This window comes from Aeromonas sp. A600620, from assembly GCF_029479985.1.
Taxonomy (GTDB): Bacteria; Pseudomonadota; Gammaproteobacteria; order Enterobacterales; family Aeromonadaceae; genus Aeromonas; species Aeromonas veronii_A.
In genome coordinates this window covers 57,199-114,360 of the sequence record NZ_JAAKXB010000014.1, presented here as the reverse complement: position 1 = coordinate 114,360, position 57,162 = coordinate 57,199, and the positions used below count along the sequence as shown (strand labels likewise).

Below are 57,162 nucleotides of genomic sequence, written 5' to 3'. Positions count from 1 at the left end.
ATCGAATTTGGTCGTTATAAGTGTAGAGGGGCACCCCGATTTGCTCGTTCGTACGCCTGATACCACCTATGTTAATATTTATAATCTGGACAAGACCAATGGAGGGTTGAGTTTCAGTAAAAATGATAATTTTTTACCACAAGCCTTACTTGATGGTTACAAACTGGATGTATGGGAGGATGGCCCCATTTCCTTCCCGTATGCGAGTTTGCTGTGTGACAATAATGGCTATTATAAGCAGGGGTGCAGCGGTTTCAGTACACGAGCGAGGCCTGCTCAGATAGACGCCAAAGGCTTTTATGGCCTCAGTGACCGTATCAGCCGTGTCGGTGGTTTGAGCAGCAGATTATCGCAAAGTGCACTCTGGTATCTGCGCGATATGCCGGTAGGCACATCGATAGTGCGTGACCTCCACTATTGCATCTACCAAGATACAAACAATTCCAACCGTTGCACCGCCCAACCCGGCTCAGTCGACTGGCGCGTGCGTAAATTAACCACCAATAAGGTCGGGCACATCAAGTTTGTCAGCAAAGATATCAATGAAGAGATTGTGATAGATAGCAATGGCAACCCTACTCCTGCCCCCGGTGGGAGCGGCGCCTGTATTGCTGACAGGGTGGGCAATAGCAATGGGCTCACATGCACCATTGCCTCATACAACCTAAGCTGGGTAGGAGTTCCGAATTCACCCTTAGAGCAGTATTTTTTTTCTGGGGTTCTCAAAGAACGCCTATATAGTAGCGATGAATTAATAGCCTTCAAATTTGGCCAACAAATCTGGTCGATTCTTTATCCTGGGAGCGAAACTATAGTTAACTCATTAAGGATTAACAACCAACGCGGGACAGAACAGATTAAAGTATTTTTCAATAATGCACTTCTCAAGAGAATGTACAAGCAAAATAAAGTACATTTTGATGACATCGCGGAACTGTATGCCACATATCAAACCGGTTACCTGTATGGTCTATCCATACCTTTTAGGGGAGGGTTTGAGTTTATACCGCGAGCACAGACAGTGAGCATCAAGTCGGCCGATGGTAACCCATCGCCTTATCAGACCGGTGAGGTGGGCAAGGACAATCTGGTGTTTAACTACGAGCTGTCGGAAACCGGTTATACCAATGCGGCCCGACTGGAGGTCAAAGTCACGCAAGATGTCGGTATTCCCCATCAGGGTCGGTGTACCTTCTACCCGGACGGACAAATCGAATCCTCCCGGGCAGTGCCTGTGCCTACCAGCATCATCTTCAGCTCTGTTGGTAACCAGCCGGTATCCACGCCCATAGAGTGTAATGGCCCTCCCATAGACCTGAGGTCCAGAAAGATTATTGAATCACGACCAGCGCAAGAATGGGATGAGGGTGGTATAGGTTATACCCGCTTCTATGACCTGGGCCTGCAATTTTCACTCACTGACAATATGACCAGAAAGACGGTGAGCGGTGATGACTGGGAAGGGCTCGTTCATCAGAGTGGAAAAGTCATTCTTACCGGTCTCTGGAATTGATGCTACCAATATATTAACCAAATTAATGCCTGGCTTTGCCAGGCTGAGATAACACAACAATTAATGAAAATGCCATGATGAATACTATTGCCTCGCGGTGCAGTATTCAATAAAAACAATACCACATCTGCAAACATGGCCTGTCGACTGAAATAAAACATGTCAAAGCATGACTACTTTGAAATATTTAAAACACCCTCGAGAAATTTATGAAAAACCTTGTAAAAATATTCACGCTACTGCTAAGTAGTTCCCAAGTGATGGCCAACACCCCGGTCCGTTATATCGAACGAGCGTCAGACATTGTAATCCTTAGCGTAGAGAACCATCCCGATTTCTTGGCTTATACCCCTGATATAACTTATGTTAACATCACTAATCTGGGCGGTACATCTGATGGTGTATTGGCCTTTAACAATGATGTTCCTTTTCTGCCATCAAGATTACTGGATGGCTACAAACTAGATGTATGGGAGGATGGCCCCATTCCCTTCCCGTATGTGGGTTTGCTGTGTGACAGTAATGGCTCTAACAAGCAGGGATGCATCGGCAAGAATACACGTGTGAGGCCCGCTCAGATAGACTCCAAAGGCTTCTATGGCTTCAGCGACCCTAGCAGTCGTACCGTTGGCTTGCTCAGCAAATTATCGCAAAGTGCATTCTGGTATCTGCGGGATATGCCAGTAGGCACATCGGTAGTGCGTGACCTCAACTATTGCATCTACCAAGATAAGAACAACTCCAATCGTTGCACCGCCCAAACCGGGCCAGTCGACTGGCGCGTGCGTAAATTAACCACCAATAAAGTCGGACACATCAAGCTTGTCAGCAAAGATATCAATGAAGAGATCGTGATAGATAGCAATGGCAATCCGCTCCCAGCCCCCGGTGGAAGCGGCTCCTGTGTTGCCGATACGGTTATTTACGCCAAGGGGATCTCGTGTACCGTTGCCTCATATCAGCTAGATTGGAACGGCACTAGCAGTTCGCCCTTAGCTCCTTTTTTCTTTTCTGCTCGCAAGATCACTCTTTATGATAAAGTGGCTTTTAAGTTTGCCAATGAGGACTGGGTTGGCTTGCAAGGTAGCAACTATTCAAGCTCTCAAAGAGTAAGGCAGCAGCGTGGCACATCACAGATAAAAATGTTTTTAAGTTCAAATTTAATAAAAAACATGGCAAATGACAAAAAATTAAATATAGATAACATAGCCCAACTTATCACTTCATATACTAACTCGCCTTTGGACGGTTTACGCATACCATTTAAGGGCGGTTTTGAGTTTATACCGCGAGCACAGACAGTGAGCATCAAGTCGGCCGATGGTAACCCATCGCCTTATCAGACCGGTGAGGTGGGCAAGGACAATCTGGTGTTTAACTACGAGCTGTCGGAAACCGGTTATACCAATGCGGCTCGACTGGAGGTCAAAGTCACGCAAGATGTCGGTATTCCCCATCAGGGTCGGTGTACCTTCTACCCGGACGGACAAATCGAATCCTCCCGGGCAGTGCCTGTGCCTACCAGCATCATCTTCAGCTCTGCTGGTAACCAGCCGGTATCCACGCCCATAGAGTGTAATGGTCCTCCCATAGACCTGAGGTCCAGAAAGATTATTGAATCACGACCAGCACAAGAATGGGATGAGGGGGGTATAGGTTATACCCGCTTCTATGACCTGGGCCTGCAATTTTCACTCACTGACAATATGACCAGAAAAACAGTGAGCGGTGATGACTGGGAAGGGCTCGTTCATCAGAGTGGAAAAATCATTCTTACCGGTCTCTGGAATTGATGCTGCCAATATATTAACCAAATTAATACCTGGCTTTGCCAGGCTGAGATAACACAACAATTAAGGCAGATGCCATGATGAAATCATGGCATCTGCCTTAGTATAACATTACTACACATTCTTGTTCTGTATATTTATAAAACCACAGTTATAAATATCTCAAAACTGCGCACCACTCTAAATAAAAGGCAACTATACTATGCTTTTTATGCGTTTAAAAACTCATTTAAAAGTCATCAACATGACAACAACTTAATTGAATAGGCGAGAGTGGTAACATCGGCATAAAAACGCCCAATAGGGAGGGTAGCCTATGCAATAGGCTGAGACTGATTCAGTATAAAATGACGAAAACAATCGCAATATGGCTTTCAATTCATTATAGATTTTATTGTTTTTGCAACAGTAGTCCTTCCTTAAATAGCTGGCGGGCATGTTCAGCATCGATATGTTCAAACAATGCTGGATCAGGACAATGAAGAACCTGAGCACGTAACCGATGAATATCTTGCCCCGCAAAGGCGGGTTTATTTGTAAGAAATAATGCGTAAACATTTTGATAGACAGACGCACGATTTTTCTTTGCCAATTCAGATGCTGTATGCCACAAAGTATTACCCGCAGTATCGATCAGGCATTTCCCACCTTTGGAAAAAACCCGAACCGGCAATTTCAATGGCAACTCAGGGAGACGCTTGCACGACTGTGCCGGCACCTGACCCTTGATTAGTGGCCGTCCTGGCGATGACCAATAGATAGTTTGTTGCGAACTTAATAACTGACAGGATACTGGAATACGCAGGGTAAACAAATCTTCGATTATACCGCCTTGTAATGGCACCAATTTATCATCACCCCGTAAAAATAGCTCTCCCTGGACGCTGGGTGTGATTAGCATCATGCGCAAGAATCCATCCCGATAGCTTTGGAACTGAAATGACTCTGCAGCCCATGACCATTGAAAAATACATAACAACCCTATCACCCGAGCAATCATCTAATACCCCTTTTTCATAAGGGGCATATTTCATTGCACTCAGTTGAACAATAAAAGAGCTAGCCACACAAAAAGGAAAGTTCTTACATGAATAGGTATGGCAAGATCTCTGCACAGATTTTTCTTCCTATCAACAGAACTGGCCAGCCACCCAGCCGGAGGACCAGGCCCACTGGAAGTTGTAGCCACCCAGCCAGCCGGTCACATCCACCACTTCGCCGATGAAGTATAGGCCGGGCACCTTGCGTGCCTCCATGGTCTTGGAGGAGAGCTCGTTGGTATCGACGCCACCCAAGGTCACTTCTGCGGTGCGATACCCCTCAGTGCCGTTGGGCAGGATCTGCCAGTCACCCAGCAGGTTGGCGATCGCTTCAAGTTCCCGCTCGTTGTACTGGCGCATCGGCTTGCTGACCAGCTGACCCAACTCCACCAGCTTGTCGACGAAACGCTTGGGCAGCTCGCGCCCCAGCACGGTTTTCAGCTCCTGCGCGGGGTGCGCTTGCGCCCATTCGCGCAGGGCGGCCGGAATATCCAGCTCCGGCAGCAGGTTGATGTGGATCTTCTCGCCAGCGTGCCAGTAGGAGGAGATCTGCAGGATGACGGGGCCGGAGAGGCCGCGATGGGTAAACAGCATCGCCTCCTTGAAGCGAGTGCCATCCTCGGCGGTGACCGCTACCGGCAGGCTGATGCCCGCCAGATCGGCAAACGCCTCTTTCTCCGCCTGATGGAGGGTAAAGGGCACCAGACCGGCGCGGGTCGGCAGCACGTTGAGGCCGAACTGCTCCGCCAGCTTGAAGCCATAAGGGGTCGCACCCAGCTTGGGCATGGAGAGACCGCCGGTCGCCACCACCAGCGAGTGACAGCCGATCTCACCCTTGCTGGTCGTCAACACAAAGCCTTCGTCCTGCTTGCTGACGGTGAGGATCTCGGTCTGGAACTGCAGGGTCACCCCGGCCCAGTCGCACTCAGTGAGCAGCACATCGACGATCTCCTTGGCACTCTCGAGACAGAACAGCTGCCCCAAGGTGCGCTCGTGATAGTTGACCCCGTGGCGATCCACCAGATCGATGAAGTCCTGCTGGGTATAGCGAGCCAGCGCCGACTTGCTGAAGTGGGGATTCTCCGACAGGTAGGCGTGAGCGCCCGCCTGATGGTTGGTGAAGTTGCAGCGACCACCGCCACTAATGAGGATCTTGCGGCCCGGCTTCTTGGCGTTATCGAGCACCAGCACGGAGCGGCCACGGTAGCCCGCCTGCGCCGCACACATCAATCCGGCCGCACCGGCCCCGATCACCACCACATCGACCTGCTTCATCATCACTCACTTATCAAAATAGAAACGGCACCTGGCCAGAACCGAGATTGCCTCTGGCTGACATCACAACGGTGACTGCCCACCAGAATAAACAACGGCCCTTAAAAGGGCCGTTATTGTACTGGCTGAACACTAAGTGTCCACGACTATCAGGCGTTGCTGTCCATGATGCTGGCAGGGGCGCCCTTGGCCAGTTCGGCCAGCTCCTTGTCGATGAAGTAGAGGCCCTTGCCATCTTCACCCACCAGACCCAGACGGTCGACGATGCTCTTGAACAGCTTCTCCTCTTCATGCTGCTCGGCCACATACCACTGCAGGAAATTGAAGGTGGAGTAGTCCTGGGTAGTGAAGGCTACGTGAGCCAGACCATTGATGCACTTGGTGATGTGGTACTCGTGCTCCAGGGTGGTACGGAACACGTCACCCAGCGACTTGAACTCGTGGGGAGGGGCATCGATGGCACCCAGCTTGGGCATGGCGCCGGTCTCGCTCACGTAGGTGAACAGACGCTCCATGTGCTGGCGCTCCTCGACCGCGTGCTGGCGCAGGAAGGTCGCCGCCCCTTCAAAGCCCTTGTCTTCGCACCAGGCGCTCATCTGCAGATAGAGATTGGAGGAGTAGAACTCCAGGTTAATCTGCTCGTTCAACTTCTCGATCATGGCTTGGGCCAGCATCTTGTTTCTCCTCAGTGATTTGGTATCGATTGTCGCCACACTCCCGCCGCGAATCAACCCGCCAACGAGAGGGAGATCCCGTTTCTTTCAGCTCAGGGGGTCAGCTCCCCAAGGGAGGCGACATCCACCGGCGCAGCATAATCGACGCCCGGCAGCTCGAAGCCGTTGAGCTGCATGAAGTCCTGCCGCAGCCCTGCAAAGTCCCCCAGCGCGTGGAAATTGTCCGGCGTCACCTTGGGCCAGAGCGCCGAGACGGCGGCCTGAATGGCCGGGTCGAGCTCGTGGTCATCCATCCGGATCAGCCGGTTACCATCGGCCACCACCCCATTGGCCCCGTACATCTTGGCGGCAAACAGTCGCTGCATCTGCTCGATGCAGCCTTCGTGCACACCGCGCTCCTTCATTACCCCCATCAGCAGGCCCAGATAAACCGGCAGCACAGGAATATAGGCGCTCGCCTTGGTTACCAGCGCCTTGCAGACCGACACCCAGGCATGGCCGCCAATCTCGGCCAGTTGCAGGTTGATGGTCTCGGCGGTGGCGTGCAGATGCTCCTTGGCATAACCGATGGTGCCATCCCGATAGAGGAGATAGGTGGATTCGGGGCCGATGTAGGAGTAGGCCACGGTTTGCGCACCGGGGGCGAGACAATCCGCCTGCTGCAACGCCTGCATCCAGAGCTGCCAATCCTCGCCGCCCATCACAGTGACGGTGTCGCGGATCTCCTCCGGCGTGGCGGGCGCCAGCGACTGCTGCACCAAGGTATCGCGTTCCAGATCCAATCCCCAACCGCTGAACGGCTGGCCGGTGGTCTTGAGCACCGAACGCACCTGCGTGCCATCGGGCAGCACCCGGATGCCGCTTGCGAGCGAATAGATCACCAGATCCACCTGCCCCAGCTGCTGGCGGATGGTGTCGATGGCCTGTTGGCGCATCCCGTCGGAGAAGGCATCGCCAATCAGGTTGATGGCGATACGCCCCTCCTGCTCCGCCTCCTTGCGAAACCAGATGTTGTTGTACCAACCGGCGCTGCCGAGCCCTTTGTCGGAAGGGCCGCGCTCGAAGGAGATACCGATGGTGTCGGCACCGGCACCAAAGGCGAGTGCAATGCGCGACGCCAGTCCAAACCCGGAGGAGGCCCCCAGCACCAGCACCCGCTTGGGGCCGTTGAACGGGCCAGCAGCCTTGATGCGTTCGATCTGCTGCTGCACGGCGGCGCGACAGCCGATGGGATGACAGTTGCGGGCAACACAACCTTGAATCTGGGGATGAATGATCATGGGAAGGCCTCCAAAGAAACTGGCTACAGCATAACCAAATCGAAGGAGATTAACTTGATGCCGGATCGCTATCAGTCAGAAAAGCAGCAGGAAATGAGGCAGAAAAACAAAAGGGAGCACGTGGCTCCCCAAAGCGGTATTCAGATGCTTTTTGTTGTTTTGTGTTCATTGCGAAGCACGGGCCCATCCTATGCCTCTCCCCCCTGATCGGCAAGCCGGGGGGTGTGACCGGCGTCAAACTATTGTTTAATTTATAGGCAAATAGTGGTTAATAACTGAGTGGCTGACCCTGTGTCACACGTCATTAAACTCATTTAAATCCCAAAACTGTGCCTGAGGCACCATTTTAGTTTCAGCAGAGATTGGTATAGTGGACTGAAGGATCGGTAAGGAGAACCCCCATGAGTGGAACAACCTATTACAAGCATATTCTGGCCGCGATCGACCTCTCTGAAGACAACCGCAAGGTGATCGACAAGGCGGTGGACAGAGCCCGCTCCAACGGCGCCAAGCTGTCGGTTATCCATGTCGATGTGGACCTCAAGGATCTCTACACCGAGATGATCGATATCGACATCGACAACGTGCAGGATCAGGTGATCGCCGAAGCGAAAGAGAAGCTGGAGGCATTTCTGGCCTCGGTGGACTATCCCATCGAGAAGAAGCTGGTGATCTGCGGCGATCTGAGCGAGCGGGTCAATCAGGCAGTCAAGGAGTACGAGATCGACCTGCTGGTGTGCGGCCATCGCCAGAGCTTCTGGAGCCTGCTCACCTCCAGCGCCCGTCAGCTGATGAATACAGTGCCCTGCGATCTGCTAGTCGTCCCCTTGCAGAAGTAATGAAACCGGCGTAGTGTGATTTGCTATGAATATGACCGCATTCAATCACAACTACTGGTGGTGCTGCTCCTAAACAGGCGGCACCGCGTTTCTATTGTAAATTTCCCAAAGAAAACACCGTGACCGCCGAGAGGCGGTCAACTGTTTTTATCCCTTTGTCGCCTCCCGGCTCACCCAACTGGAGAGAGTGACATGCACGACCCCGTTATCCTGACTGGCGATCGTCCCACCGGCAAACTGCACATCGGCCACTATGTCGGCTCCCTGCGCCAGCGCGTCGAAGCCCAGCACCACTACCGTCAATTCGTGATGATCGCCGATCTGCAGGCGCTGACCGACAACGGCCACAACCCGACCAAGGTGACCGACAACGTACTGGAGGTAATGGCAGATTATCTGGCAGTCGGCCTCGACCCGGCCAAGACCACCTTCTGTCTGCAGAGCGCCCTGCCCGCCCTCGCCGAGCTCACCTGCTACTACCTCAATCTGGTCAGCGTCGCCCGGCTGGAGCGCAACCCCACCGTCAAGGCGGAGATCCAGCAAAAAGGGTTCGAACGCACGCTGCCGGCCGGTTTTCTGGTCTATCCGGTGAGTCAGGCCGCCGACATCACCGCCTTTCGCGCCAGCCACGTGCCGGTTGGGGAAGATCAGCTGCCGATGCTGGAGCAGACCAACGAGATCGTCCGCCGCTTCAACTCTCTGGTAGGCAAAGAGGTGTTGACCGAATGCCAACCGATCCTGAGCGACACCGGCCGCCTGCCCGGCATCGACGGCAAGGCCAAGATGTCCAAATCCCTCGGCAACACAATCGAGCTCGGCATGTCGGCGGAAGAGGTCAAACAGGCGGTGTTCGCCATGTATACCGACCCCAACCACCTCAAGGTGAGCGATCCGGGTCAGGTGGAGGGAAATACGGTGTTCGCTTATCTCGATGCCTTTCACCCCGACAAGGCGCTGGTCGCCGAGATGAAGGCGCACTACCGACGCGGTGGACTGGGGGACATGCGCTGCAAACAGGTGCTCAACGACTGCCTGCAGACCCTGCTCGCCCCGATGCGGGAGCGCCGTGCCGCGGCCATCGCCGACAAGAAGATGCTGCTGGAGCTGCTCTATCAAGGCACCGAGCAGGCTCGCATCATCACCGATGAGGTATTGGCGGAGGTGAAAAGCGCCATGGGGCTGGATTACTTCGCCAACATCCGCTGAGCGGGGGTCCCGAGCGCATCGTCGCCGTAGAGGTCGAACACCAACTGGTGCAACAAGCTCTTGAACCAGCCTATCGCCTCGTCGTGGGCGGTGAGCGGGTGCCCCGCCATCAGGTAGACGATGGGGATTGCGGGGTCGAGCTGGTGCATCCGCAGCGGGTAGTAGCGGCAGAAGTGGCGCCCGATCATCTCGGGCACCACCACCAGATAGCGGCCGGTCGCCATCAGTGGCGGCACCGCCATAAAGCTCGGCAACCGCACGCCCAGCTCCCGCTCCACCCCGAAGCGGGCCAGCCAGAGCTCCACCATCGCCTGACTGTGACCCCAGCTGGAGGTGTGGATGTGGGGACGGCTCACCAGCTCGACCGGAGTCAGCACATCGGGCAATTCGCTGCCGAGCGGCGACAGGCAGACCAGCGGGTTGTTGAACCACTCCTCCCGCCACAAGCGGGGTGAGAGGTGATTCGCCCCGGCGAAACCGATCACCAGATCCAGCTCCCCCTTCTCCAGCTCCCGCTCGTAGTTGCTGTCGGCCAGCTCGCACACCTCCAGCCGACAGTGAGGGGCCTGCCGATGGAGCCGCTCCACCAGCACCGGTACCAGTCCGTGCTCTACCGAACCCGGGGTGGCGATGCGGAAAATCCGCCGCGCAGTGGCTGGATCAAACCCCTTGGCCTGCCGCAATCCCTGCTCCAGCATCGCCAGCGCCTGCCGTACCGGACCGGCCAGCGCCTTGGCTCGCTCGGTCGGCATCATCTCGCGCCGACTCATCACGAACAGCGGGTCATCCAGCGCCACCCGCAGCCGCCCCAAGGCGTGACTGACGGTGGATTGGGAGAGATGCAGCCGTTCGGCGGCACGGGTGACATTGCGTTCCTGCATCAGCATGTCGAATACGGCGAGCAGGTTGAGGTCGAGACGGGCGAGCGAGCTATCCATCGATATTTGCCATAGTTAAATGCCAACAATTCATTTTTACCATAGTAACAGATTGCCTAGAATGCGCTGGCTTAATACATCGGAGATTCAAATGCGTAGCTATCTGTTATTGCTGGCCATTGGCCTGCTGTGGGGTTCCCAATTCATTTTCATGCACCAGGCCGTTGCCGAGTTGCCCCCCATTCTGGTGGCTGCCGGTCGTGCCCTGTGCGGCAGCCTGACCCTGGGTCTGCTCTGCCTGTTCATGCGGCTCAAGAGTGAGCACACCCCGTGGCGCACCTATATGCTGATCGCCCTGCTGGATGCCACCATCCCCTTCATCATGGTCGCCTGGGGCCAACAGTATGTGGATAGCGCCATCGCCGCCGTGGTCATGGGCTGTATCCCGTTTGTGACCATTCTGGCTGCACCGCTGTTTATTTCTGGTGAAAGAATCACCAAAACCGGTCTGCTTTCCGTGATCATCGGCTTTGCCGGTGTGCTCACCCTGTTCTGGCCGAAACTCTCCCAGGGCATGAACGCCGGTCTGCTCGGTGCCATGGCCATCCTGCTGGGTGCCAGCTGCTTCGCCATCGGCCTGCTGATGATCAAGCGCTTCGCCAAGGACCATCCGGTAGTGGTCGCCCGCAATATCCTGATCTCCTCGGCAATCCAGTTGCTGCTGGTCGCCCCCTTCATGGTTGATCTCGGCAGCCTGACCCTGCCGAGCACCCAGGCCCTGAGCGCGATCACCGTGCTGGGTACCCTCTGTACCGGTCTGGTCTACTTCCTCTACATGGCGCTGATCCAGAAGGCCGGCCCGACGTTCGCCTCCTTCAGCAACTATCTGGTGCCGCTGTTCGGCGTGATGCTGGGTGCCCTGTTCCTCGGCGAGCAGATCCATCCCACCACAGGTGTTGCTCTGGCCCTGATCCTCGGCTCGGTCGCCATGAACCAGTGGGCGCAACAGCGTCGCATGCAGCGCGAGGTATCCCTATGTCAGGCATCCTGACCACACTGTGCGGTGGTCTGGTACTGATTGCCGGCTGGCAGTATCGCCAGCGGCTGGCCGGGATCCTGGGCCTGCTGATGGTACTGCTGCCCTGGTTCTTCGATAGCAAGCTGCAAGCCATGCTGAGCTATGCCCTGAATGCCTGAAGTCCATCTCTGAATGTGTGACGAGAGTCTATCTCTCCTGTTTTTGGGACTGTTTTAAAAAACCTCCGATTTGTCCCCCGCTACCGGCGCTCTGCGCCGGTTTTTTTATGCCTGCCAGCCGGCGTCAGATCAGATAGCGATAGCTGAGTCGCTCGTTCTTGCGCGGCCCGGTGATCTGCCAGCTCAGCAGAAAACCACCGTCGATCTCGGTCAGCTCGGCGCTGTAGTGATCCGCCCCGCACAGATGGGGCTCGGCGGTCAGCCAGCGGCCATCCCCCTGCGGCAGCAGCTCGAACAGTTCGACCGGCGCCTCATAACGCAGATGGGAGAGACGGATCCCCCGTTCGCTGCGCTGCCACCAGAAGCGGTTGTGCATGGCGAGCTCCCTGCCATGAGGCGTGATGTAACGGCCCTGCTCGTTAAACAGCCAGCCCCCCTGATGATCGGTCACCTGCACACGCCCCTCGCCCCGACCATTCCAGTCGGTCGCCGACCCCTCGCTATTGCTGGCGGTAAAGGAAAATGCTCCGACCTGTGGCAATCGCGCCCATAAACGCTGGATTGCCGCTTCCATCTCGGCCATCATAGCCCCCTTAAAATTGACAACTGATGATAAATCAAACACATGAACTACTTGATAGGGGTCACCCTGCTCTGGTCATTCTCCTTCAGCCTGATCGGGGTCTACCTCGCTGGCCAGGTGGATGCCTACTTCTCGGTGCTGACCCGCATCGCCCTCGCCAGTCTGGTGTTTCTCCCCTTCCTGCGCCGCCGCTGGCTGCGCCCCGATCTGGCGGCCAAGCTGATGGCGCTGGGCGCCATCCAGCTCGGCATCATGTATCTCTTCTACTACCACTCCTTTCTGCTGCTGACGGTGCCGGAAGTGCTGGTCTTTACCATCTTCACCCCCATCTACGTCACCCTGCTCCACGACCTGCTGGAAGGGCGCTTCAAGCCCACCTATCTGTGGGGCGCCCTGCTGGCGGTGCTCGGGGCTGCCGTCATCCGCTTCGACGGCCTGACCGAAAGCTATGTGCTGGGATTTATGGTGGTGCAGGGGGCCAACCTCTGTTTCGCCCTGGGTCAAGTGGGCTACAAGGTACTGCTGGCACGGGAGGCGGAGCAACCGCCGCAACTGGCGGTGTTCGGCTGCTTCTATCTGGGAGCGCTGGTGATCGCATTGCCCGCCTGGTGGCTGCTGGGCAAGCCGCAATACCCAACGTCAGGGTTGCAGTGGGGCATTCTGCTCTGGCTGGGGGTGGGTGCCTCCGGCCTAGGCTACTTCCTCTGGAACAAGGGGGCGACACTGGTCACCAGCGGGGTGCTGGCCATCATGAACAATGCGCTCATTCCGGCCGGCTTGCTGGTCAATCTGCTGCTCTGGGGCAAGGATACCGACCTGACCCGACTAACCATCGGCGGCCTGCTGATGCTGGCCTCGCTCTGGGTCTGCCAGCGTGACAAGCGCGGCCAACCCTGACCTCACTCAGCCGACGACGGTGTTGTGCTCCCGTCTGGCCTGACTGTGACAGCTGGCCAGCCGGGCCAGCAGATGATCGAGCTGCTCGCCAGCCTGACTCTGCACCAACCCGATGCTGACGGTGACCGGCCGCTGTGACAGCAGGCTGGCATCGGCAATCTCGAGGCGCAGCCGCTCGGCGATCTCCAGCGCACTCATCCGCTCGGTCTGGGAGAGCATCAGGATAAAACCGTCCTCATCCCAGCGGGCAAAGGGATCTTCCCGCCGCAGTTCGTGGCGTACGATACGCGCCAGCTTGGCCAGCATGGCGTCGCAAGCCGCTTCGCCAAACAGTTGCTGGATTTTGGCCATGTGATCGACCGAAAACTGCAGCAGACTGAAAGTGCCACTCTCGGTCGCCAGCCGCTCCTCCAGCAGTTGCTCGAAACGGCCACGGCTCTCCAGACCGGTCAGCGGATCGGTGCCATGTCGCTCCTCCACCAGCACGGCAGCGGGATCGAGGTGACGGACGACCCCCAGCAGATAACCCCGCTCATCGCGACGCATCCGCTCTTCCAGCCGGATGTAGTGACCGTGATGATGCAGAATGCGGTATTCGAGGCGCAGACCGCTGCTGCGGCCGCTCTGGCAGGCGAGCAGGGCATCCTCCAGCCGGGCAACATCGTCGGGATGAACCCGATCCAGCCAGCCGAGATCATCCGGCCAGCACTCTCCCAATCCCAACAGGCGCAGGCAGGAGGGATCACGCTGCAGTCCGTGTTGGGCTGACCAGCTCCAGATCCCCGCCTCCAGCAGCGCCATGGCATCAGACAGCAGACCCGGATCAAGCCGGGCAGTCACATCGACCAAAGGTGTCTTGAGCATTTCCATGGGGCGCCTCGAAACAGGATCTGAATACCTGCTCAATAAGTAACATTGGCGTTCACGCCGAGCAACAGGGTCAGATCGCTTTTCCCTGATACCCGTTCATCAAGGTCTGCCAGTTCTCCGGTACGAAGTGGAAACTGGTATGCAGTTGAGACTCTTTATTGAATGAACGGAGCAAGCGTTCCAGATTGGCCTTCTGCCATTCGCCGGGGGAGCGGATCGCACCCTTGTCAAAATCGATCACCCACACCTTGCCCTCTTTATCGAGCAGCAGGTTGTGGCTGTTGAGATCGGCGTGATAGACCCCGGCATCGTGCAGCTGACGCACTGTCTGACCTATCTTGTGCCACACCTCGGTCGCCACCGGCCCCTGCTTGAGCAACGCCACCATATCCTTGGCACCGCGAATTCGCTCGATCAGGATATCGGCACGATAGAAGGGTCCCTGTTTGACCATGCGGGCACCAAACGGACGCGGCACCGGCAGCCCCAGCTCGCACAGCTTGGCCAGCAGGGTGTATTCGGCCATGGCGCGGCTCGACTCGACCCCTTCGAACCAGAAGCGATCCCGCACCACCTTGCCCACCATGCCGCCGCGATAGTAGTGGCGCAGCACCAGATGGCGGGACTCATCCTTGACGAACCAGGTCACCCCCCGCCCGATGGAGGTTCCCACCACCTGACGGTTGTTCTGCCACCAGGCAGGATCGAATAACTGGGGAGAGGGGTCGCGAAAGGCCCCTTCGGCATACCAGCAGATCTGGTTGTGTTCGGTCTGTACTCGCATCGTGGAGATCCCGCTCGGTGGGTCATGGATCGCAATTTTTCAATTGGCGATGAGGCTGCCGCTCTGGCATGCCCGCAATAGTGGCCTTTAATCAACGACGTGCAGAGACAGGTCATGGCGCTGGGCCCGGCCTATCCTGGCTGACGATTGTGCGCAATTTTACAATCCAGAGGGGAGTTTGCATAATGCCATCCACCCTTTTTGCCAGCCGTGCGCCACAACATGCCGCTATTTCAAACGCCCCCCTCCTCCATCTGCATCCTGCGGCTCTCCGCCATCGGGGATTGCTGCCACGCACTGGCGCTGGTGCGCGTCATCCAGCGGGAGTGGCCACAGACCCGTATCACCTGGATCACCGGCAAAATCGAGGCAACCCTGTTTGCCGATCTGCCCGGCGTCGAGGTGATCCCCTTCGACAAGAGCAAGGGGTGGCGCGGCTATCGCGATCTCTGGCAGACCCTCAAGGGGCGCAAATTCGATGCCCTGCTCCACCTGCAGGCGGCGATGCGGGCCAGCATCGCCACCCTCGGCATCAAGGCCAAGGTCAAACTCGGGTTTGATCGGGAGCGGGCCAACGACGGCCAGTGGCTGTTCACCAACCACAAGGTGCCTTCGCCTGCCTCTCCCCATGTGCTGGACGGTTTCCTCGCTTTCGCCAAAGAGCTCGGCATCAAGGATCTGACCCCGGACTGGCAACTGCCCATCAGCGCCGATCATCAGGCGTGGGCAAGGGAGAAGATTGGCGGCAAACCGACTCTGCTTATCTGCGCAGCCGCCAGCAAGGCATTCAAAAACTGGACGGCCGCAGGCTATGCCGCGCTGGCAGATCACGCCGCCAACAAGGGCTTTCAGGTCTATCTCTGTGGCGGGCCTGCCAAACTGGAGCGGGACCTGGCTGCCGAGATCCAGCGCTTAAGCCAGAGCAAACCGGTCGATCTGGTGGGGCAGACCAACCTCAAGCAACTGCTGGCGCTGATTGGTGAGGCGAGTCTGGTGCTGGCCCCCGATACCGGCCCCACCCATATGGCCACCATAGTGGGCACGCCGGTGATCGGTCTCTATGCCCACCACAATCCGGCCCGCACCGGCCCCTATCTGTGCCGCGACTACGTGGTCAGCGTCTATCAGGAGCTGGTCGAACAGGAGACCGGCAAGCCGCTGGCCGAATTGAGCTGGCGCACCCGTCTCAAAGACCCGGAGGCCATGCGAAAAATCACCAGCGAGCAGGTGATCACCGCCTTCGACCGCCTCTGTGCAGATCGTCAACTGCCGTAATGACAGGGCACCTCGGGAATTCCGAGCCATCAGGCAGGGATAACCTGATAGCCTCTGCCCTCAGCCAAAGGCACAATGCAGGCTGATGTGGGTTACGCTCCCGCAGCAAGCTACGAATACTTTGATCGGCTGGAATATGATTCCGGCCGTTTTTTTATTCGCCGCATTCTGGTAAAATTCGCCGCCTTTACATCCCCCTGACTCAAGAATTTTCCGCGTTTTGCGTTTGGCTGTCTCCCTTTCGGGCACAAGACGGCGGTCTCTGCTACAACCAAAACAGCGGTTTCGATTAAAGGTAATAATATGGCGCAACAAGGCACACTCTATATCATCTCTTCTCCGAGCGGCGCGGGTAAATCCAGTCTGCTCAATGCCTTGCTGACCAACCACAATCAAGCTGGCAAGATGCAGCTATCGGTTTCCCACACCACTCGCGCCACCCGCCCGGGCGAAGAGCACGGCGTACACTACCACTTCGTTCAGGTGGAAGAGTTCAAGGCGCTGATCGAGCGTGGTGATTTTCTGGAATGGGCCGAAGTGTTCGGCAACTACTACGGCACCTCCCGCGCCGCCATCGAAGCCTGTCTGGCCAAAGGGATCGACGTATTCCTCGACATCGACTGGCAGGGTGCCCGCCAGATCCGCGAGCAGATGCCGACCAAATCCATTTTCATCCTGCCCCCCAGCCGCGAAGAGCTGGAACGCCGCCTGATTGGGCGCGGTCAGGACAGCGCCGAAGTGATCGCCGGCCGGATGGCGAAAGCCATTGCCGAAATGGTGCACTACGACGAGTATGACTATGTCATTATCAATGAAGACTTCGAGCAGGCGCTGTTCCAGCTCAGGTCCATTATTGAGTGCCAACGGCTGGAGATGCGTCACCAGCAACAGGCTCAAAAAAACTTGCTGCAACAGCTACTGGCAGAGTAAGCCAAAAACAAGTAAACTTTTGCGTCATTTTTAAACACTGCTTTTCTAAATACAGAAAGCCCAAACACTGGAGTCCTGCATGGCACGCGTTACTGTAGAAGATGCTGTAAAACAGGTAGGTAACCGTTTTGACCTGGTGCTGGTCGCCGCGCGCCGCGCTCGTCAAATCGCGGTACAAGGCAAAGATCCCCTGGTCGACGAAGAGAACGACAAGCCGACTGTGATCGCCCTGCGTGAGATCGAGCTGGGTCTGGTGAACAATCAAGTGATGGACACCCAGGACCGCTACGAACAGCAAGAGCAGGAAGCCGCCGAGCTGGCTGCCGTTGCTGCCATCGCCGAAGGCCGCGGTTAAGTTATTCCTCCGGTTGGCACCCGCCCGGGTGCCGACTGTTCATCCCCATTTACAACCGCTCGAAAACCTCGCAAACTCAGGGCTATACCCTCAATTCCACGAATTGCCGTTTCACCGCTGCGGGGACTGTCTTGTATTTATTTGAAAACCTTAAAGAAATAGCCAGTTCCTACCTGCCGCCAGAGCAGGTTGAGAAGCTCAAGCAAGCCTATGTGGTGGCCCGTGATGCCCACCAGGGTCAGATGCGTTCCAGTGGCGAACCCTATATCACCCACCCTGTTGCCGTTGCCCGAATCTTGGGTGACATGCGCCTCGATCATGAAACCCTGATGGCCGCCGTACTGCACGACGTCATCGAAGACACCTCGGTCACCAAGGCCGATCTGGCCGAACAGTTTGGCAATGCGGTTGCAGAACTGGTGGCCGGGGTCTCCAAGCTCGACAAGCTGAAATTTCGCGATCGCAAAGAGGCGCAGGCCGAGAACTTCCGCAAGATGGTGATGGCAATGACCCAGGATATCCGGGTCATTCTGATCAAGCTGGCCGACCGCACCCACAACATGCGCACCCTGGGCTCCCTGCGCCCTGACAAACGCCGCCGCATCGCCCGGGAAACCCTCGAAATCTTCGCTCCCATCGCCAACCGCCTCGGTATTCACACCATGAAGAACGAGCTGGAAGAGCTGGGTTTCGAGGCGCTCTATCCCATGCGATCCCGCGTGTTGCGCGAATCGGTGCGCCGCGCCCGTGGCAATCGCCGCGAGATCATCGACTCCATCCAGAGCGAAATCAGCGGTCGTCTGAAAGAGGCGGGGATCGAGCATCAGGTCAGTGGCCGCGAGAAGAATCTCTTCTCCATCTACAACAAGATGGAGAAAAAAGAGCTGCAATTTCATGAGGTAATGGATATCTACGCCTTTCGGGTAAAGGTGAAGGACATAGATACCTGTTACCGGGTGCTGGGGCAGATGCACAGCCTCTACAAACCGCGCCCCGGCCGCTTCAAGGATTACATCGCCATCCCCAAGACCAACGGCTACCAGTCGCTGCACACCTCTCTGGTGGGGCCGCACGGGGTACCGGTCGAGGTGCAAATTCGCACCGAGTTCATGGATCAGATGGCCGACAAAGGGGTTGCCGCCCACTGGGCCTACAAGCAGGATGGCGACAGCTCGGGCACCACTGCCCAGATCCGCGCCCAGCGCTGGATGCAGAGCCTGCTGGAATTGCAGCAGAGCGCCGGCAGCTCGTTTGAATTTATCGAAGGGGTCAAAACCGACCTCTTCCCCGACGAGATCTACGTGTTCACGCCGGAAGGACGAATCATGGAGCTGCCCGCTGGCGCCACGCCGGTGGACTTTGCCTATACGGTGCACACCGACATCGGCCACGCCTGCGTCGGTTCGCGGGTCGACCGCCACCCCTACCCGCTCAGCAGCCCGCTGCACTCGGGCCAGACGGTGGAGATCATCACGGCGCCGGGGGCTCGCCCCAATGCAGCCTGGCTCAACTTCGTGGTGACCACCAAGGCTCGCTCCAAGATCCGCCAGTTCCTCAAGAACCTGCGCACCGAAGAGTCGGTGGTGCTGGGTCGCCGCCTGCTCAACCATGCACTAGGCGCCAAGAATATCGAAGATATTCCCGAGCCACGCATCAAGCAGGTGCTGGCCGATACCAAGCACGAAAATCTACAGGGGCTGCTGGCCGATGTGGGCCTCGGCAACGCCATGAGCGTCATGGTGGCGCGCCGCATGCTGGGGGATGAACTGCCGCCGGAAGAGCAGCCCAAAACCAGCAGCAAGAAGATGCCGATCAAGGGTGCCGACGGCATGCTGGTCACCTTCGCCAACTGCTGCCGTCCGATCCCGGGGGATGCCATTATCGCCCACATCAGCCCGGGCAAGGGTCTGGTGATCCACCAGGAAGCCTGCCGCAACATCAAGGGCTACAGCAAGGAGCCGGACAAGTACCTGCCGGTGCAGTGGGAAGTGGACAAGGAGCAGGAACAGGAGTTCCGCACCGGTATCAGCATCGAAATCGTCAACCATCAGGGTGCGCTGGCCGAGCTGGCCAACGTGATTGCCGCCACCGGCGCCAACATTCACGCCATCAGCACCGAAGAGAAGGATGGCCGGGTCTATCAGGTCAGCCTGCTCATCACCACCAAGAGCCGCATCCACCTGGCCAACATCATGCGCAAGATCCGCGTGATGCCCAACGTGCTCAAGGTGAGCCGACAGAAGAACTGAACACAGGCGGCGCAAGCCGCCTGCTGCTTTTATTGAGACAAGCCATGACCCCCGAACGCTTCAAGCGCATCACCGACATGCTGGCCCAGCGTCAGCTCGATTTGACCGTCTGTATGGAAGAGGTACACAAACCTCACAATCTGGCCGCCATCGTGCGTACCGCCGATGCCATCGGCATCCACCGGGTACACGCCGTCTGGCCCAAAACCTGGATCCACAAGCGCAAGGGCACCGCCCGCGGCAGCCAGAACTGGGTGGATGTAAAACTGCACCCGGATATCGGCACAGCCGTTGCCGAGCTGAAAGCCTCCGGCATGCAGATCCTGGCGACCCATCTCTCTGAAAGCTCGGTCGATTTTCGCGCCATCGACTACACCAAACCGACTGCCATTCTGGTGGGTCAGGAAAAGCACGGCATCGGTGAAGAGGCGCTGGCCCTGGCCGATCACCATATCGTCATCCCCATGGTCGGCATGGTGCAGTCCCTCAACGTCTCGGTGGCTGCCGCCGCCATCCTCTACGAGGCGCAGCGCCAGCGCGAGCTGGCCGGTTGCTATCAACGCGGCTGCCCGCTCACGCTGGAGGAGCAAAACAGCATCCTGTTCGAGGGGGGTTATCCTATCTATGCCCAGCTCTGCAAAGAGAAAGAGATGCCCTACCCCCAGCTCGGCCCGGCCGGTGAAATTCTGGCGGACGAAGAGTGGTGGCAACGGATGCAGCTGACCCGCAAAGGGTGGGCGCAGCAGAGCGAGCAGGACGATCCGCAGGAGGAGTGATGGAGAACCCTTTTGGCAGCTGGCTGGAATCGCAAATCATCCGGGATCACCTGACCAACCCGAACATAGAGGCCGGCGACTACAGCTACTACTCCGGCTACTATCACGGCAAGCCGTTCGAGGATCACTGCGTCCGTTACCTGCTCGGCGATGGCTCGACCCGCGACACCTGGGAGAGCGGCCTCTGGGGCGAGGTGGATCAGCTGATCATCGGCAAGTTCTGCTCCATCGGCTCGGGCGCCACCTTCATGCTGGCGGGCAATCAGGGCCACCGGCTGGATTGGGTTTCCACCTTCCCGTTCAATCCCGACACCTTTGGCGAAGGGGCCCGCAGCGGCTTTCTGCGCAAGGGAGACACCCGGATTGGCAACGATGTCTGGATCGGCTCGGAAGCGATGATCATGCCCGGCATCACCATAGGTGATGGTGCGGTCATCGCCACCCGCGCCGTGGTGACCAAGGATGTGGCCCCTTACACCATAGTCGGCGGCAACCCGGCCCAGCCGATCCGCCGCCGTTTCAGCGATGAGCAGATCCTCATGCTGCAAGAGATGCAGTGGTGGGACTGGCCCCTGCCCCGCTTGCAAGCCAGCATGGCGCTACTCTGCTCGGGGGATATCGCCGCCCTTTATCACCATTGGCAACAGGAGTGTGCCTGATGAAACCCCTCTCTCTTTCCCTGTTGGCCCTGACCCTGTTTTCTGCCGGAGCCCTTGCCGTGACCAATACCTATCAGCTCACCAGCGAAGCCGATGTACCCAGCCTCTACCAGCAAACCCTGCCCGACTTCTGGCGCCAGCATGCGGTGGAAGGAGAGTTTAAGGGCAAGGATGGCGTAACCATCCGCTATGCCGCGCTACGGCAAGCCAAGGTCGATCGCGCCATCCTGATCGTCAATGGCAGGGTCGAGAGCTACCTCAAGTATCAGGAGCTGGCGTGGGATCTCTGGCGTCAGGGCTACAGCCTCTATCTCATCGACCATCGTGGTCAGGGGATGTCCGACCGGATGCTGAATGACCCGCAGAAGGGATATGTCGACCAGTTCGACGATTATGTGGTCGATCTCAAGCAGTTTCACGACCAGATAATCATGGCGGACCAGCCTGCAAAGCTGTTCCTGCTGGCCCACTCCATGGGCGGCGCCATCTCGGCCCGCTATCTGGAACGCTGGCCCGATGATATCAAGGCGGCCGTGCTCTCCTCCCCCATGCTGGGCATCAATCTCGGCGGTCTGCCCAAGTGGCTGGCCAAGGGATTGGCGAGCACCATAGGCACGGTCGGCGGTTGGATTGGTGAGCCTCCCTACGGCCCCGGTCAGGGAGCCTATCAGGATCACGGCTTTGCCGATAACGAGCTGACTCACAGCCAGCCCCGCTATCAAGCCTTCCGCCAACTCTACGAACAGCACCCGCAGATCAAGCTGGGTGGCGCGACCGCCCACTGGATTTATCAGGGGATCACTGGTGCCGATGCCGCCATCGCCGATGCGGGCGCCATCAAAACCCCGCTGCTGGTGCTGCAAGCTGGCAGCGACAGCGTGGTGGACAATGCCGCACAGGATCGCTTCTGCACCATTGCCAAGTGCGAAGGGGGCAAACCACTGCGCATCGAGGGTGCCTGGCACGAGCTGTTTATCGAATCCGATGACAAGCGCCAACCCGCCCTGACCGCGATGGTCGACTTTTTCGCCCGCTTCTGAGCCGGCTATTTTTTGTAACCCTAAATAAATGGGGTGACAATGCGGGCTAAGGTAAACTGCCCCTGTTTTCAATCGATGCCGAGGTAATGATGTTCAAGGTAGTTGTATCCGATCTCGATGGCACTCTGCTCAACAAGCAGCACCAGATCTCTCCCCGTACCCGGGATACCCTGCACCGCCTGGTAGAACAAGGTGTGAAATTCGTGGTCGCCACCGGCCGTCATCACGTTGACGTACGCAGCTTCCGCGATGCGCTGGGGATGGACATCTACCTCATTACTTCCAATGGCGCCGTGGTCCATGACAAACAGGATCAGCTGATTTTCAACCAGCCGCTGCCGACCGAGATTGCCGCCGAGCTGATTGCACTGGAGCGAGATCCCTCTATCCACCTCAATGTCTATCAGGGTGATGACTGGGTGGTGGAAGAAGAGCTGCCCTGGCTGCTGCAGTTCCACGACGAGTCAGGGTTCACCTACCGCCTGGTCGATGACCTGAAACAGGAACCGAAAGAGCAGATCAACAAGGTGTTCTACATCGGCGACCACGAAAAGCTGCTGAAGATCGAGGCACACCTCAACCAGCGCTATGGCGATCAGCTCAACGTCACCTTCTCATTGCCGGACTGCCTCGAAGTGATGCACGCCGGGGTGCACAAGGGCAATGCTGTGCGAGCCGTGCTGGAGCAGAACGGTTTCGATATGTTGGAGGCGATCGCCTTCGGCGATGGCATGAACGACTTCGAGATGTTGACCATGGTGGGACGCGGCATCGTGATGGGCAACGCCCATGACCGCCTGAAAATGGCGCTGCCGGAGTATGAGCAGACCCTCACCTCTGACGAAGATGGCGTCGCCGTCTATCTGGAGAAGCTGTTCGAGCTGGAGAGCGTCAGCGCAGCCTGATCCTCTTCAGCCCGCTATCCGATTCAGCAAAGCCTCACCATGTGAGGCTTTGTTTTTTCAGAGTCTCCAGCCAGGGATTGGGCCGCTGCCAGCTGAAGCTCTGGTTCGCCCCGCCGTAGCATTCAGCCAACCGCAGAGGCGTGCCGGGAGTATGGCGTCGCCCGGCCACATCGAGGCAGCGGGAGACCTTGCTGTTGAAAAGCCTGTCTTTCTGCCACTCCCACTGCGCCTGACCGTCACAGGGTGCCAGCATCACTTCGCTGTCGTTTTTGGCTTGCAAACAGAGATCCTGCAGGCGCAACTCACCCAGATCCCACTCGAACAATTGATCGTCTTTTCCGCTGCAAGGTTGTGCCAACACCTTCTGTTGGGACACCGCAACGCAAAAATCACCGCTGGTCAGCAAGGGGGAGAGAGAACGCTCCTCCTGCGGTTGTGATGCAATGGAGCCCATCATCACATCGGTGGATGGCGGCTTGATGGTACACCCCCCCAGCAGCAAGGCAGCCAGCATGGCGGGGGAGCAAGCAAAGGAAATTTTGTTATTCATGGAAAAATGCCTGAAATGGGCCGATGACATCCGGTTGTCAGTGACTCGAGGCTGAAGCATAACCGAAAGGCGGGGCGCGCTGCCAAATAGAGTGTAAACAGACGTAACAGGGAGAGAGTACTGGCCCAGCGGAGGCCAGAAAGCAAAAAACCCCGCCGAAGCGAGGTTTTTCTAAATGTGGTCGGTGATAAAGGATTCGAACCTTTGACCCTCTGGTCCCAAACCAGATGCGCTACCGGGCTGCGCTAATCACCGAGGCTATTTCTTTCAAAATAGTTTACTTCAAAAAACAAAGACGACCTTATGGTCATCCTCGTCATACAGCAAGTATGGTGCGAAGAGAGGGACTCGAACCCTCACACCCGGGGGGCACTAACACCTGAAGCTAGCGCGTCTACCAATTCCGCCACCTTCGCGTACCTGACAAGCTGTAAAATGGGGTGGCTGATGGGGCTCGAACCCACGACAACCGGAATCACAATCCGGGACTCTACCAACTGAGCTACAGCCACCACAGCTGTTTTTGTTCCACAACAACGCCCGTTTAACCGACGCACTTTTGATGGTGCGCCCGACAGGATTCGAACCTGTGACCTCTGCCTCCGGAGGGCAGCGCTCTATCCAGCTGAGCTACGGGCGCTACGCTGTCGAACGGGGCGCATTATTAATGATGGTTTCTGGTTTGTCTACACTTTTCTGTCACCGAAGGACTGTTCGTTGTTTTTTCAGGCAATCTGTGTGTTTTTCTTCCACATTCCTGCCTGTAGCCTGACAAAAGGCATACATCCCCGCATCAGTTCATCTTGCCGTCTTGACTTGATGTTGTGCCCATCTAGAATGAATGAACGTTCATTCAATCGAAAGTCACACTGATGATTCTGGATAAAAAAGAGAGCATCTTCAACGCGGCCCATGAGGTGCTGGGTGAACGGGGTTTTCATGGTCTGTCGATTGCAGAAGTCGCCAAGAAGGCCAATGTTGCCACCGGCACCATCTATCGCTACTTCGGTGACAAGGATGATCTGATCCGGCAACTGCATCAGCACACTATCTTGCAGTGTGTCCCCATGGTCATGGCAGATGTAGCGATCGATAAAGTTTCATTTCAACAATTTCGCCAATTATGGCTCAATATTCATGCCATTTTTGTTAACGAACCCAACGCTATCCGGTGCAAATTGCAGTACGAGAGCTCTCCGCTAGGGGCAGAATTGGAGACCAATCCTGTCATTCTGGCTGCCTGGGAGCCTCTGGACCGATTTTTTGAACAGGGCGTTGAACAAGGATTGTTTATTGATTTACCGATACGGGCACTCCAGGTGTTGAGTCTGGACAGTGTCATGCATCTGGCCCTGCAGTGCAGGGTGCACAACATCACGCTGACCGAATCGCAGTTGGAAACCGCGATCCAGGCCAGCTGGAATGCCATTTTATCCCCTAATCTTTCCACCTCAGGAGCCTGTTCATGAAAAAGTGGATGGCCATTATGTTGCTGATAGCGATCGCCTTGTTTGGCAGCGTCATCGGCTTCAATTTGTTCAAACAGAAGATGATTGCCCAATACATGGCCAACCGGCCGGAACCCGAGTTCCCCGTCACCGCCATGGTGACCAAGGCGCAGGATTGGGTACCGACCATCGAAGCGATCGGCTTCATCGAGCCGAATCAGGGGGTGACCCTCTCCACCGAACTGGCTGGCACCATTGATGCCATCACCTTTGAGTCGGGCAAACCGGTCAAGGCTGACCAACTGCTGCTGAGCCTGGACTCCACCGTGGAGAAGGCCAATCTGCGCGCCTCCCAGGCCAAGCTGCCAGCGGCAAAAGCCAAATTCGAACGCTTCCAGAACCTCTACAAGACCAGCTCCATCTCCAAAGAGCAGCTGGATGAAGCCGAAGCGGCCTATCGCTCGCTGGAAGCGGATATCGAGAGTCTGAAGGCGACCATTGCCCGTCGTGAAGTGCGCGCGCCCTTTAGCGGCGTGGTCGGCCTGCGCAATGTGTTCCTTGGCCAGTATCTGCAACCAGGCACAGATATCGTGCGCTTGGAAGATACCAGCGTGATGCGTCTGCGCTTCACCGTGCCCCAGACCGATATCTCCAAAATCAAGCTGGGCCAGACCATCAAGATCAATGTGGATGCCTATCCGCAAACCCAGTTTGACGGCCATATCACCGCCATCGAGCCTGCGGTCAACTTCCAGAGCGGCCTGATCCAGGTACAGGCAGACATTCCGAACAACGACGGTCAGCTCCGTTCCGGTATGTTCGCCCGCGCCAGCATCATTCTGCCGACGGTGAAAGATCAGATCGTGATCCCGCAGACCGCTATCTCCTTCACCCTTTACGGTCAGAACGTCTATGTGCTCAAAGAGGGCGAAGAGACCGACAAAGAGGGTAACAAGGTGAAAGTGCTGCGAGCCAAGCAGGTTGTGGTCAAGGCGGGTGAGCGCCGTGGCAACGATGTGCATGTGCTCTCCGGCATCCAGGCCGGTGACCAGATCGTACTGTCGGGTCAGGTTCGCCTGAGCAACGACACCAAGGTGCATGTGGTCGAGAACGATGCCCTGGCCGTTCCGGCACAAACCCCGATGCTGTAAGCGCGGAGATCTGCGATGCGATTTACTGACATATTTATAAAACGGCCTGTGCTGGCGATCTCGCTCAGCTTCCTGATCGCCTTGCTGGGCTTTCAGGCCATCTTCAAGATGCAGGTACGGGAATACCCCGAGGTGACCAACACGGTGATCACCGTCAGCACTGGCTACTATGGCGCCAGTTCTGATCTGATCCAGGGGTTCATCACCCAGCCGCTGGAACAGGCGGTCGCGCAAGCCGACAACATCGACTTCATGACCTCCTCCAGCCAGCTGGGTAGCTCCACCATCACTGCATACATGAAGCTCAATACCGACCCCAACGCCGCGCTGTCCGACATCCTGGCGAAGGTGAACTCGGTGCGCTCTCAGTTGCCGAAAGAGGCGGAAGACCCCTCGGTCACCTCCTCCACCGGTTCAACCACGGCGGTGCTCTACCTCGGCTTTACCAGCCCGGAGCTCAACTCCAGCCAGATCACCGACTATCTGGAGCGGGTTATCAAGCCGCAGCTCTTTACTGTCGGCGGGGTCTCCAAGGTTGACCTCTACGGCGGTGTCGAGTTTGCCCTGCGGGTATGGCTGGATCCGGCCAAGATGGCGGCCTTCAACCTGACTGCCAGCGACGTGATGACGGTGCTCAACAGCAACAACTATCAGTCCGCGACAGGTCAGGCGACCGGTTACTTCACCCTGTTCAATGGCAATGCCGAGACCCAGGTCAAGGATGTCGACGAGCTGAAGCGACTGGTGGTGGCTACCCGCGACGGCAAGGTGATCCGTCTGGCGGACATCGCCAAGGTAACCCTCGAGAAGAGTCACGATGTCTATCGTGCCAGCGCCAATGGTCGCGAAGCCGTGGTCATGGCGGTCAACGCCGCCCCGACAGCCAACCCCATCAACATCGCCCGCGATGTGCTGGCACTGCTGCCGAGCCTTGAGCGCAATATGCCGAGCACCATGCGTCTCAACGTGATGTATGACTCCACCGTGGCGATCAACGAGTCCATCCACGAGGTTATCAAGACCATCCTGGAGGCAGCCGCCATCGTTCTGGTGGTCATCACCCTGTTCCTCGGCTCGTTCCGCGCGGTCATCATCCCGATCATCACCATTCCGCTCAGTCTTATCGGCGTGGTGATGATGATGGATATGTTCGGCTTCTCGATAAACCTGATGACCCTGCTGGCGATGGTGCTGGCGATCGGTCTGGTGGTGGATGACGCCATCGTGGTGCTGGAGAACGTCGACCGCCATATCAAAGAAGGTGAAGAGCCGTTCCGGGCCGCCATTATCGGTACCCGTGAAATTGCGGTGCCGGTCATCGCCATGACGGTTACCCTGGCTGCGGTATACGCGCCTATCGCCCTGATGGGGGGCATCACCGGCTCCCTGTTCAAGGAGTTTGCCCTGACCCTGGCTGGCGCCGTGTTCGTCTCGGGCATCATCGCCCTGACCCTGTCACCGATGATGTGTTCCAAGATGCTCAAAGCCAACGAGCAGCCGGGCAAATTCGAGAGCACGGTCCACCACCTGCTGGAACGGATGACCGATCGCTACGACAGCATGCTGCACGCCGTGATGAAAAAGCGCCCCGTCATCGTGGTGTTCGCCGTCATCGTGTTCGCCAGCCTGCCGTTGCTGTTCAAGTTCATCCCGAGCGAACTGGCACCGTCAGAGGACAAGGGGGTAATGGCCGTGCTGGGTACCGCACCGTCCAACGCCAACCTGGACTACATCGAAAACACCATGGCGGATGTGAACAAGATCCTGGACGAGCAGCCCGAGATCGCCTTCTCCCAGGTCTTCTCAGGGGTGTTCAACGCCAACCAGGCGTTCGGTATCGCCTCCATGGTGCCCTGGAGTCAGCGTGAAGCGAGCCAGAAAGAGGTGCTGGATCGGGTCGCCAATCTGGTGAAAGACATCCCGGGTATGGCCATCACCACCTTCCAGTTCCCGGAACTACCGGGAGCATCGAGTGGTCTGCCGATCCAGTTCGTCATCACCACCCCGAACAGCTTCGAAAGCCTGTTCCTGGTGGCCGGTGAAATTCTGGCCGCGGCGCAGAGTAACGGTCAGTTCGTCTATTCGGATCTCGATCTGAACTACGACTCCGCCACCATGAAGATCCGCATCGACAAGGACAAGGCGGGTGCCTACGGCATCACCATGCAGGATATCGGTATCACCATGGGCACCATGATGGCGGACGGTTACGTCAACCGTATCGACCTGGATGGCCGCTCCTACGAGGTGATCCCGCAGGTCGAGCGCAAATACCGTCTCAATCCGGAGTCCATCAAGGGCTACTACGTGCGGGCCGCAGATGGCAAGTCGATCCCGCTCGGCAGCCTGATCACCATTGAAGTGGTTGGCGAGCCCCGCGCCCTGCCCCACTTCAACCAGCTGAACTCCGCCACTATCGGTGCCGTTCCGGCTCCGGGTGTGGCCATGGGTGATGCGATCAACTGGTTCCAGACCACCGCCGACGAGAAGCTGCCGCAAGGCTATCGTTACGACTTCATGGGTGAAGCCCGTCAGTTCGTCACCGAAGGCAATGCGCTCTATGCCACCTTCGCGCTGGCACTGGCGATCATCTTCCTGGTGCTGGCGATCCAGTTCGAGTCGGTGCGTGACCCGCTGGTCATCATGGTCTCTGTACCGCTCGCCATCAGCGGGGCCTTGATTGCCTTGGCTTGGGGACTGGCGACCATGAACATCTACTCCCAGGTGGGCCTCATCACCCTGGTGGGTCTGATTACCAAGCACGGCATCCTGATCTGTGAAGTAGCGAAGGAAGAGCAGCTGCTGCGCGGCATGAACCGGATGGAAGCCGTGATGCAAGCCGCCAAGGTGCGTCTGCGTCCGATCCTGATGACCACCGCCGCCATGATTGCCGGTCTGATCCCGCTGCTCTACGCCGCAGGCGCCGGTGCAGCACAACGATTCAGCATCGGTATCGTCATCGTGGCAGGCCTTGCCATCGGTACCCTGTTCACCCTGTTCGTACTGCCGGTGATCTACACCTATCTGGCTTCCGAGCACAAACCCTTGCCGGTATTCGATGAAACCATTCCGCCCAAGGCAAACGGCGGACACTGATCATCAATCACTTGCCAAGGCCCCGATACGGGGCCTTTTTTATGGTTCGCAGGAAAGACGACATAAGTCCATGAAGCAGTTAAACTAAAAAACACAACATCCAGACCGCAAGGACGCCATGTCAGGACTCATCTCCAAGACCGCCGAGGCCGTAGGCCGCAACGGACTCTCATACCGCCTGCTCTCCTATATTCTGGTGTGTAGTACCGTATTGGCGATGATCATTACGGTGCTGCAACTCGCCTGGGATTACCGCAAGGATGTCGCCGTCATCGAAGACAGCATCGGCCAGATCGAAGCCTCCTTTTTGCAACCTATTGCCGCCAGCTTGTGGAACCTCGATGAGGAGCAGGTCAAAGTGCAGATCGAAGGGATCATGAACCTGCCCAACATGCAGTTTGTGATGGTCAAGGAGATGCTCGGCAACTCCGAAGTGCCACTGTTGACCCAGGGAGTGGAACGGGAAAGCTATGACATCTCCCAGGAGTTCAATCTCACCTATCAGGGGGAAATTGTCGGCAAGCTGTTTGTCGCCGCGTCGCTGGAGCAGATTTACCAGCGTCTGATTGAGAAGTCAGTGCTGATCATGGTCAGCCAGACCATCAAGACCCTGGTGGTCTCATTTTGTATCCTGATCATCATTTACTATCTGGTGGTCAGGCACATCAACCGCATCGCCAACTACGCCCAGAAGTTCAACCTCGATCGGCTCGACATGGCGCTGGAGCTGGAAGGCCGCCCGCAGCCGCGCAAGAAACCCGACGAACTGGATACCCTGGTATCCACCCTCAACCAGATGCGCACCCGGCTACGTGACGAGCTGGTCGCTCGTCATCAGGCGGTGGAACAGCTGCAACAGGAGCGGGATTTCTCCGCCACCCTGATCAACTCCGCCAACATGGTCATCTGCTGCATGGAACCAGACTTGACCATCGCCAGCATCAACCCGGCAGCCATACTGCTGACCGGCTACCACCAGCAGGAGCTGTTGCAACACAACTGGCTGGATCTCTTTGTCAGCCCGGCGCAACGGGAAGAGCTGAACGATATTCTGGCGGCGGAAGGTTCACTGGCGGACAAAGAGGTCATCATGCATGACCAGCAGGCCCACGAGCTGGTGCTGCAGTGGACCTTCGTACCCTTCTATGAAGGGCCGAACCTCAAGTACCAGATCGGCTTCGGCTACGACATCACCCAGCTGAAAAAGGTCGAGCGGGAGATAATCCAGCTCAACGAGCAGCTGGAAGGAAAAGTGGTGGAGCGTACCCGCAGCCTGAGCGAAGCCAACAACCAGCTGGGCAAGGCGTACGACGACCTGAAACAAGCCCAGCAAACCCTGGTGGAGTCGGAGAAGATGGCCTCCCTCGGCTCGCTGGTGGCCGGGGTGGCACACGAGATCAATACCCCAATCGGCATCAGTGTGACCGCCTCCTCCTACCTGCAGGAACGGGTTGCCGATTTCAAATCTCATATAGAGTCAAAACAGCTGTCGCGTTCCTATCTCAACGAGTTCACCGTCAACCTCGACGAGTCGATGCAGCTGCTGCAGAGCAACCTGCGGCGCGCCTCCGAGCTGATTGCCAGCTTCAAGCAGGTGGCGGTCGACCAGTCATCGGAAGCACGCTACAACTTCAGCCTCGCCGACAACCTCCATCAGGTGGTGGTCTCGCTTGGCCACAAACTGAAGAAGAGCCAGTGCGAAGTGGATATCCAGTGCGATCCCAAGCTGTCTATATTCTCCTTCCCGGGCAGTTTTACCCAGATCTACTCGAACCTGATCCTCAACTCCATCAACCACGGGTTCGACAACTGGGACAAACCGAAGAAGATCACCATCAAGGTGGAACAGCAGGGAGAGGAGCTGTTTATCGACTATTCGGACAATGGCCGCGGCATCCCGCCCGAAATCTTGCCGCGCATCTTCGATCCCTTCGTCACCTCCAAGCGGGGTCAGGGTGGCAGCGGTCTGGGCACCCACATCATCTACAACCTGGTGGTGCAACTGCTGAAAGGCCGTATCAGCTGTGCCAGCGAACCGGGCCAGGGCGCCCAGTTCCATATTCGCCTGCCGATCCAACATAACTGAGTGCTGGCTCTTGTGAGCCAGCCGCTTTATCCCCATCATGCTGTGATTGCATTCTTAATGAGCGGAGAACCTCGCAATGGCACAGCATTTTGACTATATCGCCATCGGCGGCGGCAGCGGCGGTATTGCTTCTGCCAACCGGGCTGCCATGTACGGTAAGAAAGTTGCCCTGATTGAAGCCAAAGAGTTGGGTGGAACCTGCGTCAACGTAGGCTGCGTACCGAAGAAGGCTATGTGGTATGCAGGCCAGATCGCCGATGCCCTGAAATATGGCGCCGACTACGGCTTTGACACCACCCTCAACCACTTCAACTGGGCCAAGCTGGTCGAGTCCCGCCAGGCCTACATAGGCCGCATTCACCAGTCCTATCAGAACGTGCTGGGCAAGAACCAGATCACCGTCATCAAGGGCTTCGCCCGCTTCGTCAGCAGCAACACCATCGAGGTTAATGGCGAGCACTACACGGCCGATCATATCCTGATCGCTACCGGTGGCCGCCCGGAAATTCCGGCCATCCCGGGTGCCGAGCTGGGTATCGACTCCGACGGTTTCTTTGACCTGCAAAGCCAGCCCAAGCGGGTTGCCGTGGTTGGAGCTGGCTACATCGCAGTCGAGATCGCCGGGGTGATGCAGGCACTCGGCTCAGAGACCCATCTGGTGGTGCGCAAGCACGCACCGCTGCGCAACTTCGACCCCATGATCCACGAGACACTGGTCGAAATCATGGCGCAGGAAGGGCCCAAGCTGCACACCCACGCCATTCCCAAAGCCGTGCTCAAGAACGCTGACAACAGCCTGACCCTGCAACTGGAAGATGGCCGCCATCTCACCGTCGACTGCCTGATCTGGGCCATCGGCCGGGTACCGGCTACCGACAACCTCAATCTGGCTGCCGCTGGCATCACGCTGGACGAGAAGGGCTTTATCCCGACCGACAAGTTCCAGAACACCGCCGTCGCCAACATCTATGCAGTGGGTGACAACACGGGTCGCATCCAGCTCACCCCGGTGGCCGTCGCTGCGGGCCGTCGCCTCTCCGAACGGCTGTTCAACAACAAGCCGAACGAGCACCTCAACTACGATCTGGTACCGACCGTGGTGTTCAGCCACCCGCCCATCGGCACCATCGGCATGACCGAACCTGAAGCTATCGCCGAATACGGCGAGGACCAGGTGAAGGTCTACCGCAGCCAGTTCACCGCCATGTACTCGGCACTGACCCAGCATCGCCAGCCCACCCGGATGAAGCTGGTCTGTGTCGGCCCGGAAGAGAAGGTGGTCGGTCTGCATGGTATCGGCTTTGCCATGGACGAGATCCTGCAAGGCTTTGGCGTCGCCATGAAGATGGGGGCCACCAAGGCGGACTTCGACAACTGCGTTGCTATCCATCCGACCAGCGCGGAAGAGTTCGTCACTATGCGCTAAGGGCAGATGAAGTTGGCCTGTCACGAGCAGCCGGCGTCTACAGCCATGTAACCCCTTCACCCAAACCCGGCTCAGGCCGGGTTTTTTGATCACTCCTCGCCATTTCTCTCGCAAATCCGTCGTTCTTTACGCCGATTTTACGCCTGCCACATGGCGCTTTATGGCGCCTTTACGCCTGTTTTACATACCCTTTTCAGCGTCAATGACACCAACAGAGTCGATATGATCTTACATCGGCTCTCGCAGCTAATTATCTCAATGGAGTCGATATGAATTGGCTATATCTGCTGCTCGTCCTCGCCTTGATGGCCTATCTGATGCGCGCACTCACGCGCAGTCACGAGTGAGGGACTACCTATATGCAGCAAGAAATTATCTATCCGGTGGCCTTCGTGCTGCTGGTTCTGCTGCCGGCACCGCTGCTGGGCAACTACATCTACCGGGTATTTGAAGGCAAAATCCGCTGGTTGGCACCGGTCGAGCGCGCCACGCTGGCTTGCTGTGGCACCGATGGACGGGAGCAGGACTGGAAGTCCTACGCCCTCAGCCTGCTGGCCTTCAACGGCGCCGGTTTCGGTCTGCTGTTCCTGATCCTGATGGCGCAGGGGTTGCTGCCCCTCAACCCGCAACAACTGCCGGGTCTGAGCTGGCAACTGGCATTCAACACCGCGGTCAGCTTTATGACCAACACCAACTGGCAAGCCTATTCCGGTGAGGCCAGCCTCTCCTACTTCAGCCAGATGGTTGGGCTGACCACCCAGAACTTCGTCTCCGCAGGGACGGGCGCCGCCGTCGCCATTGCCCTGTTCCGCGGTATCGCTCGTCAGCAGACCATCAACCTTGGCAACTTCTGGCAGGATCTGGTGCGTTTCTGCCTCTATGTGCTGCTGCCCATCGCGCTGATCATGGCGCTGGTGCTGGTATGGCAAGGGGTGCCGCAAAGCCTGTCAGCCTATCTGCCGTTCCACGGTGTGGAAGGTCAGGAGCAGCTGCTGCCCCTCGGCCCGGCGGCCTCGCAGATCGCCATCAAGCAGCTGGGCTCCAACGGCGGCGGCTTCTTCGGCATCAACTCGGCGCATCCGTTCGAGAACCCGACAGCCCTCTCCAACTGGCTGGAGATGGTCGCCCTGCTCACCATCGCCGCCGCCATGGTCTTTACTCTGGGCCGCTATGTGAAGGACATGGCCCACAGCCGCGCCATTCTCGGTGCCATGACCCTCATGCTGGTGCTGGGGCTCTTCGTCTCCCTCTCACAGGAGCTGAAACCGGATCACACCCTCGCCCAGCTCACCACTGACGCCAGCAACATGGCTGGCAACTGGGAAGGCAAGGAGAGCCGCTTCGGCCCTGTGCTCTCCAGCATCTGGGAAGTGGCAACCACTGCAGCCTCCAACGGTGCCGTCAACGCCATGCACGACAGCTTTACTCCGCTCGGCGGCATGGTTGGCATGATCAACATGCTGCTGGGTGAGGTCATCTTCGGCGGGGTCGGCTCCGGTATCTACGGCATGATGCTGTTCGTGCTGCTGACCGTGTTCCTGTGCGGCCTGATGGTGGGACGCACCCCGACCTATCTGGGCAAACGCCTCGGCATCACCGAAATGAAGTGGGTCGTCGCCAGCATGCTGGTCATGCCGGTGGGGGTTTTGGTGATCGGTGGTGTCACCCTGCTGATGCCGGATGCCAGCACCATCATCGGCCATGATGGCCCGCACGGTCTGTCACGCCTCATTTATGCCTACGCCTCGGCTGCCGGCAACAACGGCTCCGCCTTCGCCGGTTTTGCCGCCGGTGACAACTGGCAGTGCATCGCCATCGGTCTGGCCATGCTGCTCGGTCGCTTCGGCTACATCATTCCGGTACTGGCCATCGCCGGTCAGCTGGCCCGCGCGCCCCGTCAGGAGACGAGCGAAGGGGACTTCCCCATCAGCGGCCCGCTGTTCGTTACCCTGCTGATCATCACCGTCCTGCTGATAGGTGGCCTCTCCTTCCTGCCGGTGCTGGCACTGGGCCCGGTGGCCGAACATCTGAGTCTGATCGGAGGAGCATTCTGATGAACCTGACCCTGTCGATCACCATCCGGATGCCAATGGCCAACTATCTGATGCTGGGAGCTTTCCAATGAGCAAGTCCACTGCAATGAGCACCGACACCATGTTGGTGAAGGGCAAAAAACAGAAATCACAGATCATCCAGGCAATGGTTGAGGCCCTCTATCGCTTCAATCCCAAGGCGCTGTTTGGCAGCCCTATCCTGTTCACCCTCTGGCTGGCCGCAGTCATGGCGACCGTGGAGTCCCTGCTGGGGCAGCCTTTCTCCGGCGTTGCTCCCTCACTGGCCTGGCAGCTGACCGCCTGGCTCTGGCTTACCCTATGGTTTGCCAACTTCGCGGAAACCCTGGCCGAGGGACGCGGCAAGGCCCGTGCCGATAGCCTGAAAGCGGGCATGAGCCAGCTCAAGGCCCGCCGGGTGGCGAATGCCAAAGATGGTCAGGGCGAATGGGTACCCGCCACCAGCCTGATGAAGGGGGATCTGGTGCTGGTACGCAGCGGCGAGATGATCCCGGCCGACGGTGAAGTAATCGCCGGCATCGCCTCGGTCAACGAGGCGGCCATCACCGGTGAATCCGCCCCCGTCATCCGCGAGTCAGGTACCGACCGCAGCGGCGTGACCGGCAACACGACGGTCGTCTCCGACGAGATCTGGGTGCGCGTCAGCAACAATCCGGGCGAGAGCACGCTGGATCGGATGATCGCACTGGTGGAAGGGGCCAAGCGCCAGAAGACCCCCAACGAGATGGCGCTGGATGCCCTGTTGGTGGGTCTGACCCTGATCTTCCTGCTGGTGGTCGCCACCCTGCCCTGGTTCCTCGACTACAACGGCACCCAGGTACCGCGTCTGTACCTGATCGCTCTCTTTATCACCCTGATCCCGACCACCATCGGCGGCCTACTCTCCGCCATCGGCATTGCCGGTATGGATCGACTGGTGAAGCTGAACGTCATCGCCAAGTCTGGCCGTGCCGTGGAAGCGGCCGGTGACGTGCGTACCCTGCTGCTGGACAAGACCGGCACCATCACCTTCGGTAACCGGATGGCCGACGAGTTGATCCCGGCACCGGGTGTCGACCCCGCCCTGCTGGCACAAGCCGCCATGCTGGCCTCGCTGGGTGACAACACCCCGGAGGGCAAATCCATCCTGACTCTGGCCAGCAAGAGCATGGCCAAGCCGAGCCAGCTGGAGAGCGACAAGGTGATCCCTTTCAGCGCCGAGACTCGCCTGAGCGGACTGGATCGCAACGGTCATCAATATCGCAAGGGTGCGGTGGATGCCGTGTTGAACTACCTCAGCCTCGACCGCAAGGCGGTGCCTGAGCTGGTGCTCAAGTCAGTCGACAGCATCGCCCGTCAGGGTGGGACTCCGCTGCTGGTCTGCACTCAGGAGAAACTGCTGGGGGTGGTCTACCTCAAGGACATCATCAAGCCCGGTATCAAGGCTCGCTTCCAGATCCTGCGCCATATGGGGATCCGTACCGTGATGATCACCGGAGACAACCCGAAAACCGCCGCCGCCATCGCCGCCGAAGCCGGGGTGGATGACTTCATCGCCGAAGCAACGCCGGAGAAGAAGCTCGCCTATATCCGTCAGGAGCAGGCCGATGGTCGTCTGGTTGCCATGTGCGGCGACGGTGCCAACGATGCGCCCGCACTGGCGCAGGCTGACGTGGGTCTGGCCATGAACGAGGGTACCCAGGCCGCCAAGGAGGCGGGCAACCTGGTGGATCTCGACTCCAACCCCACCAAGCTGCTGGACGTGGTGCTGGTCGGCAAACAGCTGCTGGTGACCCGTGGCGCCCTGACCACCTTCTCCATCGCCAACGACGTGGCCAAGTACTTTGCCATCCTGCCAGCCCTGTTCATCGCCGCCTACCCGCAACTGGGGGCACTGAACCTGATGCAGCTGGGCAGCCCGCAGAGCGCCATCCTGTCGGCCATCATCTTCAACGCCCTGATCATTGTGGCGCTGGTGCCGCTGGCGCTGCGTGGTGTCGACCTGAAAGGCTCGGCCGCCAGCCTGCTGCGCCGCAACCTGCTGATCTACGGTGTCGGCGGCCTGCTGGTGCCGTTTATCGGCATCAAGCTGATCGATCTGGTCATTACCGGCCTGGGTCTGGTGTAACGACATAAACCGGGATGCGGGACAGACCCGCATCCCCAGCCATCCATTTGGAGCAAGAGAATCATGATAGCAATCAGAACCCTGTTGACCCTGACCCTGCTGCTGGGAGTGGGTTATCCGCTGGCGGTCACCGGACTGGCCCAACTGCTCTTCCCCTGGCAGGCCAACGGCAGCCAGCTGACCGACAGCAAACAGCAACTCATCGGCAGCGCCCTGCTGGGGCAGAAATTCGAGCGGGCTGACTACTTCCATCCCCGTCCCTCCGCCAGCGATTTCAACACCATAGGCGGCAGCGCCAGCAATCTGGGGATGAGCTCACCGCTGCGGGCAGAGTTTGCCGAACAGGCAGCCAAGGCTCAGCCTGGAACCCGCTCCCCCGCCATGCTGACCCGCTCCGCCTCCGGCCTCGATCCCCACCTGCCGCTGGATGCGGTGCTGGCTCAGGTCGACCGCGTCGCCAAAGAACGTGGACTGGATCCCGCCCAACTGACGGAGCAGGTCAAGTCGGCCACACAAGCTGGTATCCTTGGCCCGCAGGTGGTCAACATTCTCCAGCTGAATCTGCAACTGGATCATAAAAAGGGCGCCTGATGGCGCCCATTCCGGTTTGGTGATGACCTCGATTTTCGCAACGGGCAGTTGGCTCGATAGGGATAACAATGGCTGATGTAGCAAGCGCTGACGCCCTGCTGACGAGTCTGATGCAGGAGCATGGGGATGCGTGATGAGGTAAGGGCCGACGCCCTGCTGGCAAGTCTGGAGCAAGAGCACAAGGGCAAGCTGAAGGTGTTTCTCGGCGCAGCTCCCGGCGTGGGAAAGACCTACGCCATGTTGCAGGCGGTGCGGGAACAGGCCAAGGAGGGGGTCGACATCCTGATCGGCGTGGTGGAGACCCACGGCCGTCAGGAGACCCTGGCTCTGCTCGACAAGCTCGCCATCATGCCGCGCAAGATCCACATGCACCGCCAGCAGCGACTGGAGGAGATGGATCTCGACGGCCTGCTCGCCCGCAAACCGGCCATTGCCGTGGTGGACGAGCTGGCCCACAGCAACGCCCCCGGCAGCCGCCACGAGAAGCGCTGGCAGGATGTGGAGGAGCTGCTCAACGCCGGGATCGACGTCTACACCACCCTCAACGTGCAGCATCTGGAGAGCCTCAACGATCTGGTGTGGCAGCTGACCGGGGTCAGGGTGAAAGAGACCCTGCCCGACCAGGTGCTGCTGGAAGCCGACAGTCTGGTGCTGATCGACCTGCCCCCCAAGGAGCTGCTCGGCCGCCTCAAGGAGGGCAAGGTCTATGTGCCCCATCAGGCCAAGGCTGCGTTGCAATCCTTCTTCTCCCTCAACAACCTCACCGCATTGCGGGAGCTGGCGATGCAGACCGCCGCCAGCCATGTGGAGGGCGATCTGCAACTACAGTGGCAGGCAGCAGGCAAGAGCACCTTGCCGTTGCGGGGCAAGCTGATGGTTTGCCTCGGTGACCTGCACGGCTCGGCGCTGGTGCGCTACGGCCACCGCTTTGCCCAGCGCCGTCAGCTCCCGTGGCTGGTGGTGCATGTCGACAGCAATGGCCGCCGCTCGGCCGATGTGGAGCAGGCGCTGGCGCTCGCCTCCCACCTCGGCGCCAAGGTGCTGACGCTATCCAGCCCGGCGGTCGCCAACACCCTGCTGGAGACCGCCGAACAGCAGCAGGTCTCCCAGCTGCTGCTCGGCAAACCCCACAAGGCACCGTGGCGCCGCTCGCTGGTGCAGCACCTGCTCAAGCAGGCACAGGGGCTCGAAATCACGCTGGTCGATACCGAGAAGCAGAAGCCCGAAGTGGGGATGCGCGTCCCGACCCCGAAGGATATTCACCACAGCCTGCTGGCGTTGACCATCATGGGGATCACCTCGGCCGCCGCCTGGGGGCTCTCCTACTGGCTGCCCCCCGCAGCGTTACCGCTCATCTTCGTGCTGGGGGTGCTGGCGACGGCCCTCACCACCAGTCTGGTACCCGCCACGCTGGCGGCTGTGCTGGGCTTTATCGCCCACAATCTGCTCTTCACCGCCCCCTACTTCTCCCTGAGCGTCGCCAACCACAGCGACCTGCTCACCCTGTTTGTGCTGCTTATCGTCGGCATGACGGCGGGGCGGCTCGCCTCCCGTCAGCGCCAGCAGTTGATCGGTCTGAGAGAGACCCAGCAGCTGGGCAATGCCCTGCTCTCCCTCAGTCAGGGGCTGGCCACCGCCAGCAGCCCGGAGGAGGTGCTCAGACAAGGGGCACAAGCGATCTCGCTGGCACTGGGCCAGCCGACCGTGGTGATCGACAAGGAGTTCAACGATCGGCTCGGCAACGAGAAGCACAGGCCCGGCCAGACCGACAAGGCGGCCATCGACTGGTGTCTGGCCCAGAAGCAGAGCGCCGGGGCCCACACCGCCACCCTCAATGCCGCCGAGGCCCAGTATCATCATCTCAGCGACGATCTGGTGATCGGTATAACGCTGGCCAATCCGCTCTCCTCCTCTGCCGAGCATCAGCTGCAGGCGCTGCTCACCGATATTCGCGCCGCGCTGGCGCGGATCGACCTCAACGAGCGGCTGGCCGACAGCCAGTTGCAGGCGGAGACCGACCGGATGCGCGCAGCCCTGCTCTCCTCGGTCTCCCACGATTTGAAGACCCCCTTGGCGACCATCATGGGGGCAGGCAGCACTCTGCTGGAATATGGTGACCGGATCCCCGCCGAAGACCGCGACGAACTGCTCCACTCGGTGCAGGAGGAGGCTCGCCGCCTGCACAGCTATGTGCAGAATCTGCTGGATATGACCCGCATCGGCTCCCCCGACTTCCAGCTGAAACGGGACTGGGTCGATCTGGCAGATCTGGTGGAGAGCGCCCGCAAGCGGCTCGACTCCTCCTGGCGCCAGCACAAGCTGCTGGTACACATCGATCAGCATGTGCCCCAGCTCTATGTGCATGGCGCCCTGATCGAGCAGGTGCTGGTCAACATCCTCGACAACGCCTCCCGCTACTCGCCGGCAGGCACCCCCATCGAGTTCAAGGTGATGGTGGCCGAACCCGACCTCATCATCGATATCATCGATATCGGGGTCGGTATCGCCGAATCGGATCGGGAGAAGATCTTCAACCTCTTCTACACCCAACCGGTGGGTGATTGCGGCAGCCGTGGCACTGGGCTTGGCCTCGCCATTTCCCGCGCTATGATAGAGGCCCACGGCGGCAAGATTTGGGCCTTCTCCGGCCCCAATGGCAACGGTACCTGCATGCGCATCTCCCTGCCGCTCGCACTCAATTCACCGGAGGTCTGATGGTTGACCGCCAGATCGGGTCACTCAGCCCCTCCCACCATTCGCCTCTGGAGGTTCGATGGCGCACATTCTGGTCATAGATGATGAAGCGGCGATCCGTCGCTTTCTGCGGATCAGCCTGATTGCCGAGGGGCATCAGGTGAGTGAGGCGGTGGGGGTCAATGAAGGGCTGGAGCAGTATCGCCACCTCAACCCCGATCTGGTGATCCTCGATCTCGGTCTGCCGGATGGCGATGGCATTCAGGTGTTGCAGGCCATTCGCGAACACCACCCCAATCCGGTGCTGGTGTTGTCGGCCCGTGATTCGGAGCAGGAGAAGGTGCGACTGCTGGATGCCGGTGCCAACGACTACATGAGCAAGCCGTTCGGCATCGGCGAGATGATGGCCCGCATCCGTGTGCTGTTGCGCCAGCGGGCTGGCGTCAGCAGCGGCGAGCGGCGCCACTTCCCCCAATGCGGCCTGACGCTTGATGTCAGCAGCCACAAGGTGACCATGAAGGAGGAGGAGATCCCCCTATCCCGCAAGGAGTTCGCCCTGTTGCAGGCGCTGGTGTGCCACCCCGGCAAGCTGGTGATGCAGACCCAGCTGCTCAACGACATCTGGGGGCCGAGCCACAAGGAAGACACCCACTACCTGCGCATCGTCATCGCCAGTCTGCGCAAAAAGCTGGGGGATAACCCCCAGCAACCGATGCTTATCGAGACCGAATCAGGTATCGGCTACCGCTTTATCGGCAACTGACGTTTCACGTGGAACGACGCCCACAGCCAAGCAGCGCCAGCAGACCGCAGCCACTGAGCAACAGGCCGAGATCCTGCAATCCGGCCGCCACCGCCAATCCCAGACTGAGCAGCAGGTAATAGCCAAGCCCGAACAGGGCGCCAGCACTGCCTGCCACCTCGCGATAGGCCAACAGCGCCTGACTCAGCACGTTAGGGATCGCCAGTCCGAAGGCCACCACGATTCCCATCATGGGTAGCAGGAACCAGAGGCTGGCCTGAGTCGTCCAGACCAGCAGCCCGGCGACCAGTGCCAAAACGCAAGCCAGTCTGATCAGAGAGGATGGCAGCCACCCCCTCCCCAGCAGATGCTTGTTGAGCAGGCTGCCGAGCAGAGTCGCCAGCGCCAGCAAGATCCCCGAATAGCCAAACTCGCCGGTGCTCAATCCCAATCCGGCAAACAGGAATGGGGCCAGACTGTAGTAGCCAAACAGCATGGTGTTGAACAGGGCAACCAGCATGGCACTGCGCCAGAGTCCGCCATCCTTCATCATCCGGCATGCCAGCGGCCAGAGCGCGACTCGTTGGCTGGTGGCCGGACGGGTTTCCGGCAGCTGCCAGCAGGCAACCAGCAGCAAGAGAGCCGCCAGTATCAGCAGACCGCTGAATACCCCGAGATAACCGAACCCGCTCGCCAGCTGCCCGCCACTGAGCAGCCCCAGCACCGGGCTCAGGGAGAGCGCTATGCCCATCACCGAGAAGACCCGCGCCAGATCGCTGCCCTGATAGCTATCGCGCAGCATGGTCTGGGTCACCACGGAACCCACTGCAGCGCCAAAGGCCGAGATGATCCTGGCCAGCAGCAGGGTTTCAAACTGGTTGGCCAGCAGCGCCAGCAGGGTGCCGGCGCCATAGGTGAGCAGACCCGCCAGCATGGCGGGACGGCGCCCGATCAGATCGCAGAGCCGTCCCCAGCAGACCACGCCTACCGCAAACGCCAGAAAATAGACCGACAGGGTCTGGGATGCCTGCCCTTCGCTCACCTGAAACTGGCTGGCGATGTGGGTCAGGACCGGGCTGTAGATGGTCTCCACAATCTGGGGAAACATCATCAATCCCACCACCAGCCAGAGCGGTGGCAACTTGTTGTTCATGACAAACCTCCTTCACAAGAGGTCGCCATTCTAGAGAGACGCCAACTGTCTGATTACAATAAGCAGGACTATAAACATCAAAAATCGGACATATGGCCTTTATTCTTCCCGATCACCCTTTTGACCCCGACCAGCTGACCGGCTGCGTGATCGGCATTGCCTCCGCCCTTGGCTGGCACGACTCGGGCCTGCATCAACATCAGCGTCATCAGCTGCTGTTCGCCCAATCCGGCTGCATGACTATGGAACTGGAAGGTCGGGTCTGCCTGCTGCCGCCCACCCGCGCCGCCTGGCTGCCTGCTGGCACCGAACACCGGATCTTGATGCGCGGTGTGGTGGCCTACCGCTCTCTCTACTTCCAGCCGCACCCCGAGTTGCCCGGCACGGTCGAAGTGCTGGCGGTCAATCCGCTGCTGCACGAACTGATCGAACGGATGGCGCTCTGGCCGTGGGACAAACCGCAAGAGCAGCAACAACGGACGGTGGCACTGTTTATGGAGGAGTTGGGGCAGGCGCCGCGGGAGTCGTGGCAGTTGCCGCTGCCGACGGATCCCAGACTGGGCGGCTGGCTACAGCAGTTGAAACGGGGAGATGCCCTGCCCGATCGGCTCAACCGGCTGGCCGAACGGGTGGGTGCCAGTGACAAGACCATTGGCCGCATCTTCATGCGGGAGACCGGCATGAGCTATCAGGCGTGGCGCCAGCAGTGGCGGCTGTTGCGCGCCATGGAGCTGCTGGCAGAAAGCGAGTCCATCAGCCGGATTGCCGCTACGCTGGAGTTCTCCAGCGACAGCGCCTTTATCAGCTTCTTCAAACAACATACGGGACAGACCCCCCTGCGCTACCTCAGCTCTCGGGGTGAGTCGCCACAGCCTGGCTCGCCTCCACCACCAGGGTATCCAGCGCCAGCGGCTTGAGATTGTGCAGCGCATCCTGCACCACGGCATGGGATGCCTGTTGCAACTCGCTCTGCACATCCTGCTCCAGCTGGGCACTCTCCAGCTCGGGCCGCGGGTTTTCGTTGGCCATCACGTTCAGGCTCAGGGCACTCACAATCAGGGTAGCGATCAGGCTTTTCATCTGGTTTGCTCCGGTATGGTTGAGATGACCAGATAGCTATTCCAATAGTTGTGCCAATCCTCACGCAATTCATAACATGATGATTTTGTTTAAATTAACTATATATCGATACCAAATTGAGTCGCAAAATGCATCCCGCTCGGTCATTTTTAAACCAACAGTTGGTGCTTTTAACCACGCTTGATTTTTGCACCATGTTCCACGTGGAACGTCCCATCTTTTTGATCGACACCCGCTTTTAAACTGAGCTATGGTGCTACATCCCCGTAACTCAAATCTGGATCTGTCACTGAATGGAATTTTCCTTGTTCGGCGAGAAGTTCACTCGCCACGCCGGTATTACCCAACTCATGGATGACCTCAATCAGGGGCTGACCAATCCGGACGCAATCATGCTGGGTGGCGGCAATCCAGCCCCGATCCCCGCCATGCTGGAGCGCTTTCAGGCCGAGGCCAAGAGCCTGCTCGACAACGGCGAGCTGGTCAAAGCGATGGCCAACTACGACGGCCCGCAAGGCAAAGACAGGTTCACCAAAGCGCTGGCCGCCCTGCTCAGCAAGGAGCTGGGATGGGATATCTCGGCCCGCAATATCGCCCTGACCAACGGCAGCCAGAATGCCTTCTTCTACCTGTTTAACCTGCTGGCCGGCGAATTTGCCGATGGCCGCAAGAAGAAGGTGCTGTTCCCGCTCGCCCCTGAATACATCGGCTATGCTGACTCAGCACTGGCCGACGACTACTTCGTGGCCTACAAACCCACCATCGAGAAGCTGCCCGATGGCCAGTTCAAATACCACGTGGATTTCGAGAGTCTGCAGGTAGGTGACGATATCGGGGTGATCTGCGTCTCCCGCCCAACCAACCCCACCGGCAACGTGCTGACCGACGAAGAGATCGAACACCTCGACCAGATTGCCCGCGACAAGGGCATTCCGCTGCTGATCGACAACGCCTACGGCGTCCCCTTCCCGGGCATCATCTTCAGCGAGGCCAAGCCGTTCTGGAACGCCAATACCATCCTCTGCATGAGCCTCTCCAAGCTCGGCCTGCCAGGCACCCGCTGCGGCATCGTCATCGCCGACGAGAAGATCATTCAGGCAATCACCAACCTGAGTGGCATCATCAATCTGGCGCCGGGCAGTCTGGGTCCCGCCATCACCATCCCGATGATCGAGAGCGGCGAGATCATCGCCCTCAGCGAACAGGTGGTGAAACCCTTCTATCGGCAGAAGGCGGAGCTGGCGGTGCAACTGCTGCGCGAAGCGATCCCCGATCCGCGCTTCCACATCCACAAGCCGGAAGGCGCCCTCTTCCTCTGGCTCTGGTTCGAGGGTTTACCGATCCACTGTCAGGAGCTCTATGAGCGACTGAAGGCGAAGAACCTGCTGATCGTGCCGGGTCACTACTTCTTCCCCGGCATCGACGACCCCGAGTGGCGCCACAGCCAGGAGTGCATCCGCCTCAACTACTCCCAAAGCGAGGAGCTGGTTCGCCGCGGCATCGCCATTCTGGCCGATGAAATAAACGCCCTCTACGCCGGCTAAGTCAGTCCGGCCAGCCAAAAACAGAAAGGCCTGCATCTGCAGGCCTTTATTGTTTATCGCGATCCGGTTTGCTTAGCCGGGCAGCGCCAGCTGCTCGGGTTTGCCGATGGGGATGGTGCGGGGCTTGAGCGCCTCCGGCAGTTCGCGCGCCAGATCGATGGTCAACAGACCATGCTCCAGCTTGGCGCCCTGCACTTCCACGTGCTGGCTCAGCTTGAAGGCGAGCTCGAAGTCGCGCTCGGCGATCCCCTGATGGAGGAACTGACGCTCACCGGCCGCAGCCCCTTTGCGCCCCTTCACCTTGAGGGTGCCGTTTTCGGTCTCCAGCTCCAGCTCTTCGCGCTCGAAGCCAGCCACGGCGACCGTGATGCGATAGCCATCCTGATCGCGCTTTTCAATGTTGTACGGGGGATAAGCGGCGGTCTTCTGCTCGAACAGACCTTCCAGCTCACGGGCCATCCGCTCGAAGCCGACGGCGTTGGAATAGAGATGAGAAAAATCGAGGTTACGCATAATCCTATCCTTCTAATAAGCAACAGGTTCAACTCTCCACAGGCCCGTTATCGGCACCTGGGAAATTTTAAAATTTCAGTGAATTCAGGCTATCAGCCGTTGATCTCGATCTTGCGCGGCTTCATCGCCTCGGGCACCTCACGAACCAGCTCGATGTGCAGCAAGCCGTTTTTCAGGTCGGCCCCTTTCACCCGCACATAGTCGGCCAGCTGGAAGCGGCGCTCGAAACCACGTTCGGCGATCCCCTGATAGAGATAGTTGCGCCCGGTGTCGGCCTGCTTATTGCCCTTCACCGTCAACAGATTTTCCTGGAAGCTCAGCTCCAGCTCTTCCTGGGTAAAGCCCGCCACCGCCATGCTGATGCGGTAGTCGTTGTCACCCAACTGCTCGATGTTGTAGGGGGGATAACCGGCATTGCCATTGCTGGCCGCAGATTCGATGAGATTGGCCAGACGATCGAAACCGATGGCAGAACGATAGAGCGGAGAAAAGTCGATAGAACGCATAGTATTACCCTCTTGTGAGCGATAACGGATTGTTTGCCCTCCTAATGGACGGGCACCTGGTCGAAACCTCTGTCGAGCATTCCGGCCTTGTTACCTATATAGGGGCTCACTTTTTCCTTTCAAGGGGATTTTTTCAAATTTTTTAAATGGCCTCACCGACCTTTGGCACATCAACCAGTTGGCCCGATAGTGATGATAATCGACCCGTGGGCCACTGATGGCAATGCGCTCCGCACCCCATAATTGGTTGCATATCCACCAGCCAACATGGAGCCATCCCATGAAGATTACCCAGGTTCGCAACGCCACCCTGCTGCTCAACTATGCCGGCACCCGCTTTCTGATCGACCCCATGCTCTCTGCCAAGTGGGCCTTCCCCGGCTTTGAGGGCACCGCCAACAGCCATCTGCGCAATCCGCTGGTCGAGCTGCCGCTATCGATCGATGAGCTGGTCGATGTGGACGCCGTTATCGTCACCCACGACCATCCCGACCACTGGGATGACGCCGCCAGAGCCCAGATCCCCAAGCATCTGCCGCTCTTGGTACAACATCAGAAAGATGCCGATGCCATTCGTGCCAGTGGCTTTGAGGATGTGCGCCTGCTGAGCGACCAACCAGAATTTGCCGGCATTCGCCTGCAGCAGACCGGTGGTCAGCACGGCAGCGATCAACTGATGGCGGTACTGGGCGAGCGAATGGGAGAAGTGTGCGGCGTGGTCTTCTCCCACCCCGATGAACAGTGCCTCTATCTGGCCGGTGACACCATCTGGCATCCCCGGGTCGAGCAAGCCCTGCAACAGCATCAGCCCGAGGTCATCATCCTCAACTGTGGCGATGCACAGGTGCCCGGGCTCGGTTCCATCATCATGGGCAAGGAGGATGTCGCCGCCGTTTATCAGGCCGCACCGCAAGCCACGCTGATCGCCAGCCATATGGAGGCGGTCAACCACGCCGTGCTGTCACGCCTAGAGCTGCGCGACTATCTGGCGGAACGGGGCATGATGGATCGGGTACGGGTGCCAGAAGATGGCGAGGCGATATCGCTGTGACCCGCAGGAGGGCCATGCCAGAGATGGCCCTTCGGCTTTCACTACCGAACGATTATGATGAGTGGTCTGAGCGCAGAGAGGAGCCAACACCATGACCACCCCGATCGTTGCCGTGGTGACCTTCGATCACTTCAGCCCTTTTCACTGCGCCGTCCCCTGCCTCATCTTCGGTGATATCCTGCCGGGCCAGCCGCTGTTCGAGCTCAAGATCTGCTGCGGTGATGGCAACCCTCATTCACACTCGGCGCAAGGATTCACCATTCAGGCTCCTCATGGGCTGGAGGTGCTGGCCGAGGCGGAGATCATCGTCATCCCCTTCTGGCACGACCCGGCAGCACGGCCACCAGCAGCGCTGCTCGATGCCCTGATTGCCGCCAGAGCCAGAGGTGCCCGGCTGGTCGGGCTCTGCCTCGGTACCTATGTGCTCGCCTACGCCGGGCTGCTCAATGGTCGCAAGGCATCGACCCACTGGGAGTACGAGCAAGATTTCTGCCACCGCTTTCCCTGCGTGCAGCTCGATACCAACGCCCTCTATGTGGATGACGAAGGGCTTGTCACCTCGGCAGGCACTGCCGCCGGGCTGGACTGCTGCCTCTATCTGGTACGCCAGTACCACGGCTCGGCCATCGCCAACAAGGTGGCACGGCGGCTGGTGATCCCGCCCCACCGGGAAGGGGGTCAGGCCCAGTTTATCGAGCAGCCGGTGCCCGCCTCCACGCGCGATGTCCGGATGAACCAGTTGCTCGATCACCTGCGTGCCCATCTGGCCGAGCCTCACACCCTGGACTCTCTGGCGGCCCATACCCTGATGAGTCGGCGCACCTTTACCCGCCGTTTTCATCAGGCAACCGGCCTCTCGGTGGGTGAATGGCTGCTGGCGGAACGGCTCAGGCGCAGTCAGGAGCTGCTGGAGGTGAGCGGCCATTCCATCGATCGCATCGCCGAGCTGGTCGGCTTCAAGAGTGCCACCTCCCTGCGCAATCACTTCCGCGCCCGCTTTTCCATCTCCCCCAGCGAGTGGCGACGATCTTTTCGCGGCTAAAACCCCTGATACCAAAGCACGATGTTTCACGTGGAACGTGCCACCTACTCCGCCCAAAAACAAAAAGCCGCTCACAGGGAGCGGCTTTTTTATATCGGGCTGACAGCGTCGATTAGACGTCGAGGTTGGCCACGCGCAGGGCGTTGGTCTCAATAAAGTCACGACGGGGCTCAACGGCATCACCCATCAGGGTGGAGAAGAGCTGGTCGGCACCGACGGCGTCGTCGATGGTGACGCGCAGCATGCGACGGGCTTCCGGATCCATGGTGGTTTCCCACAGCTGGTCCGGGTTCATCTCACCCAGCCCTTTATAGCGCTGGATGTAGATGCCGCGCTTGCCTTCGCCCATCAGCCACTCGACGGCTTCTACGAAGTTGGCAACCGGCTTGACCTTCTCGCCACGCTTGATGAAACCACCTTCCTCGATCAGGTTGGCGATCTCCTTGCCCAGCGAGACCAGTTGACGGTACTCACCGGACTGCAGGAAGTCGTAGCTGAGCGGATATTCGCGGTCGACCCCGTGCTGGCGTACCACGGCGTGCGGCACGTACAGGCTGCGCTCTTCATCACGACGAACCTGGATCTGGTACTGGATACCGTGGTTGCTCTCGTTGAGCACGGCTTCCATACCCTGACACCAGGCCAGCAGATCGCTCTCGCTGTTCAGCAGCGCTTCGTTCAGCTCCGGCTGATAGATCAGCTGGGTCAGCACCGCTTCCGGCGCACGACGAGACATGCGGGTGATCAGGTGAGTCACCGAGCGGTGCTGGTTGACCAGACGCTCCAGCGCCTCGCCACCGATGGCCGGAGCAGACTCGTTGACGTGCAGGGTAGCACCATCCAGCGCCATGGCGGTCTGGTACTGCAGCAGCGCGTCTTCGTCTTTCAGGTACTGCTCCTGCTTGCCCTTCTTCACTTTATAGAGCGGCGGCTGGGCGATGTAGACGTAGCCACGTTCGATGATTTCCGGCATCTGACGATAGAAGAAAGTCAGCAGCAGGGTTCGGATGTGCGCACCATCGACGTCCGCATCGGTCATGATGATGATGTTGTGATAACGCAGCTTGTCCGGGTTGTACTCGTCGCGACCGATACCGCAACCCAGTGCGGTGATCAGGGTACCCACCTCTTGCGAGGAGATCATCTTGTCGAAACGGGCCTTCTCTACGTTCAGGATCTTGCCCTTGAGCGGCAGTATGGCCTGGTTCTTACGGTTGCGACCCTGCTTGGCGGAACCGCCAGCAGAGTCCCCTTCCACTATGTAGAGTTCGGAGAGAGCAGGGTCTTTTTCCTGACAGTCAGCCAGCTTGCCGGGCAGACCGGCGATATCCAGCGCGCCTTTGCGGCGGGTCAGTTCGCGGGCTTTGCGGGCCGCTTCGCGGGCACGGGCCGCATCGATGATCTTGTTGACCACGATCTTGGCATCGCCCGGGTTTTCCAGCAGGAAGTCGGCCAGCTTCTCACCCATCGCCTGTTCAACGGCGGTCTTCACTTCGGAAGAGACCAGCTTGTCCTTGGTCTGGGAGGAGAACTTGGGATCCGGCACCTTGACGGAGATAACGGCAATCAGACCTTCACGTACGTCGTCGCCACTGGCGGCAGACTTGGCCTTCTTGCTGTAGTCCTCTTTGTCCATATAGGAGTTCAGAGTACGGGTCAGCGCGGTACGGAAGCCAACGAGGTGAGTACCACCATCCCGCTGCGGGATGTTGTTGGTGAAGCAGTAGACCCCTTCCTGATAGGCGTCGTTCCACTGCATCGCCACTTCAACACCAATCCCATCCTGCTCGGTGGTGAAATGGAACACCTTCGGGTGGATCGGGGTCTTGTTCTGGTTCAGGTATTCAACGAACGCCTTGATGCCACCCTCGTAGCAGAAATGCGCCTCGCGGCCATCACGCTCGTCTTGCAGACGGATGGAGACACCGGAGTTGAGGAAGGAGAGCTCGCGCAGGCGCTTGGCCAGGATCTCGTAATGGAACAGGGTATCGCTGAAAATGGCAGGGCTCGGCCAGAAGCGAACTTCGGTACCGGTGCCGGTGCTGTCGCCAATCTGCTTGAGCGGCGCTTGCGGCTCACCCAGATGATAGGTCTGCTCGTAGACGTGGCCGTTACGACGAATGGTCAGCAACAGCTTATCAGAGAGGGCGTTAACTACCGAGACACCCACGCCATGCAGGCCACCGGATACCTTGTAGGAGTTGTCATCAAACTTACCGCCAGCGTGCAGCACGGTCATGATGACCTCTGCGGCGGAGCGGCCCTCCTCCTCGTGCATGTCTACCGGGATACCCCGGCCATTGTCACGCACAGAGACAGAACCGTCGGAATGGATCTTGACCAGAATATCGGAGCAGTAGCCAGCGAGCGCCTCGTCAATGGAGTTATCGACGACTTCGAACACCATGTGGTGCAGACCCGAGCCATCATCCGTATCGCCGATATACATCCCCGGGCGCTTGCGGACCGCATCCAGGCCCTTCAGCACCTTGATATTCGAGGAGTCGTAAGTATTTTCACTCATAGCTTACTCTCTGCCTTCTCTAACGTTTCGGAGATTTTACCCTGTTCCACGTGGAACAACTTGCAGTCATTCGCATCCATCATGTCTGCGAGCTGACCGGTGTCGATGGCAGTGATAAACACCTGGGACGCACACTGCTTCAGCCTTGCGGCCAGCAAGCGGCGCTTGTCGACATCCAGTTCAGAGGCAAAATCGTCAATTAAAAAAATACAGCCACGGCTGCTATGTTGATTCAAATAGAGCCCTTGGGCCAGTCGCATGGCGCAGACCAGCAACTTCAGCTGACCCCGGGACAAAATATCCTGAGCGGGTACCCCGTTCGCCTTGAGGCGAACATCGGCTTTCTGTGGACCGACACCGGTATAGCCCAGCGCCCGATCCCGCTCAAACCCCGCCTCCAGCAGATCGCCGAGGGGAGTATCTTTCTCCCAGCCCCGGTAAAAGCCGAGACTGATATCGAATTCCGGCAGAAAATCCGCCGTCATCTCCTTGATCAGGGGCGTAATGGCCTGACAATAACTGGCGCGAAACTCGGCCAGCTCACCACCCAGCCGCACCAATTCCTGATCCCAGAACGCCAGCTGGCGGTACTGGGTGCTCTGGCGCAGCAGCGCATTGCGCTGTTTCAGCAGCCGCCGCACTCGCCCCCACAGGGCAAAGAAGGTCGGCTCCTGATGGAAAACGCCCCAATCGAGCCAGGCGCGGCGAGCCTGAGGCCCGCCCGTCAGCAAGTTGAAACCATCGGGATGGATCAACTGCACCGGCAACAGCTCCGCCAAATCGGCCAGCCGCTGGGCCTGTGCCCCGGCAATCTTGAGCTGGGTCTCGCCACTCTTGTCTTTGGCAAGACCGATCGGTACCTGACGTCCCTCCAGCTCGCACTGGGCAAACAGGGTAAAGGCCCTCTCCCCCTGGCGGATGACCCGCCCGGTCAAATGAGTGCGAAAGGAGCGCCCCAGACCAAGGTAGTGAATGGCTTCCAGCACGCTGGTCTTGCCGCTGCCATTGCACCCGACCAGAATGTTGAGGCCGGGCGACAGCTTGAGACTGGCTTGCTGGATATTGCGAAAATCGCTGAGCTGGAGTTTGACCAGGGACACGACTAGATCCGCATCGGCATCACCACGTACTGAGCATCCTGATGTTCAAAATCCTCAATAATGGCACTGCTGATGGAATCGCTCAGGCTAATCCGAATTTGGTCACATTTTAACGTATTCAGCACGTCGAGCACATAAGAGACGTTAAAGCCGATCTCCATCTCGCCAGCGGCATATTGTACGTCAAGCAGCTCTTCGGCTTCTTCCTGTTCCGGGTTGTTGGCGGTGATGCGCAGCAGGTTTTCCTGCAGATTGAGACGCACCCCACGGAATTTCTCGTTGGAGAGGATAGCGGCACGGGCAAACGCCTGACGCAGATCCTCACGGCCGGCGATCAAGGCCTTGTCGCTGTTGCGCGGAATGACGCGGCGCCAGTCCGGGAAGCGGCCATCCACCAGCTTGGAGGTGAAGATGAAGCCGTCCAGCGCAGCACGCAGGTTGCTGCGACCGATCTGCAGCCGCACCGGCTTGTCTTCCGCCTCCAGCAGACGCACCAGCTCCAATACCCCTTTGCGCGGCAGGATAACCTGATGATCGGGCAGCGATTCCCCTACTACCTCGCGGCGGCAGGTGGCCAGACGGTGACCGTCGGTCGCTACGGTACGCAGACCGTGACCTTCACTCTCGAACAGCATGCCGTTCAGGTAGTAACGCACGTCCTGGCTGGCCATGGAGAACTGGGTCGCATCGATCAGCTTCTTCAGCTCCAGCTGGCTGATATCGAACTCGAGCACGGATTCCCAATCTTCAATGTTCGGATACTCGGTCGCCGGCAGGGTCGAGAGGTTGAAGCGGGAGCGACCGGATCGGATGATCAGGCGCTCCCCTTCGGTATTGAGACGGATCTCGGCGCCTTCCGGCAGACCACGGCAGATATCCAGCAGCTTGCGCGCCGGTACTGTGGTGCGGCCATCTTCGCTGGCCCCGTTCAGATAGACCTGACCGATCATCTCTACTTCGAGATCGGTACCGGTCAGTGACAGCAGACCGTTGCTGACATCAAGCAGCACGTTGCCGAGGATCGGCAGGGTCGGTCGGCCGCCGAGGGCGCCGGACACCAGCTGCAGAGGACGTAACAGGGCCTCACGGCTAATTTCGAGCTGCATCTGTGCTCTCCGTTGTGATTAGGAGGAAAAGATTCGGATCAGGTTGGAATATTCGCGCTGCATCTGTCCACTCGATTCCGTTATCAGGAAGAAAGGGTACGGATCAGGTTGGAATAGTCCTCCTTGATGTCGTGACTCTCCTCCTTCAGCTGCTCGATCTTGCGGCAGGCATGAAGAACGGTAGTGTGGTCACGACCACCAAAGGCATCACCTATCTCCGGCAAACTGTGGTTGGTCAGCTCCTTGGCCAGTGCCATCGCCAGTTGGCGCGGACGGGCAACAGAGCGGGAACGACGCTTGGAGAGAAGATCCGCCAGCTTGATCTTGTAGTACTCCGCCACCGTCTTCTGGATGTTGTCGATGGTGACCAGCTTCTCCTGCAGTGCCAACAGGTCGCGCAGCGCTTCGCGCACGAAATCGATGTTGATGGCACGGCCGGTGAAGTTGGCGTTGGCGATCACCCGGTTGAGGGCGCCTTCCAGTTCACGGACGTTGGATCGCAGACGTTTGGCAATGAAGAAGGCCACTTCGTCCGGCAGATGGATCTGGTTCTCGTCTGCCTTGCGCATCAGGATCGCGACACGGGTCTCCAGCTCCGGCGGTTCGATCGCCACGGTCAGGCCCCAGCCGAAGCGGGACTTGAGGCGATCCTCGACACCGTTGATCTCCTTCGGATAGCGATCCGAGGTCAGGATGATCTGCTGGTTACCTTCCAGCAAGGCATTGAAGGTATGGAAGAACTCCTCCTGGGAGCGCTCCTTGTTGGCGAAGAACTGGATGTCATCGATGAGCAGGGCATCGACGCTGCGGTAGTAACGCTTGAACTCTTCAATGGCGTTGTTTTGCAGCGCTTTCACCATGTCCTGAACAAACCGCTCGGAGTGCATATAGATGACTTTGGCATCTTTTTTACTCTCCTTGATGGCATTGCCAACGGCGTGCAGCAGGTGGGTTTTACCAAGGCCGGTGCCGCCATAGAGGAACAGCGGGTTGTAAGCACCACCCGGATTGTCCGCTACCTGACGGGCAGCCGCACGCGCCAACTGGTTGGACTTACCCTCGACGAAATTCTCGAAGGTATAGTTCACGTTGGTGTTGCTCTTGTGGTTCGGCTCGGGCTTGGCTTCAGCCTTGCTTTCCCAGCTCTTCTGCAAGTTATTCACAGGCGCGGCACCCTGTACCGGCGCTCTGGCGACAGCAACAGGATGGGGACGATTGCCTATATCAAAACGCAGGGCGGGGCCGTCGACCCCGCAGAGTTCGTTGATGATGCCGTTAACCCGGATGAGATACTTGTCTCGTACCCAGTCCAGAACAAAGCGATTCGGTGCATACAGGGTCAGAGTATTGTCACTCAACTCCGCTTGAAGCGGCCGGATCCACATGCTGAATTCTGCCGAGGGCAACTCATCTTGCAGCCGGTTAAGGCACTGCTGCCATAGCGAAGCAGTCACTCTAAACTCCTGTCGATTGATTAACTAAAGACCGGCTATTCTACGTTTTTAGCCGCCGGATCTCCAGCCGTGACCCCGCGGATCCAGCAAATAAGATCCTTGACTTTCAAGGATCCAGCGCCTCCGGATCATCTTTCATCCCCAAAGTTACCCACAGCTTGATCCACTGCTGCAACTGGCGGATCTCGTGCTGCACTCCTGTTATTTCATATAACCAAATGTCATTTATTTTTTAAATTTTATTCCAATAACATCAGGGCCAAAGCAGTTATTACAACTACAAATACAAGACATTTAGAGAGAGAAACCCCATGAAAACTTCCATCAAGCTTATTTCCGGCGCAGCCATCCTGTTGGCTACCCTGTCTGGTCAGGCCATCGCCCAGGAGACCATCAAGGTCGGTATGTCCGGCAAGTACTTCCCGTTCACTTTCGTCAAGCAGGACAAGCTGCAGGGCTTTGAAGTGGATATGTGGAACCAGATCGGCGAGCGCACCGGCTACAAGGTCGAGTTCGTGACCGCCAGCTTCTCCGGCCTGTTCGGCATGCTGGAAACCGGCCGTGTCGATACCATCTCCAACCAGATCACCATCACCGACGAGCGCAAAGCGAAGTACGACTTCTCCCAGCCCTACGTCTATGACGGCGCCCAGATCGTGGTCCGTCAGGGCAACAACACCATCCACGGCATCAAGGATCTGGAAGGCAAAAAGGTCGCGGTCAACCTTGGCTCCAACTTCGAAGAGCTGCTGCGCAAGAACGATCCGAACCACAAGATCGATATCCGCACCTATGACTCCGCCTTCGAACAGGATGTCGCGCTGGGCCGCATCGACGCCTTCGTGATGGACCGCGTCTCCACCGCCCAGCTGATCAAGGAGTCCAAGCTGCCGCTGCAACAGGCTGGCGCGCCGTTCGAAACCATCGAGAACGCCCTGCCCTTCCTGAAGACTCCAGAGAAGCAGGCGCTGCTGAAGAAGGTCGACGAGGCCCTGACCGCCATGCGCAAGGATGGCTCCCTGCGTCAGATCTCCGAGAAATGGTTCGCGTCCGACATCACCGACAAATAAATGATGGAATTTGACCTCGAATACACGCTGGGGCTGTTTCCCATCCTGCTCAAATACCTGGGCACCACGATGGAGATGGCCCTGTGGGGATTCGTGCTGGCACTCGTACTCTCGCTGGCCCTGGCGATAGTACGGGTGTTTCGCGTCCCCGCGATCCACTGGCTGGCGATGCTCTATATCTCGTTCTTTCGGGGTACACCGCTACTCGTTCAGCTGTTCCTGCTCTACTACGGACTGCCGCAACTGTTCCCGATCTTCGTGGGGATGGATGCCTTTACTGCCGCCATCGTCGGTCTGACCCTGCACTTCGCCGCCTACATGGCCGAGTCGATCCGAGCAGCCATCCTCGGCATTCACAAAAGCCAGATGGAAGCGGCGCTCAGTATCGGCATGAGCCGTTATCAGGCGATGCAGCGGATCATCCTGCCGCAGGCGGCCCGCATCGCCACCCCGTCGCTGATGAACTACTTCATCGACATGATCAAGAGCACCTCGCTGGCCTTCACCCTGGGGGTGGCCGAGATCATGGGCAAAGCGCAGATGGAAGCCTCCTCCTCCTTCAAGTTCTTCGAGAGCTTTATGGCGGTGGCGCTGATCTACTGGGTGGTGGTGATCTTCTTTACCCGCTTGCAGCATCTGCTGGAAGTCCGTCTCAACCGTGCCTATTAAAGGAGGGCGTTCATGATCAAGCTAACCGGCCTCTCCAAGGCATATCACGGAAATCAGGTGCTCAACGGCATCGATCTGGAGGTCAAAAAGGGGGAAATTGTCGTCATCATCGGCCCCTCCGGCACCGGCAAGTCGACCCTGTTGCGCTGCCTGAACCTGCTGGAGACCCCGGATGCGGGTTCGCTTGCCATTGACGATCTGCAGCTCAACCTGGCCAAGGCCAGCGAGCAGCAGGCGATCGAGCTGCGCAAGCGCGCCTCCTTCGTGTTCCAGAACTACGCCCTGTTTGCCAACAAGACGGCGCTCGACAACATCGCCGAAGGGCTGATCACCGTCTGGAAGCAGCCAAAAGCGGAGGCCCGCGCCACAGCGCTCGGCATCCTCAAGGACATTGGCCTCGCCGACAAGCAGGATGCCTATCCGGCCTCCCTCTCCGGCGGCCAGCAGCAGCGGGTCGGCATTGGCCGCGCCATGGCGGCCCACTCCAAGGTGATCCTGTTTGACGAGCCCACCTCGGCCCTCGATCCCGAGTGGGTCGACGAGGTTTTGGGACTGATGAAGGAGTTGGCCCGCCAGCACCAGACCATGGTGGTGGTGACTCATGAGATTGAATTTGCTCGTGATGTTGCCGATCGAGTGATCTTCATGGAAGGGGGGCGGATCGTCGAGCAGGGCCCGCCGGATCAGATATTGGTCGATCCCAAGGATCCCCGTACCCGGGAGTTCTTGCGGAAAGTCCTTAAATAGCTCTCTCTTTGGCGGCCTGGCCGCCTTTTTTATTGAGGGATCCCTTGTTTAACCCCGGGTTGCCAGTATAATCCGGAGCCCTTGATCCTCTGGATCCTCACGCTCGGCAGTGGCCTTTTCAAGACCATGGCAGGATGAGAGGGAACGGCGGATTGACTAAAAGCCGAACTCTGTTTAGAATTCGGCCTCTTTTGCTAGTCGTCACACGCTATAGCTGGCGCGTCGGCTAAGTGTGACAATCAAAACTGTACAGAAATACGGAATCGAATCATGAAACGTACTTTTCAACCGTCCAACCTGAAGCGCAAGCGCTCTCACGGTTTCCGCGCCCGCATGGCAACTGCCAACGGTCGTAAAGTTCTGGCCGCTCGTCGTGCCAAGGGTCGTGCCCGCCTGGTAGTCTAATGCCTACCCAGCACACCTTCTCTCGGGAGTTACGTCTGTTAACTCCCGAACACTTCAAACGCGTTTTTGCCGAGCCTGTCCGGGCCGCCTCTCCGCAGATTACCCTTCTCGCTTCTCCCAATTCGCTCGAACACCCTCGTCTTGGTCTCGCTGTGCCCAAAAAAGCACTCAAGCGTGCCGTCTGGCGTAACCGTGTCAAACGGGTGGTTCGGGAAAGTTT

The 57,162-nt window shown here is 58.5% G+C and carries 51 protein-coding genes and 4 tRNA genes (2 of these 55 cut by a window edge); 34 read left to right on the top strand and 21 right to left on the bottom strand.

Translation table 11 applies throughout. The features are described from left to right. Positions 1-1,513, top strand: the 3' portion of a protein-coding gene (locus tag G5533_RS16600; RefSeq protein ID WP_421236176.1) for a hypothetical protein. The gene continues 86 nt to the left of window position 1, outside the view; only the last 1,513 of its 1,599 coding nucleotides appear in the window; the start codon falls outside the window, past its left edge; the stop codon is at positions 1,511-1,513. 209 nt (positions 1,514-1,722) lie between these two features. Next, positions 1,723-3,306 carry a hypothetical protein gene (locus G5533_RS16595; RefSeq protein WP_441255089.1) on the top strand — a complete coding sequence of 528 codons (1,584 nt, stop codon included), beginning with the start codon at positions 1,723-1,725 and terminating at the stop codon, positions 3,304-3,306. A gap of 388 nt (positions 3,307-3,694) precedes the next feature. On the opposite strand, the gene G5533_RS16590 is transcribed toward G5533_RS16595, so the two are convergent. From G5533_RS16590 to fabV, 4 genes are all read right to left on the bottom strand, one after another. Next, positions 3,695-4,303, bottom strand: a complete 609-nt coding sequence (locus G5533_RS16590) for a hypothetical protein (RefSeq protein ID WP_421255561.1) — start codon at positions 4,301-4,303, stop codon at positions 3,695-3,697. Between the two features lie 130 nt (positions 4,304-4,433). After that, complete coding sequence (locus G5533_RS16585; RefSeq protein WP_421236173.1) at positions 4,434-5,618, bottom strand: NAD(P)/FAD-dependent oxidoreductase; 1,185 nt, start codon at positions 5,616-5,618, stop codon at positions 4,434-4,436. Positions 5,619-5,767: 149 nt separating this feature from the next. Next, entirely contained in the window at positions 5,768-6,292 is a 525-nt protein-coding gene (ftnA, locus tag G5533_RS16580) for a non-heme ferritin (RefSeq protein ID WP_005339225.1), read from the bottom strand. A gap of 92 nt (positions 6,293-6,384) precedes the next feature. Beyond that, on the bottom strand, positions 6,385-7,572 hold the full coding sequence (gene fabV / locus G5533_RS16575) for an enoyl-ACP reductase FabV (RefSeq protein ID WP_441255088.1): 1,188 nt from the start codon (positions 7,570-7,572) through the stop codon (positions 6,385-6,387). Between the two features lie 401 nt (positions 7,573-7,973). On the opposite strand from fabV, the gene G5533_RS16570 reads away from it, so the two are divergent. Both G5533_RS16570 and trpS read left to right on the top strand, forming a co-directional pair. Next, complete coding sequence (locus tag G5533_RS16570; protein ID WP_005339229.1) at positions 7,974-8,411, top strand: universal stress protein; 438 nt, start codon at positions 7,974-7,976, stop codon at positions 8,409-8,411. Positions 8,412-8,603: 192 nt separating this feature from the next. Beyond that, a complete protein-coding gene (trpS, locus tag G5533_RS16565; protein WP_421313177.1) occupies positions 8,604-9,617 on the top strand; it encodes a tryptophan--tRNA ligase in 1,014 nt (337 codons plus the stop codon). Here trpS and G5533_RS16560 read toward each other — a convergent pair. Next, entirely contained in the window at positions 9,596-10,555 is a 960-nt protein-coding gene (locus G5533_RS16560) for a LysR family transcriptional regulator (RefSeq protein WP_005339232.1), read from the bottom strand. The genes trpS and G5533_RS16560 overlap by 22 nt on opposite strands. 91 nt (positions 10,556-10,646) lie before the next feature. Between G5533_RS16560 and G5533_RS16555 the strand changes: the two genes are divergently transcribed. Both G5533_RS16555 and G5533_RS16550 read left to right on the top strand, forming a co-directional pair. Next, positions 10,647-11,546, top strand: coding sequence for a DMT family transporter (locus G5533_RS16555; RefSeq protein ID WP_005357113.1), 900 nt, complete (start codon positions 10,647-10,649; stop codon positions 11,544-11,546). Beyond that, on the top strand, positions 11,531-11,692 hold the full coding sequence (locus G5533_RS16550) for a hypothetical protein (protein ID WP_005339236.1): 162 nt from the start codon (positions 11,531-11,533) through the stop codon (positions 11,690-11,692). The genes G5533_RS16555 and G5533_RS16550 overlap by 16 nt, the downstream gene beginning before the upstream one ends. A gap of 124 nt (positions 11,693-11,816) precedes the next feature. On the opposite strand, the gene G5533_RS16545 is transcribed toward G5533_RS16550, so the two are convergent. After that, positions 11,817-12,278, bottom strand: coding sequence for a DUF6314 family protein (locus G5533_RS16545; protein ID WP_080771398.1), 462 nt, complete (start codon positions 12,276-12,278; stop codon positions 11,817-11,819). 39 nt (positions 12,279-12,317) lie between these two features. Between G5533_RS16545 and G5533_RS16540 the strand changes: the two genes are divergently transcribed. Beyond that, positions 12,318-13,172 carry a carboxylate/amino acid/amine transporter gene (locus G5533_RS16540; RefSeq protein ID WP_139741965.1) on the top strand — a complete coding sequence of 285 codons (855 nt, stop codon included), beginning with the start codon at positions 12,318-12,320 and terminating at the stop codon, positions 13,170-13,172. 6 nt (positions 13,173-13,178) lie between these two features. On the opposite strand, the gene G5533_RS16535 is transcribed toward G5533_RS16540, so the two are convergent. Together G5533_RS16535 and G5533_RS16530 are read right to left on the bottom strand one after the other, a co-directional pair. Continuing rightward, positions 13,179-14,042: a GGDEF domain-containing protein gene (locus tag G5533_RS16535; RefSeq protein ID WP_040069586.1), complete on the bottom strand. Its 864-nt coding sequence runs from the start codon at positions 14,040-14,042 to the stop codon at positions 13,179-13,181. 70 nt (positions 14,043-14,112) lie between these two features. Next, on the bottom strand, positions 14,113-14,826 hold the full coding sequence (locus G5533_RS16530) for a 3-deoxy-D-manno-octulosonic acid kinase (RefSeq protein WP_005357122.1): 714 nt from the start codon (positions 14,824-14,826) through the stop codon (positions 14,113-14,115). Between the two features lie 222 nt (positions 14,827-15,048). Here G5533_RS16530 and G5533_RS16525 point away from each other — a divergent pair, with 222 nt between their 5' ends. From G5533_RS16525 to G5533_RS16490, 8 genes are all read left to right on the top strand, one after another. After that, the gene (locus G5533_RS16525; RefSeq protein ID WP_266135178.1) at positions 15,049-16,101 is read left to right on the top strand and encodes a glycosyltransferase family 9 protein; all 1,053 of its coding nucleotides are present in this window, start codon (positions 15,049-15,051) and stop codon (positions 16,099-16,101) included. 303 nt (positions 16,102-16,404) lie between these two features. Next, a complete protein-coding gene (gmk, locus tag G5533_RS16520; protein ID WP_005339253.1) occupies positions 16,405-17,031 on the top strand; it encodes a guanylate kinase in 627 nt (208 codons plus the stop codon). A gap of 79 nt (positions 17,032-17,110) precedes the next feature. Continuing rightward, positions 17,111-17,386 (top strand): DNA-directed RNA polymerase subunit omega, encoded by a 276-nt coding sequence (gene rpoZ / locus G5533_RS16515; RefSeq protein WP_005307060.1) that lies wholly within the window; start codon positions 17,111-17,113, stop codon positions 17,384-17,386. Between the two features lie 131 nt (positions 17,387-17,517). After that, positions 17,518-19,635 (top strand): bifunctional GTP diphosphokinase/guanosine-3',5'-bis pyrophosphate 3'-pyrophosphohydrolase, encoded by a 2,118-nt coding sequence (gene spoT, locus G5533_RS16510; RefSeq protein ID WP_005339255.1) that lies wholly within the window; start codon positions 17,518-17,520, stop codon positions 19,633-19,635. A gap of 44 nt (positions 19,636-19,679) precedes the next feature. Continuing rightward, positions 19,680-20,411 (top strand): tRNA (guanosine(18)-2'-O)-methyltransferase TrmH, encoded by a 732-nt coding sequence (gene trmH, locus G5533_RS16505; protein WP_421206760.1) that lies wholly within the window; start codon positions 19,680-19,682, stop codon positions 20,409-20,411. Further along, a complete protein-coding gene (locus G5533_RS16500; RefSeq protein WP_421255565.1) occupies positions 20,411-21,070 on the top strand; it encodes a CatB-related O-acetyltransferase in 660 nt (219 codons plus the stop codon). The genes trmH and G5533_RS16500 overlap by 1 nt, the downstream gene beginning before the upstream one ends. After that, positions 21,070-22,110 (top strand): alpha/beta fold hydrolase, encoded by a 1,041-nt coding sequence (locus tag G5533_RS16495; protein ID WP_421255566.1) that lies wholly within the window; start codon positions 21,070-21,072, stop codon positions 22,108-22,110. Before G5533_RS16500 ends, G5533_RS16495 begins: the two co-directional genes overlap by 1 nt. A gap of 89 nt (positions 22,111-22,199) precedes the next feature. After that, positions 22,200-23,015: a Cof-type HAD-IIB family hydrolase gene (locus G5533_RS16490; RefSeq protein ID WP_421255567.1), complete on the top strand. Its 816-nt coding sequence runs from the start codon at positions 22,200-22,202 to the stop codon at positions 23,013-23,015. Positions 23,016-23,049: 34 nt separating this feature from the next. Here G5533_RS16490 and G5533_RS16485 read toward each other — a convergent pair whose 3' ends face one another. The 5 genes from G5533_RS16485 to G5533_RS16465 all read right to left on the bottom strand — a co-directional run bounded on the left by G5533_RS16485 (position 23,050) and on the right by G5533_RS16465 (position 24,205). Continuing rightward, positions 23,050-23,565, bottom strand: coding sequence for a ricin-type beta-trefoil lectin domain protein (locus G5533_RS16485; protein WP_115522699.1), 516 nt, complete (start codon positions 23,563-23,565; stop codon positions 23,050-23,052). A 178-nt stretch (positions 23,566-23,743) separates the two neighbouring features. Next, a tRNA-Pro gene (locus G5533_RS16480) sits at positions 23,744-23,820 on the bottom strand. 75 nt (positions 23,821-23,895) lie between these two features. Beyond that, positions 23,896-23,981: transfer RNA gene (locus G5533_RS16475), tRNA-Leu, on the bottom strand. A gap of 20 nt (positions 23,982-24,001) precedes the next feature. Next, positions 24,002-24,077, bottom strand: a tRNA-His gene (locus G5533_RS16470). 51 nt (positions 24,078-24,128) lie between these two features. Beyond that, positions 24,129-24,205, bottom strand: a tRNA-Arg gene (locus G5533_RS16465). Between the two features lie 232 nt (positions 24,206-24,437). Here G5533_RS16465 and G5533_RS16460 point away from each other — a divergent pair. The 10 genes from G5533_RS16460 (at position 24,438) to G5533_RS16415 (ending at position 40,999) form a co-directional block, all read left to right on the top strand. Continuing rightward, entirely contained in the window at positions 24,438-25,034 is a 597-nt protein-coding gene (locus G5533_RS16460; RefSeq protein WP_421231413.1) for a TetR/AcrR family transcriptional regulator, read from the top strand. Further along, positions 25,031-26,164, top strand: coding sequence for an efflux RND transporter periplasmic adaptor subunit (locus tag G5533_RS16455; RefSeq protein ID WP_216952544.1), 1,134 nt, complete (start codon positions 25,031-25,033; stop codon positions 26,162-26,164). The genes G5533_RS16460 and G5533_RS16455 overlap by 4 nt, the downstream gene beginning before the upstream one ends. Positions 26,165-26,179: 15 nt before the next feature. Next, the gene (locus tag G5533_RS16450; protein WP_216952542.1) at positions 26,180-29,260 is read left to right on the top strand and encodes a multidrug efflux RND transporter permease subunit; all 3,081 of its coding nucleotides are present in this window, start codon (positions 26,180-26,182) and stop codon (positions 29,258-29,260) included. A 118-nt stretch (positions 29,261-29,378) separates the two neighbouring features. Next, positions 29,379-31,346, top strand: a complete 1,968-nt coding sequence (locus G5533_RS16445) for an ATP-binding protein (protein ID WP_245148451.1) — start codon at positions 29,379-29,381, stop codon at positions 31,344-31,346. 76 nt (positions 31,347-31,422) lie between these two features. After that, positions 31,423-32,772: a glutathione-disulfide reductase gene (gene gorA / locus G5533_RS16440; protein WP_100652171.1), complete on the top strand. Its 1,350-nt coding sequence runs from the start codon at positions 31,423-31,425 to the stop codon at positions 32,770-32,772. Positions 32,773-33,131: 359 nt separating this feature from the next. Continuing rightward, entirely contained in the window at positions 33,132-34,826 is a 1,695-nt protein-coding gene (kdpA, locus tag G5533_RS16435; protein ID WP_421255568.1) for a potassium-transporting ATPase subunit KdpA, read from the top strand. Positions 34,827-34,893: 67 nt separating this feature from the next. After that, complete coding sequence (gene kdpB, locus G5533_RS16430) at positions 34,894-36,951, top strand: potassium-transporting ATPase subunit KdpB (RefSeq protein ID WP_005355771.1); 2,058 nt, start codon at positions 34,894-34,896, stop codon at positions 36,949-36,951. A gap of 63 nt (positions 36,952-37,014) precedes the next feature. Then, positions 37,015-37,542 (top strand): potassium-transporting ATPase subunit C, encoded by a 528-nt coding sequence (locus tag G5533_RS16425; protein ID WP_019446835.1) that lies wholly within the window; start codon positions 37,015-37,017, stop codon positions 37,540-37,542. A gap of 126 nt (positions 37,543-37,668) precedes the next feature. Beyond that, positions 37,669-40,257: an ATP-binding protein gene (locus tag G5533_RS16420; protein WP_421255569.1), complete on the top strand. Its 2,589-nt coding sequence runs from the start codon at positions 37,669-37,671 to the stop codon at positions 40,255-40,257. 58 nt (positions 40,258-40,315) lie between these two features. Beyond that, the gene (locus G5533_RS16415) at positions 40,316-40,999 is read left to right on the top strand and encodes a response regulator (RefSeq protein WP_245133351.1); all 684 of its coding nucleotides are present in this window, start codon (positions 40,316-40,318) and stop codon (positions 40,997-40,999) included. Between the two features lie 4 nt (positions 41,000-41,003). On the opposite strand, the gene G5533_RS16410 is transcribed toward G5533_RS16415, so the two are convergent. After that, the gene (locus G5533_RS16410; protein WP_421255570.1) at positions 41,004-42,131 is read right to left on the bottom strand and encodes a multidrug effflux MFS transporter; all 1,128 of its coding nucleotides are present in this window, start codon (positions 42,129-42,131) and stop codon (positions 41,004-41,006) included. Positions 42,132-42,223: 92 nt separating this feature from the next. On the opposite strand from G5533_RS16410, the gene G5533_RS16405 reads away from it, so the two are divergent. Further along, entirely contained in the window at positions 42,224-43,048 is an 825-nt protein-coding gene (locus G5533_RS16405) for an AraC family transcriptional regulator (RefSeq protein ID WP_158111053.1), read from the top strand. Here G5533_RS16405 and G5533_RS16400 read toward each other — a convergent pair. Then, positions 42,978-43,211: a hypothetical protein gene (locus tag G5533_RS16400; RefSeq protein ID WP_005342304.1), complete on the bottom strand. Its 234-nt coding sequence runs from the start codon at positions 43,209-43,211 to the stop codon at positions 42,978-42,980. The two genes, G5533_RS16405 and G5533_RS16400, sit on opposite strands and share 71 nt — an antisense overlap. Positions 43,212-43,504: 293 nt before the next feature. Between G5533_RS16400 and G5533_RS16395 the strand changes: the two genes are divergently transcribed. Then, complete coding sequence (locus tag G5533_RS16395) at positions 43,505-44,755, top strand: valine--pyruvate transaminase (protein WP_421311286.1); 1,251 nt, start codon at positions 43,505-43,507, stop codon at positions 44,753-44,755. Positions 44,756-44,827: 72 nt separating this feature from the next. On the opposite strand, the gene G5533_RS16390 is transcribed toward G5533_RS16395, so the two are convergent. Both G5533_RS16390 and G5533_RS16385 read right to left on the bottom strand, forming a co-directional pair. Next, positions 44,828-45,268: an Hsp20 family protein gene (locus G5533_RS16390; RefSeq protein ID WP_139735959.1), complete on the bottom strand. Its 441-nt coding sequence runs from the start codon at positions 45,266-45,268 to the stop codon at positions 44,828-44,830. A gap of 92 nt (positions 45,269-45,360) precedes the next feature. Continuing rightward, the gene (locus tag G5533_RS16385) at positions 45,361-45,774 is read right to left on the bottom strand and encodes an Hsp20 family protein (RefSeq protein WP_005339298.1); all 414 of its coding nucleotides are present in this window, start codon (positions 45,772-45,774) and stop codon (positions 45,361-45,363) included. A 280-nt stretch (positions 45,775-46,054) separates the two neighbouring features. Here G5533_RS16385 and G5533_RS16380 point away from each other — a divergent pair, with 280 nt between their 5' ends. Together G5533_RS16380 and G5533_RS16375 are read left to right on the top strand one after the other, a co-directional pair. Beyond that, the gene (locus G5533_RS16380; protein ID WP_441255086.1) at positions 46,055-46,825 is read left to right on the top strand and encodes an MBL fold metallo-hydrolase; all 771 of its coding nucleotides are present in this window, start codon (positions 46,055-46,057) and stop codon (positions 46,823-46,825) included. Positions 46,826-46,916: 91 nt separating this feature from the next. Then, on the top strand, positions 46,917-47,867 hold the full coding sequence (locus G5533_RS16375; protein ID WP_441255085.1) for a helix-turn-helix domain-containing protein: 951 nt from the start codon (positions 46,917-46,919) through the stop codon (positions 47,865-47,867). A 112-nt stretch (positions 47,868-47,979) separates the two neighbouring features. Here G5533_RS16375 and gyrB read toward each other — a convergent pair whose 3' ends face one another. The 4 genes from gyrB to dnaA all read right to left on the bottom strand — a co-directional run bounded on the left by gyrB (position 47,980) and on the right by dnaA (position 54,051). After that, the gene (gene gyrB / locus G5533_RS16370) at positions 47,980-50,391 is read right to left on the bottom strand and encodes a DNA topoisomerase (ATP-hydrolyzing) subunit B (RefSeq protein WP_005357188.1); all 2,412 of its coding nucleotides are present in this window, start codon (positions 50,389-50,391) and stop codon (positions 47,980-47,982) included. Continuing rightward, positions 50,388-51,491, bottom strand: coding sequence for a DNA replication/repair protein RecF (gene recF / locus G5533_RS16365; RefSeq protein ID WP_005339305.1), 1,104 nt, complete (start codon positions 51,489-51,491; stop codon positions 50,388-50,390). The genes gyrB and recF overlap by 4 nt, the downstream gene beginning before the upstream one ends. 2 nt (positions 51,492-51,493) lie before the next feature. Beyond that, positions 51,494-52,597: a DNA polymerase III subunit beta gene (dnaN, locus tag G5533_RS16360; protein WP_005339306.1), complete on the bottom strand. Its 1,104-nt coding sequence runs from the start codon at positions 52,595-52,597 to the stop codon at positions 51,494-51,496. Positions 52,598-52,680: 83 nt separating this feature from the next. Further along, complete coding sequence (gene dnaA / locus G5533_RS16355) at positions 52,681-54,051, bottom strand: chromosomal replication initiator protein DnaA (RefSeq protein ID WP_005339307.1); 1,371 nt, start codon at positions 54,049-54,051, stop codon at positions 52,681-52,683. 311 nt (positions 54,052-54,362) lie between these two features. On the opposite strand from dnaA, the gene G5533_RS16350 reads away from it, so the two are divergent. The 5 genes from G5533_RS16350 to rnpA form a co-directional block, all read left to right on the top strand. After that, entirely contained in the window at positions 54,363-55,121 is a 759-nt protein-coding gene (locus tag G5533_RS16350) for an amino acid ABC transporter substrate-binding protein (protein ID WP_033115252.1), read from the top strand. Further along, positions 55,122-55,790 carry an amino acid ABC transporter permease gene (locus G5533_RS16345; RefSeq protein ID WP_019445518.1) on the top strand — a complete coding sequence of 223 codons (669 nt, stop codon included), beginning with the start codon at positions 55,122-55,124 and terminating at the stop codon, positions 55,788-55,790. A 12-nt stretch (positions 55,791-55,802) separates the two neighbouring features. Then, complete coding sequence (locus G5533_RS16340; protein ID WP_421309735.1) at positions 55,803-56,537, top strand: amino acid ABC transporter ATP-binding protein; 735 nt, start codon at positions 55,803-55,805, stop codon at positions 56,535-56,537. Positions 56,538-56,807: 270 nt separating this feature from the next. Continuing rightward, positions 56,808-56,942: a 50S ribosomal protein L34 gene (rpmH, locus tag G5533_RS16335; RefSeq protein ID WP_005307156.1), complete on the top strand. Its 135-nt coding sequence runs from the start codon at positions 56,808-56,810 to the stop codon at positions 56,940-56,942. Beyond that, a protein-coding gene (gene rnpA, locus G5533_RS16330) for a ribonuclease P protein component (protein ID WP_005342318.1) crosses the window boundary here: on the top strand, positions 56,942-57,162 show its 5' portion. Its footprint extends 139 nt past the window's final position; only the first 221 of its 360 coding nucleotides appear in the window; the start codon lies at positions 56,942-56,944; its stop codon lies beyond the right edge, outside the window. The genes rpmH and rnpA overlap by 1 nt, the downstream gene beginning before the upstream one ends.

What these genes read in the sequence shown, in the direction of transcription:
- G5533_RS16595 (WP_441255089.1), top strand. Translation starts at nt 1,723, where the DNA reads ATGAAAAACCTTGTAAAAATATTCACGCTACTGCTAAGTAGTTCCCAA.
- G5533_RS16590 (WP_421255561.1), bottom strand. Translation starts at nt 4,303, where the DNA reads ATGATTGCTCGGGTGATAGGGTTGTTATGTATTTTTCAATGGTCATGG.
- G5533_RS16585 (WP_421236173.1), bottom strand. Translation starts at nt 5,618, where the DNA reads ATGAAGCAGGTCGATGTGGTGGTGATCGGGGCCGGTGCGGCCGGATTG.
- ftnA (WP_005339225.1), bottom strand. Translation starts at nt 6,292, where the DNA reads ATGCTGGCCCAAGCCATGATCGAGAAGTTGAACGAGCAGATTAACCTG.
- fabV (WP_441255088.1), bottom strand. Translation starts at nt 7,572, where the DNA reads ATGATCATTCATCCCCAGATTCAAGGTTGTGTTGCCCGCAACTGTCAT.
- G5533_RS16570 (WP_005339229.1), top strand. Translation starts at nt 7,974, where the DNA reads ATGAGTGGAACAACCTATTACAAGCATATTCTGGCCGCGATCGACCTC.
- trpS (WP_421313177.1), top strand. Translation starts at nt 8,604, where the DNA reads ATGCACGACCCCGTTATCCTGACTGGCGATCGTCCCACCGGCAAACTG.
- G5533_RS16560 (WP_005339232.1), bottom strand. Translation starts at nt 10,555, where the DNA reads ATGGATAGCTCGCTCGCCCGTCTCGACCTCAACCTGCTCGCCGTATTC.
- G5533_RS16555 (WP_005357113.1), top strand. Translation starts at nt 10,647, where the DNA reads ATGCGTAGCTATCTGTTATTGCTGGCCATTGGCCTGCTGTGGGGTTCC.
- G5533_RS16550 (WP_005339236.1), top strand. Translation starts at nt 11,531, where the DNA reads ATGTCAGGCATCCTGACCACACTGTGCGGTGGTCTGGTACTGATTGCC.
- G5533_RS16545 (WP_080771398.1), bottom strand. Translation starts at nt 12,278, where the DNA reads ATGATGGCCGAGATGGAAGCGGCAATCCAGCGTTTATGGGCGCGATTG.
- G5533_RS16540 (WP_139741965.1), top strand. Translation starts at nt 12,318, where the DNA reads ATGAACTACTTGATAGGGGTCACCCTGCTCTGGTCATTCTCCTTCAGC.
- G5533_RS16535 (WP_040069586.1), bottom strand. Translation starts at nt 14,042, where the DNA reads ATGGAAATGCTCAAGACACCTTTGGTCGATGTGACTGCCCGGCTTGAT.
- G5533_RS16530 (WP_005357122.1), bottom strand. Translation starts at nt 14,826, where the DNA reads ATGCGAGTACAGACCGAACACAACCAGATCTGCTGGTATGCCGAAGGG.
- G5533_RS16525 (WP_266135178.1), top strand. Translation starts at nt 15,049, where the DNA reads ATGCCGCTATTTCAAACGCCCCCCTCCTCCATCTGCATCCTGCGGCTC.
- gmk (WP_005339253.1), top strand. Translation starts at nt 16,405, where the DNA reads ATGGCGCAACAAGGCACACTCTATATCATCTCTTCTCCGAGCGGCGCG.
- rpoZ (WP_005307060.1), top strand. Translation starts at nt 17,111, where the DNA reads ATGGCACGCGTTACTGTAGAAGATGCTGTAAAACAGGTAGGTAACCGT.
- trmH (WP_421206760.1), top strand. Translation starts at nt 19,680, where the DNA reads ATGACCCCCGAACGCTTCAAGCGCATCACCGACATGCTGGCCCAGCGT.
- G5533_RS16500 (WP_421255565.1), top strand. Translation starts at nt 20,411, where the DNA reads ATGGAGAACCCTTTTGGCAGCTGGCTGGAATCGCAAATCATCCGGGAT.
- G5533_RS16495 (WP_421255566.1), top strand. Translation starts at nt 21,070, where the DNA reads ATGAAACCCCTCTCTCTTTCCCTGTTGGCCCTGACCCTGTTTTCTGCC.
- G5533_RS16490 (WP_421255567.1), top strand. Translation starts at nt 22,200, where the DNA reads ATGTTCAAGGTAGTTGTATCCGATCTCGATGGCACTCTGCTCAACAAG.
- G5533_RS16485 (WP_115522699.1), bottom strand. Translation starts at nt 23,565, where the DNA reads ATGAATAACAAAATTTCCTTTGCTTGCTCCCCCGCCATGCTGGCTGCC.
- G5533_RS16460 (WP_421231413.1), top strand. Translation starts at nt 24,438, where the DNA reads ATGATTCTGGATAAAAAAGAGAGCATCTTCAACGCGGCCCATGAGGTG.
- G5533_RS16455 (WP_216952544.1), top strand. Translation starts at nt 25,031, where the DNA reads ATGAAAAAGTGGATGGCCATTATGTTGCTGATAGCGATCGCCTTGTTT.
- G5533_RS16450 (WP_216952542.1), top strand. Translation starts at nt 26,180, where the DNA reads ATGCGATTTACTGACATATTTATAAAACGGCCTGTGCTGGCGATCTCG.
- G5533_RS16445 (WP_245148451.1), top strand. Translation starts at nt 29,379, where the DNA reads ATGTCAGGACTCATCTCCAAGACCGCCGAGGCCGTAGGCCGCAACGGA.
- gorA (WP_100652171.1), top strand. Translation starts at nt 31,423, where the DNA reads ATGGCACAGCATTTTGACTATATCGCCATCGGCGGCGGCAGCGGCGGT.
- kdpA (WP_421255568.1), top strand. Translation starts at nt 33,132, where the DNA reads ATGCAGCAAGAAATTATCTATCCGGTGGCCTTCGTGCTGCTGGTTCTG.
- kdpB (WP_005355771.1), top strand. Translation starts at nt 34,894, where the DNA reads ATGAGCAAGTCCACTGCAATGAGCACCGACACCATGTTGGTGAAGGGC.
- G5533_RS16425 (WP_019446835.1), top strand. Translation starts at nt 37,015, where the DNA reads ATGATAGCAATCAGAACCCTGTTGACCCTGACCCTGCTGCTGGGAGTG.
- G5533_RS16420 (WP_421255569.1), top strand. Translation starts at nt 37,669, where the DNA reads ATGCGTGATGAGGTAAGGGCCGACGCCCTGCTGGCAAGTCTGGAGCAA.
- G5533_RS16415 (WP_245133351.1), top strand. Translation starts at nt 40,316, where the DNA reads ATGGCGCACATTCTGGTCATAGATGATGAAGCGGCGATCCGTCGCTTT.
- G5533_RS16410 (WP_421255570.1), bottom strand. Translation starts at nt 42,131, where the DNA reads ATGAACAACAAGTTGCCACCGCTCTGGCTGGTGGTGGGATTGATGATG.
- G5533_RS16405 (WP_158111053.1), top strand. Translation starts at nt 42,224, where the DNA reads ATGGCCTTTATTCTTCCCGATCACCCTTTTGACCCCGACCAGCTGACC.
- G5533_RS16400 (WP_005342304.1), bottom strand. Translation starts at nt 43,211, where the DNA reads ATGAAAAGCCTGATCGCTACCCTGATTGTGAGTGCCCTGAGCCTGAAC.
- G5533_RS16395 (WP_421311286.1), top strand. Translation starts at nt 43,505, where the DNA reads ATGGAATTTTCCTTGTTCGGCGAGAAGTTCACTCGCCACGCCGGTATT.
- G5533_RS16390 (WP_139735959.1), bottom strand. Translation starts at nt 45,268, where the DNA reads ATGCGTAACCTCGATTTTTCTCATCTCTATTCCAACGCCGTCGGCTTC.
- G5533_RS16385 (WP_005339298.1), bottom strand. Translation starts at nt 45,774, where the DNA reads ATGCGTTCTATCGACTTTTCTCCGCTCTATCGTTCTGCCATCGGTTTC.
- G5533_RS16380 (WP_441255086.1), top strand. Translation starts at nt 46,055, where the DNA reads ATGAAGATTACCCAGGTTCGCAACGCCACCCTGCTGCTCAACTATGCC.
- G5533_RS16375 (WP_441255085.1), top strand. Translation starts at nt 46,917, where the DNA reads ATGACCACCCCGATCGTTGCCGTGGTGACCTTCGATCACTTCAGCCCT.
- gyrB (WP_005357188.1), bottom strand. Translation starts at nt 50,391, where the DNA reads ATGAGTGAAAATACTTACGACTCCTCGAATATCAAGGTGCTGAAGGGC.
- dnaN (WP_005339306.1), bottom strand. Translation starts at nt 52,597, where the DNA reads ATGCAGCTCGAAATTAGCCGTGAGGCCCTGTTACGTCCTCTGCAGCTG.
- G5533_RS16350 (WP_033115252.1), top strand. Translation starts at nt 54,363, where the DNA reads ATGAAAACTTCCATCAAGCTTATTTCCGGCGCAGCCATCCTGTTGGCT.
- G5533_RS16345 (WP_019445518.1), top strand. Translation starts at nt 55,122, where the DNA reads ATGATGGAATTTGACCTCGAATACACGCTGGGGCTGTTTCCCATCCTG.
- G5533_RS16340 (WP_421309735.1), top strand. Translation starts at nt 55,803, where the DNA reads ATGATCAAGCTAACCGGCCTCTCCAAGGCATATCACGGAAATCAGGTG.
- rpmH (WP_005307156.1), top strand. Translation starts at nt 56,808, where the DNA reads ATGAAACGTACTTTTCAACCGTCCAACCTGAAGCGCAAGCGCTCTCAC.